The following is a 57671-nucleotide window of genomic DNA, read 5'->3' as shown; positions in this document are numbered from 1 at the left end:
GAGGAAAGATAAATAAAATTAATGGATCAAATCTGCCTTTATCGGTGTTGGGGGTAATGTTATTATGGATTGCTTGGTTTGGATTTAATGGAGGAAGCACTCTTGCTTTCAATAATGAGGTAACAAGAATTTTAGTTAATACTCTTATGGCAGGAGTGGGGGGAATGATTTGCGGTTGTGCTTTTGGTTGGTATAAATATAAAATTCCCGAAGTAGAGTTTTTGATGAATGGAACCGTTGCAGGTTTAGTTTCTATTACGGCTTCTTGTCATGCAGTATCAACGGCGGAGGCGGTAATTATAGGCGCGATCGGATCTTTTTTAATGTTAAATATTAAGGCTAAGTTGGAACATTATCGTATTGATGATGCGGTGGATGCAGTGGCGGTGCATGGTGGTAGTGGTGTTTGGGGTGTGTTAGCCGTAGCTTTTTTCGGACAGTCGGAGTTATTAGGTACGGGGTTAACTCCTTTTCAACAGTTTTGGGTACAGTTATTAGGGGCGGTGATTTGCTTTGTTTGGGCGTTTGGTATTAGTTTCTTAATTTTGTGGAATTTGAATCGTATTTTTCCTTTACGAGTGTCTGTGGAGGATGAGGAGTTGGGCTTAAATGTTTCTGAACATCGAGCGAAAACGGAGATTTATGAGTTATTAACTATTATGGATCGACAGGCACAAACTCAGGATCTTAGTTTAAGAGTACCCGTTGAACCTTTTACAGAAGTGGGGCGCATCGCTACTCTTTATAATCGAGTAATTTCTTCTTTAGAAAAATCGACTTTAAAGTTACATGAAGGTAATCGGGAGTTAGCAGAAGCAAAGCAGAAAGCAGAAATTGCCAATAAAACCAAAAGTATCTTTTTAGCTAATATGAGTCATGAGTTGCGCACCCCCATGAATGCGATTCTTGGCTTTTCTCAAATCATGATGCGATCGCAAACTTTATCTCCTGAACAATTAGAAAATATTAGTATCATTCAAAGAAGCGGTAATTATTTGTTGAATTTAATTAATAATGTTCTTGATTTATCGAAGATTGAAGCCGGAAAAATGACTTTGAATGAAAAAAACTTCGATCTTCACGCTTTATTAGAAGAAATTGAGGATTTATTACAACTTAAGGCGGAAGACAAGGGTTTGCAGTTAAATTTAGAAATTGACACTTATGTACCCCGTTTTGTGTGTACAGATGAGACAAAATTACGGCAGGTGCTAATTAATCTAGTCAATAACGGTATTAAGTTTACAGAGGAAGGAGGGGTTAATATTTTAGTTTCTCTCTCTAACCAAACTCTGGAAATGGAGAATCAAAGATATATCAAATTTGCAGTAGAAGATACAGGGGCAGGAATAGCCCAAGAAGATTTATCAAAAGTATTTGAGGCTTTTACACAAACAGAAGTAGGTAGAAATGTTCAAGAGGGTACAGGTTTAGGGTTGCCCATAAGTAGAAGGTTTGTACAGTTGATGGGCGGAGATATTGAGATTCAAAGTACTTTGGGAGAAGGTAGTATTTTTAGTTTTGAAATAGTTGTCACTCTCGTCACAGAAAGAGATGTGCAAACTCATAATCCCCGTCAATCAAGACGAGTGATAGCCTTAAAGTCGGGGCAACCTCGGTATCGTATTTTAGTGGTGGACGATCGCCCCATTAATCGTTTACTATTAATAAAACTCTTACAGCCTCTCGGATTTGAATTGAAAGAAGCCTGTAACGGGCAAGAAGCGATCGCAATTTGGGAGGAATGGGACCCCCATCTTATTTGGATGGATATGAGAATGCCTGTGATGGATGGTTATGAGGCAACCCAATACATTAAAGGAACATTAAAAGGTAATGCTACAGCGATTATTGCTTTAACCGCTAGTGTTTTAGAAGAGGAAAAAGCCGTTATTTTATCCGCTGGGTGTGATGATTTTATCAGAAAACCCTTTCGAGAATCCGTTATCTTTGATGCTATCGGGAAGCATTTAGGAGTTGAGTATATTTATGAGGAAGAACCGGAATTGAATGTTTTTGAACAGAAGCATCAATCTTTGACAAGACAGGATTTGCAAATAATGCCTTCTAAATGGCTCGATAAATTATATCAAGCGGCGAAGGAATTAGATGATGATTTAATTTTGGAATTAATCAGGAAAATTCCCCCCGAAAATAATATCCTCGCAGATAAATTAAAACATCTTGTGGACAACTTTCAACTTGCCAAAATTAGAAAATTAATTGAAGAAATATAGTAAACTGATTTATATGGATCCCTTCTTTTCACCTATGAGTGCTGTGGAAATATCTTCCGAGGAAAAATTAACAGAAAGTATATTGATAGTTGATGATCAACCTGCTAATTTAAGAGTCTTATCGCAAATGTTGCAGATAAAAAACTATAAGGTAAAAAAGGCAGCAGACGGAGAAAGTGCGATTCTAGCGGCTAAATCTAGTCCTCCCGATTTAATTTTACTGGATATTTTAATGCCTGACCTTAACGGCTATGAAGTTTGTAGAAAGCTCAAAGCTGATAATCTTACGAAGGATATTCCCGTGATTTTTATTAGTGCTTTAAGTGATGTTTTTGATAAAGTTAAAGCCTTTGAAGTCGGTGGAATTGACTACATAACTAAACCATTTCAAGAAGAAGAAGTTTTAGCGAGAATAGGTAGTCAATTAACTATTCAAAAACAAAAAAAATTACTCGAAAAAGAGCAAGAAAAACTAAAAAAAGAAAGAGAACACTTAAGAAAAGAAATCAGGCAAAGAAAAGAAGCAGAAGCTATTTTATATCAATCCCGTGCTATTATCTCTAGTATTCTTAATTCTTCCTTAGATGCGATCGCAGCTTTAGAAGCAGTAAGAGATCCCGCTTCAGGTAATATTTTAGACTTTCGTTGCTTAGTTGTTAACCCCATAACCGCTCAAATTTTTAATCGTCAACCAGAGGATTTAACAGGAAAATTATTATTTAAAAAGTTTATCAATCAAATTAAACCAGAATTATTTTTTGAGTTTATAAAAGTAGTAGAAACAGGAAAATCTTTAGATAAAGAAATTGAATACAATTATAAAAAACAACATAAATGGTTTCATTGCATAGCTGTAAAATTGGGAGATGGATTTTCCGTCACTGTTAGAGATATTACCGAAAGAAAAAAACTAGAATTAAAATTAAGTAAATTAGCCACCATAGACAGCTTAACAGGTGTTTATAACCGTCATTCCTTTGACAAAATCCTCAAACAAGAGTGGCAGAGATGCGGTAGAGGAAAACAACCCTTATCCTTAATTATTTGTGATATAGATTTTTTTAAACCCTATAACGATTTTTACGGACATCAAGCAGGAGATAAATGCTTAATAGAAGTAGCAAAAACCATGAGTAATATTGTTAGAAGAACATCAGATTTTTTAGCTCGTTATGGTGGAGAAGAATTTGCAATTATTTTACCTAATACGCCTCAACAAGGGGCATTTAATGTTGCCGAAAATATTCGCCAAGAAATCGAAGCCTTACAACTTCCCCATGAAAAATCTAAAATTAGCAATTATATTACTTTTAGTTTAGGTGTCGCAACGATTATTCCCACTCAAGATGTCTCATTAGAATCCCTAATTAAAAGTGCCGATAATGCCTTATATTCTGCTAAAAAATCGGGCAAAAATCAAACTCAGCTAGGGGAGTTATTGTTATAAACTTAGGGCGTGGGTAAATTAAACTATGACTTTTAAGTAGCTCCACTTAATTAAACGTAAAATAGGCTCAGTTAGTAGTAAGGGCTGAAGCCCTTATTTTAAGAACGTTTAAAACCCCTAAAGGGGTAACTACAAACTTTCTTTTATTTAATCGGCTCTACTTAACACCGAACTCAGATAAGGTGTTAGAAGATTAAGGAGCGACTAATTTTCAATTCATAATTAAGATATATATTTTGAACTTCCCAATAATGTAATGGAATGGAACTTATTAACAGTACAAAACTTTTCTATAATTGATAGAGAAATCGATAAAAGTGTTTTTTCTCCTGCTGAATATGAAATTGTCAAAAGAGTGGTTTTCAGTACGGGAGATTTAGAATATGCTTCGGTCATTAATTTTGCGAATAATCCCTTATCCAATGGATTTGCCGCTTTAGAGACAAGAGTACCAATTATGGTAGATACTCCAGTTATACAAGCAGGAGTTCTTCCTTTTTTACAGCAAACATTTATGAATCCTGTTTATTGTTTAGAGGATTTTGCTTTACCCGCTTCTGTAACAGCAACAAAATCGAAAATATGGCAAAAATTAAGCAAAAATTACCCTTCTGCTATTTATATTATTGGAGAAAATCCTGTTTCTCTCTTTTCTCTTTTAGATTTAATCGAATCAGTGCAAGTAAAACCCAGTTTAATTATTGCAACCCCTTCCGGTTTTACTCGTAAAGAAATAATCAATAAAATGTTACAAAAATCTGGAGTTTCTCATATTCGTTTCGATAGTTATAAGGGGGGGGTAACAGTTGCGATCGCAATTTTTCAGGGACTAATAGAATTAGGATGGTTAGCCAAAAATTCCACTATGCCCATGAAAAATCCAAAAGTTAGAAGCTAAAAGATTGAAAAATTGAGAGCTTGGGAGATGGGGAGATGAGGAGATGGGGGGATGAAATGACGAGAGGAGGTTCGTTAAACACTTTTGCTCTCACCCCTCTCGAGGGGGGATAAAGGGGGGTTTCTTTTAAGGAGAGAGACAGAGGGGCTTGTCTCTTGCCCTTTTTTAATCTATTCCCACTCAATAGTTCCGGGAGGTTTAGATGTAATGTCATACACCACTCGATTAACCCCTTTCACCTCATTAACAATACGGGTGGACATTTGCTCTAATAAGTCATAGGGAGGTCTTGCCCAATCTGCTGTCATACCGTCTTCACTGGTAATTAAACGTAAAACAACGGGGAAAGCATAGGTTCTTTTATCTCCCATTACACCAACACTACGCACAGGTAGTAAAACGGCAAATGCTTGCCAAAAATCATGGTACATACCCCATTTTTTGATCTCGTCTCTGACGATAAAATCAGCATCTCTAAGGATATTTAATTTTTCGGCGGTGACTTCTCCTAAAATACGAATAGCTAAACCGGGTCCGGGGAAAGGATGACGGGAAACAATTTCTTCTGGTAAGCCAATGCTTCTACCGACTTTTCTCACTTCGTCTTTAAAGAGTTTACGCAGAGGTTCTACTAATTTAAAGCGTAAGTTTTTCGGCAATCCTCCCACATTGTGATGGCTCTTAATTTTAACTGCCACTCTTTCCCCTGTTTTGGGATCAACATTAGTATCTGCAGATTCGATTACATCAGGGTATAATGTTCCCTGTGCCAAGTAGTCAAAGGGTCCTAAACGGTTAGATTCTTCCTCAAACACTTGGATAAATTCATGACCGATAATACGGCGTTTTTCTTCTGGATCTGTTACACCTTCTAGTTTTGCTAAGAAGCGATCTCGTGCATTAACATACTCAACATTGATATGGAATTGTTGATCAAAAATCTCCATTAATCTTTCAGGTTCGCCTTTACGCATAAAACCTTGATCAATGAACATACAAGTAAGCTGATCACCTATAGCCTCATGGAGTAGAAAAGCGAGGGTTGAGGAGTCAACACCACCAGACAAAGCTAATAATACTCTCTTATCACCCACCTTTGCTCGAATTTCTCTGATGGATTCTTCCACAAAGGCTTCTGTTGTCCAAGTGGGTTCGCAACCACAGATATGATAGACAAAATTGCGAATTAATGCTGTACCATATTGAGAATGAATTACTTCAGGATGGAATTGAACTCCGAATAACTTTTGCTGATGTTGTGCGATCGCAGCACAGGGAGTATTGTCAGTATGAGCGAGAATTTTGAAACCGTCGGGTAATTGAGTACAAGAATCCCCATGACTCATCCACATGGTTGAACCTTCTTCCACATTAGTTAACAAATCAGTGGGATCATCAATAAATAGAGAGGCTTTACCATATTCTCCACGAGTTGCTCGTTCTACTGTACCCCCTAACTGCTTAACCATTAATTGCATACCGTAACAAACCCCTAAAACGGGGATACCTAAATTCCAGATTTCAGGGTCACAAAGAGGCGCACCCTCATCATAAACGGAATTAGGACCACCTGAGAGGATAATACCGTGAGGATTGATTTGTCGTAATTGTTCCGCACTGGTACGATAAGATATAACCTCAGAATAAACCTCCGTTTCTCGAATACGACGAGCGATTAATTCTGAATATTGCGATCCAAAGTCAAGTATTACAATCATTTGTCGTTTCAGGTTGATGGTAGAATCAAGATTATGAGATTTACCTTCTTGTTTTGGGGTGATACTGTCTGCTATGGTCACTGGCTCTAACTATTTATGTATTGAGTTTTCTTACTTTTCTTGCTGACTAAAGATTATTTACCGACTTAAAAGCGGGTGACAATAGTTAATTTTTAGTTACAAGTATCACTTCATTTTATCATAAATAGGCAATGGGCAAAGTTAAAAGGGCAAAGTTAAAGGGACAAAGGGCAAAGGTAAATAATTAAGAATTAAGAATTAAAAATCCCGAAACCTGAAACCTAACACCCATCCTTATCCGATATTCTTAAACCGAGCTGAGGTCAATCTCCCAAACTCTTATTGAATGATAGTCTCTGAGGTAATGACATAATCAAAAGACACACCTTCAACAATCGCACAGAGTAAATTTGCTTGAGTTAAATTAGTGCCGTGCAAAATTGCTCCACTAAGGTTTGCTTCCTCTAAATCTGCCTGAGATAAATCCGCTCCACTGAGATTTGCATTGCTTAAATCTGCTTTTTGTAAACAAGCTCCCACAAGATTGACACCTCGCAAATCTGCTCCTCTTAAATCGGCATTGCATAAATCTAAATTGGTTAAGATAGCACCAGCCAAAAAACTTCCTGCTAAACTAATATTTTCCACTTGACTTGAAAGTAATATCGCCCCCCGCAAATCTGCACCCCGCAAATCTGCACCCTGTAAAGAAGCCCCTGTTAAATCTGCCCCTCTCAAATTACATCGCAAGATAGCTTTTTCTAAGTTTGCCCCTGTCAAATTTACTCCTGTTAAATTACTTCCAGTAAAATTACTTTGTGCTAAATCAGCCCCTGAAAGGTTAGCACCATTAAGATTAATTGCCTGTAAATCTTTGATATTGCCATGGCGGATGTTTTCTATATCTAGGGTATATGACTTACTCATTGTGGGCTAAATTTTGAATGGTCAACATCAGTCATAATATCGTTAATTGTTCTTTTTATGATTATTTTTTGCTTCGGTTTCTGGATATTTTTTACATTTTTTAATATATTTATCAATTTCTTTTTGAAGACAAAATTGGATGAAGTCAGTCATTTTTACTGTTTTTTCAACTCCTAATTTCATTTGCCACCGTCCTTGTATTTCAAGAGGCGATCGCCATAATTCTAAATGATTTACCATCGGTTGAGCATAAAAACTACTTTCCTCACCACCCAATAATAAAGAAGAAAAATGGGTAAAATGGTCATGACTAACACGATAGCAAGGAAAATCGGCTATTAAAGGTACGCCCCAACCGTCAAAAGCCAATAGACATAATACTTCACCATTCCATGCTTTCCATAGTTTTCCTAAAATTATCGCTCCCACCACTCCAGCACTAAAACTAATTACAATAATTGGGCAGGGAAAACAAGATTGATTAACTAGATAATTAGATAAAAAATTATAAGCACTGAGTCCATCTAATGGTTGTACTTTATCAGTGGGTATAATTATGTATTTTAAGTCTTTGATTGCCTTTATTTGAGAATATAAATATTTAACAAAATTAATAGTTATTTCTAAGTTATGAAAACCTCCTATAATAACGATTAATGGCTGTTGATTGTTCATGAAAATTTTTTCGATACAAATTAGTTAGATTTTTGTTTTAAAGGGACTATAATTTTAAACCAAGCACCTTTAGTTTCAGGATGATTACTAGCTGCGATCGAGCCTTGATGAGCTTCAATAATTTGTTTAACAATACTTAATCCTAAACCACTGCCTCCCCTTGCAGTTCTCATTCTTGACTTATCTCCTCGATAAAGCCTTTCAAAAATGTGGGGTAAATCATTCGGGTTAAAACCACTACCGTTGTCAATGACATGAATTTCGACAACTTCTTCCTCATAAATATTTGTTTTTATTTGTGCTTTTACTAATATTGAACCACCAAAAAAACAGTGCTTTATACTATTATCAAAAAGATTAACAAAAACTTGTGTAAAACGATTAAGATCCACATCTATAAATATTTTATCTTCTCCCTCATATTTATAACTAATTTCTTTTTTCCCTGCTAATATTGTAACCGATTGCCAAGCAGACAATAGTAATTGTTGTAAATCTAAACTTTGAAATTTAAGGGTTTGATAAGGATTTTGTTCTAATTGATAAATTTCTAACCAATTTTGCACTAAATCCACTAAACGATTAATTTCCTTATGTAATTGTTCTAACCAAATTTTCCCTTTATCATCGGTAAATTTCTGGAGAGTTTCTGATAATAATAATAAAGAAGTCAGAGGCGTTCTTAATTCATGACTTAAATCAGAGTAGGCTTGTTCTTTTTTCTGGGTTAATTCTCTAATTAACTGCCTATTTTCGATAAAAATTCCCACTTGCCCCGCAGGAAGGGGATAACTATAGGCTTTTAAAAAAAGTGGTTGATAACTATTAGTATCTAAATTCTCTTCTTCTGCAATGTAATTTGCAGTGGGAAAAAACTGCCATTCTATGGTTAATCTTTTTTGAATTTTTCTAGTTTGCTGAATAAGTTGATCCAGTTCATATGAACGAACTAATTCTAAAAATAGTCTTAAAATCTGAGGATTCCAGCGTTGAATATAAAGTATTTTTTTCGCCTCTTCATTACATTCAATTAAACAATTATTTGCATCAATTCTTAAATAGCCTAAAGGGTTTTTTCTAATTAATTCATGGTGTACATCTAACTCTAATTGAGTATAGTAAAATTTGTTATTTAAAAGATTAACCCCACGCCTAACTTGAGCAATTTTAGAAAGAGACTTAACAGAATCAAATTCAGATAAAGAATATAATATTTCTTTTAGTTGACAATTTGCTCGATAGGCGTTCCAAAAATAAATGAATAAACCAATTGCTAAACCCAGTAGAAAATTTATCATTTAATAACAAAATATTTTGGGAAATCTTAACTAATAATTATTTCCTATTCCATTATAGGGTCTATTATTAATTAATCAGAAATATTTTAACCATAGTTAATAATAATCAGCTATAAAATAAACAAAATATACAATTAACCAATCCCAGACAAAATAAATCTCCATAAATTAATGCTCATCAGACAAATTCAATTTGACTTTTGGTCAAATTATTTTGATTTCTTGATTAATCAACATTGATAATTAATAATAGAGAATAGATATTTTATAGACAAAAAACTATAAAAGTAACGACAAGAACTAATCAAAAATATTTAAACTGCGAACAAACTATGTTAACTCAAGAATCAATATTAGAAATATTAAAACCCGTTCAAGATCCGGAATTACAAAAAAGTTTAGTCGAACTAAATATGATTCGTAATGTTTCTGTTGAAGATGGAAATGTTAGCTTTACTTTGGTTTTAACAACCCCCGCCTGTCCTTTAAGAGAATTTATCGTCGAAGATTGCGAGAAAGCAGTAAAACAATTAGAGGGAGTAAAATCAGTAACCGTAGATGTGACAGCAGAAACACCTCAACAAAAACCCCTTCCTGACAGACAATCAGTTAATCAAGTGAAAAATATTATTGCCATTTCCAGTGGAAAAGGAGGAGTGGGCAAAAGTAGTGTTTCGGTTAATGTTGCGGTGGCTTTAGCTCAAAGTGGTGCAAAGGTGGGCTTATTAGATGCAGATATTTATGGACCTAACGCTCCGACAATGCTGGGTTTAAATGATGTTCCCATAAATGTAGAAAAAAGCCCTCAAGGGGATATTCTTCAACCGGCTTTTAATCATGGTATCAAAATGGTATCTATGGGATTCTTAATTAATCCTGATCAACCCGTGATGTGGCGTGGACCTATGTTAAATGGTATTATCCGTCAATTTCTCTATCAGGTAAACTGGGGTGAGTTAGATTACTTAATTGTTGATATGCCTCCGGGTACAGGAGATGCTCAATTAACTCTTGCTCAATCTGTGCCTTTAGCTGGAGCGGTTATTGTGACTACTCCTCAAAATGTTTCTTTACAAGATGCTCGTAGGGGTTTAAAAATGTTTGAGCAGTTAGGTATCAATATTTTAGGTATTGTGGAAAATATGAGTTATTTTATTCCCCCCGATATGCCAGACAAGAGCTATGACTTATTTGGTTCAGGGGGTGGAGAAAAGGCTTCCAAAGAGTTAAATGTTCCTTTACTAGGTTGTATTCCTTTAGAAATTTCTTTAAGGGAAGGAGGCGATCGCGGCATTCCCATCGTAGCCCTTCAACCTCAGAGTGCTTCTGCTCAAGCCCTGAAAAAAATTGCTCAACAGATTGCTGGAAAAGTCTCTGTTATGGCACTAAGATAAATAGGTATCAGATGGTAGGGGTTGAATATATTCAACCCTTACGGTGTCAGGTTTCAAAAGATTTTTTTATTTTTAATTCTCCTCACTCATTACTCATTACCCCAAAAAACTCCGAACTCAAAAACTTACCTCTTGACATAGGTTTCTGAAACTGCGATAATAATAGTTTGTGTGAAGTTTAGCTTTATTAAACTCTTGGCTAACGTTATCGTAATCGGAGCCCAATGGGGCGATGAAGGAAAAGGAAAAATAACAGATTTACTCAGTAAATCAGCAGATGTAGTTGTTCGCTCCCAAGGGGGAGTGAATGCTGGTCATACCGTTGTGGTGAAAGACCAAAAGTTCAAACTACATTTAATTCCGTCGGGAATTTTGTATCCTGATACTGAGTGTATCATAGGTTCAGGCACTGTGATCGATCCGCAGGAATTATTAGAAGAAATTGATCAATTAAAAGATTTGAATGTTTCGACTGATAATTTATTTATCTCTCAAACTGCCCATGTAACGATGCCTTATCATCGTATTTTAGACCAAGCGGCGGAAGAAAAACGAGGTAAATATAAGATCGGCACGACTGGACGTGGCATTGGTCCGACTTATTCAGATAAAGCGGAAAGAATCGGCATTCGGATGTTAGATTTAATCCATTGCGATCGCTATCCTGATAAGATTGAGTGGACGATTAACTATAAAAATGCCGTTTTAGAAAAACTCTATGGTTTACCGCCATTAGATGCAAAAGAAGTCACAAAAGAGTATCAAATTTATGCAGAGCGTTTACGCCCTTATGTCATTGATAGTTCTTTGAAAATTGATCAAGCTGTCAGACAGAAGAAGAATATCTTATTCGAAGGCGCCCAAGGAACTCTGTTAGACTTAGATCATGGTACTTATCCTTATGTAACTTCTTCTAATCCCATTGCTGGTGGTGCTTGTGTTGGTGCTGGTGTCGGTCCAACAATCATCGATCGCATCATTGGAGTGGCAAAGGCATATACAACCCGTGTGGGTGAAGGACCTTTTCCAACGGAATTAGAAGATGAAATAGGAGAGCATCTAGGGGATAAAGGAGCAGAATTTGGCACAACTACCGGACGTCGTCGTCGTTGTGGTTGGTTTGATGGAGTAATCGGACGTTATGCTGCTCGAATCAATGGTTTAGACTGCTTGGCAGTGACTAAATTAGATGTTTTAGACGAGTTGTCAGAAATAAAAGTCTGTGTTGCCTATGAAATTGATGGTGAAATTTGTCGAGAATTTCCCACCCACGCCATGAAATTTGCTTCTTGTAAACCTGTGTACGAAACATTGCCCGGATGGCAACAATCCACAAGCAACTGTCGTACCTTAGAGGAATTACCAAAACAAGCATTAGATTATTTAAAGTTCTTGGCTGAGTTGATGGAGTTACCCATTGCAATCGTTTCTTTAGGAGCGAGTCGAGATCAGACTATCATAGTCGAAGATCCTATTCATGGCCCTAAACGTGCTTTACTCGATGCCAATGGTGATCCTGTTAATTCTTAAGTCAGTATAATTAATCTCTAAACAAAAATACTATGATTCTTTAACGCATTTTCTTGGCTTCGTCAAGAGATGCTGTCAAAGAACTCTTAAATAGTTAATCGCATTGCTTAATAGAAAAATTTATAAGGAAATCAGTTAACTAAAATGTCAATTACATTGGAATGTAAAACTAGAGCAGAAGGTGGTAATCCTCGCGCATTACGTCGTGAAGGTTTTATTCCTGCCAACTTATATGGACATAAAGGAGCAGAATCCGTGTCCTTAGTATTAACCCAGAAAGAGGCTTTAACTCTGCTCAAAAACGCATCGGTCAATAACACTCTTGTGGAGTTAAATGTTCCCGAAATCAACTGGAATGGTCAAGTTTTAATTAGGGAAGTACAGACTCATCCTTGGAAACGCAATTTACATCATATTAGTTTCTTTTGTCCCTCTGCAGATAAAGATGTAATCGTAGTTGTACCTTTAAAAATTGTTGGTCATTCTATTGGGATATCCAAAGGGGGTATTATGGAACAAATGGTAACAGAAGTAAAAGTTCGCTGTTTGCCTGATAAAATTCCTCAATTCCTAGAAATGGACATCAGCCACGTGGACATTGGCAAGACTTTCTCTGTGGGTAATTTGGTTCTTCCTGAAGGTATTACTGTATTAGATGATCCTCATAAAAACATCATCGGTATCGTAGCACCTCGTAAGAAAGGCTAATAATATCCTAATTGGAGACAAAATTAATTTATTAGGTGTCAGGTGTCAGGTGTCAGGTTAAATAACCTCAGTTTGGTTTAAGAATATCCGATAAGGTTAGGTTTCAGGTTGCAGGTTGCAGGTGTTAGGATGATGACCAGATGAGAAGAGAGAATGAGAGGAGGAAGTAAAGGCTTAGGGTTTGGGGTGGTAGGGGTTGAATATATTTTTAACGTTAGTTCGGGTTAAGGCAATTTTATCGTTATTTCTAAGAAGCTATAAGGTTTTCTGACTACGAGTTGGGATGCTTTCAGCTTATCCAAAACTCAGGTTAAATCATCAATAACAGTAGCATTTTTTCCGTGTGACGATGCTATGTTTATTAAAGTTTGTGGGGATTATATCTAGTAATTTATCACAACTACGGTACAAGAATTGAATTGTTGAAACGGGATCTAATTTTTCTTTAATTAATTAAAACTCTTTTTCTTTCTTTAGCCTCACCTAAGTATTTTTTCAGCAACCCCTATTTGAGTCAAGTTATAATTGATGTATGTAAGGATTAGAGTCGGGGTAAAAGGGAATCTTTCCTTTCTTAATTATTTTGATTGCTAGTTATTAACTGAAAATTCTTGTTATTTTGATTGTTATGAATAAGGTTTTAGTCGGATTATCTGGAGGAGTGGATAGTTCTGTTGCGGCGGCGAGTTTGCAAAAACAAGGTTATCATGTGGAGGGTGTTACCCTCTGGTTAATGAAAGGAAAAGGGCAATGTTGTTCTGAGGGAATGGTAGATGCGGCTCATATTTGCGAACAATTAGGCATTAGTCATCACATTGTTGATATTAGAGATGTTTTCCAAGAGAATATTATTGATTATTTGGTAACGGGCTATGAAGGTGGTGTCACTCCTTTACCTTGTTCTCAATGTAATCGCACGGTTAAATTTCCTCCGATGTTGGAATATGCTCAAAATACTTTAGGTATTGATAAAATCGCTACGGGGCATTATGCTAGGGTTGTTTATGATGAAAGATGCGATCGCTTCCAGTTATTAAAAGCTATTGACGATAATAAGGATCAATCCTATTTTCTCTATGATTTACCTCAAGAAATTTTATCTCATCTAATTTTCCCTTTGGGGAATCAAACGAAAACTGAAACAAGGGCGATGGCGGAGGCTTTGAATTTAAAAACGGCAAAGAAACCAGAAAGTCAAGATTTATGCCTTATAGAAGCTCATGGCAATATGAAAGAGTTTTTAAATAAATATATAACTCCCAAGCAGGGGCAAATAGTTGATTTAGAAGGTAATATTTTAGGGGAACATGAAGGAATCCATCACTATACTATCGGACAAAGACGGGGTTTAGGTATTGCTTATTCTGAACCTTTATATGTGCTTAAATTAGATCCTGTTATGAATCAGGTGATAGTTGGTACAAGGGATCAAGGTGGTGAAACAGAATGTTATGTAAATCGTGTCAATTGGGTTTCGATCGCATCTCCTAAAGTACCATTAAAAGCAGAAGCGAAAGTGAGATACCGTGCCAACCCTCAACAAGTGAATATCATCCCACTAGAGAATAATCGAGTTAAATTAGTTTTTGATGAACCCCAATTTGGCATTACACCCGGACAAGCGGCGGTGTTTTATCATCAGGAAATATTATTGGGTGGTGGTATTATTGAGAGAAATTAGCCTAATTGGCAAAGGGTTTCCCCCCCCTAGTTTTCAATTATCAGAAGGTGCGATCGTAAGTTAAAAATCTCATTACTTCGTCATATTTTGGAGATATCTATTTACGCTATACTAAAACTTAGTTTATTGAACTAAGTCAAAATGAATATTGTTAATATACATCAGGCAAAAACACAACTTTCTCAGTTGTTATCTAGGGTTGAAAAAGGAGAAAAAATAATTATCGCTAATCGAGGAAAGCCAGTTGCCTTCTTAACCCCTTATACCGATGAATCATTGTTTCATCAGCGCATCCCCGGAAGATTAAAAGGGCAATTTACTGTATCGGAAAATTTTTATGAATCTGATGAAGAAATTATTAGTTTGTTTGAAGGAAAATAAAATTGAACATATTACTCGATACTCATTGTTGGTTATGGTGGCTAGTTGAGCCTGAAAAATTAAGTCAGACTGCGATGGCAACCATTCAAAATAATCAGAATAAGCTATATCTATCTGTGGCCAGTATTTGGGAAATAGGGATTAAATATAAGTTGGGAAAACTTGATTTACCAATATCTCCAGAGATTTTGATACCTCAGCAAATGCAGATAGACAAAATTTCTTCTTTATCTATTTCTGTGGCTCATGCTCTTAACGCATCTATCTTACCTTCATACCACAAAGACCCTTTTGATCGAATGTTAATCGCTCAAAGTCAATTAGAATCTATGACAATTATCAGCAATGATTCTATGTTTAATTCTTATAATGTTCAAGTTTTATGGTAAAAAGTGCTAAAGCATTTATTACGATACAGAAATTCCCCCATAACGGTAAGAGGCGATCGCACACTTTTCATTAACCCTTAATAAAAAAGAACTCAAACGCATCTCTATTAACTGCTCTCTATCTTCACCAGATTTTTATTAATGATAACCGACTACTATCCTTAAAACATATAGATTTGTAATGAGAAAAAGTGTAAACAAATATTAAGAAAAAGATCAGAAAAATTTAACAACACGTAATAAAAAAATGCGTCACTACGGGTTATAAATTTACATGAAAGGTTAAAACACTTTTCTGAGACGATTTTTATAAAAAAGTTGTCAAAAAATTAAGTTTCTTTACAAATGCTTAACAAAGACTTGGTTTTAAGCACAAAATAAGAGAGACTAATTTGCAGAAGTTTTACAAGGAAATCTTGAAGAAAAAGATCTAAGTAAAACGACTCTGTTTAACCAAAATTTAACAAATTTAACAAAACAAACTAAATCTATTAGGAGATTAACTAAAAATGTACGACGCATTCACAAGAGTTGTTTCTCAGGCTGACGCTCGCGGCGAATTCTTAAGCTCTGCTCAAATCGACGCTTTATCTCAAATGGTTAGCGATAGCAACAAACGTATGGATACTGTTAACCGTATCACCAGCAACGCTTCTGCTATTGTTACCAATGCGGCTCGTTCTTTATTTGCTGAACAGCCTCAATTAATCGCTCCTGGCGGAAATGCTTACACTAGCCGTCGTATGGCTGCTTGTCTTCGTGACATGGAAATCATCTTACGTTATATCACCTATGCAATCTTCTCTGGTGATGCTTCCGTATTAGAAGATCGTTGTTTAAATGGACTTCGTGAAACCTATTTAGCTTTAGGAACTCCCGGTGCTTCCGTTGCAGTTGGTGTTCAAAAAATGAAAGATGCAGCTTTAGCGATCGCTAATGATACCAACAACATTACTCTTGGTGATTGTAGTGCTTTAATGGCAGAAGTAGCTAGCTACTTTGACCGTGCCGCTGCAGCAGTAGCGTAATTTAAACCAAGATTAAAAAATCCATTTCATTAACGTAAACCAACATAATTAGGAGAAATTAATTACAATGAAAACCCCTTTAACTGAAGCAGTATCCGCAGCAGATTCTCAAGGTCGTTTCTTAAGCAGCACCGAAATTCAAACCGCTTTCGGTCGTTTTCGTCAAGCAACTGCTAGTTTACAAGCAGCTAAATCCTTAACTGAAAATGCTCAGCGCTTAATTGATGGTGCAGCTAACGCTGTTTACAACAAATTCCCTTACACCACCTCCACCCCCGGATCTCAGTATGCTTCTACTGCTGAAGGTAAAGCAAAATGTGCTCGTGACATCGGTTACTACCTCCGTATGGTTACCTACTGCTGTGTAGCTGGTGGTACTGGTCCTATGGATGAATATTTAATCGCTGGTATCGATGAAATCAACCGTAGCTTTGAATTATCTCCTAGCTGGTACATCGAAGCCTTAAAATTCATCAAAGCTAATCATGGTTTAAGTGGTGACGCGGCTGTTGAAGCTAATTCTTACATCGATTACGCTATCAACGCTCTTAGCTAATCTTCTTTGTTGTTTCTACTTCAGAGTAATTGCCGTTTATTCGGTGTTCAATTTAAAAGAAAATCCTTGTTAGTTCAAGGTTGAAATAAATCAGTGTTATTGCCTGAGAGAATTAGCGAGTACGCTTTTGTGGTTGTATTTGTTGATTTTTTCGGGCAATACTGTTTTTGGGGGTTTAAATGATTGAAGTTGATAATTTGATTTAGAATGGTTGCAAACTTATAAATATGGGTTTTTATGGCAACATTAATCAATGTGGATTCTTTGACAAAATTAACTAGCGAGGCTTTTTATCGTCTATGTCTTGCTAATCCTGATATATCAATGGAAAGAAGTCCTCAAGGAGAATTAATTATTATGTCCCCTGTAGGCGGTGAAAGTGGTAATCGAGAAGCAAATTTAATCACTTATTTGAATGTTTGGAATTTGAAGTACAATCTAGGTCTAGTTTTTAGTTCTTCTACGGTTTTTAAGTTACCCAAGGGAGGAGATCGTAGTCCTGATGTTGCTTGGGTATCACGGGAAAAATGGGATAGTTTAACTATAGAAGAAAAGAAGAAGTTTCCGCCTTTATGTCCAGATTTTGTAATTGAGTTAAGTTCAGAAAGCGATCGCATCAAACCTTTACAAGAGAAAATGCAAGAATATTTGGATAGTGGTTTGCGTTTGGGGTGGTTAATTAATCCTCAAGATAGAGAAGTAGAAGTTTATCAACCTGAAAAAACAGTTGAGATTTATTCCATGCCTTGTTTATTATTAGGAAAAGATGTTTTACCTAATTTTGAATTGGAAATAAATTTTTAAACTTATTGGATAATGACGGTAATAATTAGTGAACAAAATTTAGATATTATTCGGCAACAAGGAATTAAAAATTATCCTTATGAGTGTTGTGGATTGTTATTAGGAGTTATTAATAATTGTGAAAAAAAGGTGATTAAAGTTGTTCCCGTGGAGAATGATTGGGAAAATCAAAAGCATTTATTTACTAAAAAATATGATGGTTTAAAAAGAAATTTAAGAGATAGTTTTGCCATTAATCCTTTTACTTTATTGAAGATACAAAAAGAAGCAAGAAACGAAAATCTAAATATTGTTGGCATTTACCATTCTCATCCCGATCATTCTGCTATCCCTTCAGAATTCGATCGAGATGTTGCCCATTCTGTATATTCTTACTTAATTTTATCAGTTCAGAAAAAAGAGGTCACGGACATATGTAGTTGGCTTCTTGACGAAGATATTAAGTTTATTCAAGAAGACTTAATAATACAAAAAATAAATTGACCTCGGAATTTTCGTCTTTTTTTAGAGAATTTTACACAAATGTTATACACGAGGGTATTTTTCCATTAATCTTCTTACTTCCCCCGCATGATATGAACTTCTAGTTAAGGGGGTAGAAACCACTTGTAAAAAGCCGATACTTTCCCCGTATTCCTGCCATGCCTTAAATTGCTCAGGAGTGATAAATTCTTTGACGGCTAGATGATTGGAAGAAGGTTGTAAGTATTGCCCAATGGTAATAATATCACAGTCAATTTTACGCAAGTCTTCCATTACTTGTTTCACTTCCTCATCAGTTTCTCCTAAGCCCACCATAATCCCTGATTTTGTATAGGTTTTCGGGGATAATTCTCTGGTTTTTTCCAGCAAAAGAAGCGATCGCGCATATTCTCCTTGGGGGCGTACTTTGCGATACAATCTAGGCACAGTTTCCGTATTATGGTTTAACACTTCAGGTTGAGCTTTTAAAATAGTAGCTAAAGCATCCCAATTGCCACACAAATCGGGAATTAACACTTCAATAGTGGTATTAGGTGAAATTTTACGGGTTTCTTCAATACAAGCCACAAACTGAGACGCACCGCCATCAGGCAAATCATCTCTATTCACCGAAGTTATTACCACATGATTTAATTTTAAACGCTTTACTGCTTCTGCTAATCGTAAAGGCTCTGTTTCATCTAATCCTCTGGGGGTTTTATCAAAATCTATATCACAATAAGGACAAGCACGGGTACAAGCTGGACCCATAATTAAAAAAGTAGCCGTACCAGCATTAAAACATTCTCCGATATTGGGACAGGATGCTTCTTCACAAACAGTATTTAACTCTAAGTCCCTTAAAATGTCTTTAACTGTTCCTACTCTCTGGATTTGAGGAGCTTTTACTCTTAACCAATTTGGTTTTTTGGGGGTTATAGTTTCTGTGTTTACCATTATTTCTCTATTTGATAGACGATTGTTGCAAAATTTTTATAGGGAAAAACTCATTTGCAAGAAGTGACATAGTAATTTCAAGTAAAAATGAAACAGTCTAACATATTCTTTATCTCAAGATATTAGACGGTGGGGATTGCCCACCATACAATTATACGTCTAACTCCGTTAGATTTAATCTTGGCCCATGTGTTTCAATAAATTCTCGACGTGGTGCAACGCGATCACCCATTAAAACGGTAAAGATGCGATCGGCTTCTGCCGCGTCTTCAATCTCAACTCGTTTCATCATACGGGTTTCCGGGTTCATAGTAGTATCCCAAAGTTGTTCAGGCATCATCTCCCCTAAACCTTTAAATCTTTGGATGTTATAGTTAGCATTCGGTGGAAATTCAGCGATTTTCTGTTGTAATTCTCGATCGCTATAGCAATAAAAATGGTTTTTACCCCTTTCCAATTTATAAAGAGGAGGACAAGCAATATAGATGTAACCTTGTTCTACCAATTCCCGTTGATAACGATAGAAGAATGTTAACAAAAGAGTACGGATGTGTGCGCCATCTACATCAGCGTCAGTCATGATTACAATATGATGATAACGTAGTTGACTGGCATCAAATTCATCCCCTTTAATACCCAATCCCAAAGCGGTAATTAAGGATTGAATCTCGTTATTTTTGTAAATCTTTGCATCATCGGTTTTTTCGATATTTAGGATTTTACCCCTTAAAGGCAGTATAGCTTGGAAGCGACGATCGCGCCCTTGTTTTGCACTACCGCCTGCACTATCACCCTCTACAAGAAAAATCTCCGATTCGGCTGGATCACGAGAGCTACAATCTGCTAACTTACCGGGTAGGGGTGAAGATTCTAACACCGATTTACGTCTTACCAATTCCCTTGCACGTCGGGCGGCTTCGGCGGCCTTAAAGGCTTGAATCGCTTTTTCAATGATACTATCAGCCACATGAGGATTAAACTCTAAATACTCGTTTAAGGCTTCTCCCACCAAAGAATCAACAATGCCTCTTACTTCTGAGTTGCCTAATTTTGTCTTAGTTTGCCCCTCAAATTCAGGATCAGGTACTTTAACAGAGATAACCGCCGTTAAACCTTCTCTGACGTTTTCTCCCCCTAAATTAGAATCATTTTCCTTGATTTTATTTCTTTTTCTACCAATATTGTTTAAAGTACGAGTTAAAACGGTTTTTAAGCCTTCTAAGTGAGTACCGCCATCAATAGTACGAATATTGTTCGCAAAGCCTAAAATCGTATCGCTATAGGCATCAATACACCATTGTAAAGCAACTTCTACCTGCACCCCATTTTTCTCCCCAGAGGTGTAGATAATATCTTGGTGTAAAACTTCTTTTTCCCTTGTCATGTAGGTAACATATTCTTTTATGCCCCCTTCATAACAGTAGGTTTCTTCTCTTTCTGGAGTAACCCGTTTATCAGTAAAGGTAATTTTTACTCCAGCATTCAAATAGGCTAATTCCCTTAAACGATTAGACAAAAGATTGTAGTCAAATTCGGTAGTTTCCGTAAAAATTTGATTATCGGGCAAGAAAGATACAGAAGTACCCGTAGAATGACCTGTATCATTATCTTTTGTTTCCAAGTCAGTAATGGGTTTACCTCTCTCGTAGCGTTGAGTATGGACTTTGTCTTTACGCCATACTGTCACTTGCACCCATTCAGAAAGAGCATTAACCACAGAAATACCAACACCATGCAAACCACCAGAAACTTTGTAACCACCACCGCCGAATTTACCACCAGCGTGAAGCACCGTCATAACCGTTTCTAATGCTGATTTTTTGGTGCGAGGGTGAATATCTGTGGGGATACCTCTACCATCATCAGTTACACTGACTGAACCATCTGCATTCAAATCTATTTCAATATGAGTACAATAACCTGCTAAGGCTTCGTCAATAGAGTTATCAACTACCTCATATACTAGGTGATGTAAGCCCCTAGGTCCTGTGGAACCAATATACATCCCCGGACGTTTCCTAACTGGCTCTAACCCTTCTAGGACTTGTATCTGTTCAGCATCGTAATTACTTGAGTTACTTGTCTGATTGGTTGTACTCATCTAATATTCTACTCCAAATCAAGGAAATTAATTAACTTATACCTTGAATGACTTTTTTGTCAAAAACTAAGTTTCATTACAGTTTAGCATTATTTTAAGCCTATTTCCAAGAATATTTTTCATGGGGTGCAATTGACTCTGAGATTTATTAATTTGAACGAATTGTATGAAAAATTTGAGATAAAATGATATGTAGCCTAAGTTCGGAATAAATTTTCATCTATACCGTGATGGCGAAAAGGGCAAAGGCAAAGGAAAAATTAAGAATTAAGAATTAAAAACTCCGAACACTTATTACTTATTTATTATTTATTACTTGTTTCTCCCTCTTCTCTCATCTTCTCATCACCATAAGAGTTGAATATATTCAACCCCTACCACCTGCAACCTGACACCTAACCTTATCAGATATTCTTAAACCAGATTGAGGTTATTTATCATTAGTTTTTTGTACCGAAATTTTTTTGACTACATTAGGAAAATCTATTAATTTTTCGTCAAGCAAATCTATTTCCATGTTGACAATATTATTAATTAAAGTTTGAGCGTAGTTTAATAAGGTTGGATAATTATATTTTATGGCTTCTTTTTCTAAATTTTGAGCAAATTTACGAATATGAGATGTTATTTTTGTTTGTTGTATAGTCTCCCATTCCTTTATATATTCAGATTGTAATTTTTTGATTAGTTTATCGATTCCTTCTGGCGTGTCTTCTATTTTTTCAGTTTTTTTAGTCCACAATTTGTTAATTTTTGAGGGGGATAAATTATCATCGTATAACAATACTTTTTTGAGCTCTTTTACTAATTCTTGTCTTTGAATTGGTTTCAATAAAAATCCTTGGACAAATTGAGATAAATTAAGTGTTTTTTGATAATTGATGGAAGCGGTGATTACTATAATGGGAATATTTTTGATTTTTCGATGTTCTCTAATTATTTTTATTACTTCTTCTCCGTCCATTTTTGGCATTTTTATATCTAGTAAAATTAAATCTAAATCATATTTAATCGCAAGTGCGATCGCATCTTTGCCATTTTTAGCAGTTAAAATTTGATGAGAAGTTCCTTCAAAATAAGCCTTAATTAAATTAAGATTAGAGTCAATATCGTCCACCACTAAAATTCGACTGGGATGAAATTGATCTAAATTATTATCTACCATTAAAAAATCGTCATTGGGGGCAACAGTGGCACAAGCAACAACGGGAAAATCAACAATAAATTTACTACCAATATTCGGCTCACTTTCCACCATTATTGTACCATTGAGCATATTGACTAATTTTTTAGTAATAGTCAAACCTAATCCTGTACCGCCGTATTTACGGGTGCTTTGTCCATCCTGTTGAGTAAAAGATTCAAAAATGCGATCGCGCTGTGTTTTATCTATACCTATCCCTGTATCTTGTATTTCTAAACGAAAACCACAATTGCGAAAAGAATTATCATTAATACCAAGGTTTTGGTCAGCAAAAATTTTCACAAAACCCTTATCTGTAAACTTAATAGCATTACCTACTAAATTAAACAAAATTTGTCTTAATCTTACCTCATCAAAAACAACAATATCAGGACAATTTTCACTGATAAACAATTGCAAATTTAACTTTTTTTCTTCTGCTTTTAAAGTAAAAATATTAACAATATCTTCTAATAACAACTTTAAATGAACTGGCTCATATTCTAAAGCCATTTTTCCCGCTTCAATCTTCGATAAATCTAAAATATCATTGATTAAAGATAGTAATGTTTGACCACTGGTAATAATAGAATTAAGATAACTTTTCCCCGTCGAATCTAATACCAACTCTTGCAATAAATCAGAAAAACCCAGAATTGCATTCATGGGGGTGCGAATCTCATGACTCATATTTGCCAAAAACTCACTTTTAGCTAAATTTGCCATTTCCGCCGTTTCCTTTGCCATCGCTAACTCTTGAGATTGCCTTTTAACCTCTCCAAAAAGTTTCGCTTGTTCAATGGCTATACCCAATTGACCAACTATCTGTTTTAATAAATATATTTGCCGAGACTGCCACGAAAAAGAATGATGAAAATAACTGCCTAATAAACCCCATAATTTATCACCGCAAAAAATAGGTACAACACACAAAGATTTTATTTTAAAATATTGATAAATTTCTCGATGACAGGGTGATAAATTTTCTTGATCAATATCATGAATGGTGAAAATGTCTCCATAACGGTATCTTCCCCCTTGATTATCTTGAATATAAGTATCATTCCAACGTCCTTGATTATTTTCAATTAAAGAAACACTACTATTGTTTGCACTTTCAGAAACAAATTCTCCACCCCAATCTTCATTAAATTGATAAACAGCAACATGGTCGCAATTTAATAAATTTCTCACTTCTGCAGTTGTTGTATCGCAAATTACCTGAAAATCAATACTTTCCCTCATTTTTCGCATAATTGAATTAACTGCCCTTTGTAATAATGCGTTTTCTCTTAGGGCAATTTCTCTTTGTTTTTCGATAGTTACATCAATAACAATGCCATTCCAAATAATTCCTTGACTACCTAATTTTTGGGGGGAAGAATTGATGCGAATATATTTATGTTTTCCGCTAGGAGTAATTATTTGACAATCAAAATTAAAAGAAGTGTAATATTTACGAGATAGAGTAATAACTTGATTTAATTCATTAATTTCTCTGGGATCAACTAAAGAAAAAATTTTTTTAGCATTATTTAAAACATCTTCCACAGTAAACTCAAAAATATCTTCTACTGCTTGACTAACAAAAGTAAAAAAATATTTATCTTGAGAGTTATAAGTTAATTGAAATACCATACCCGGAATTAAACTGGTGATTTGAGTTAACTGATTTTCATCACCCCAAAAATCTCCATTAATACTTAGGTTTTGATAACTAAGATACTGATAATGTTCAAAGTAGGATTTTAAAGCGCTTATAATTTTATTTTCTATGATTTGAAAATTAATCTTTTTTACTTCTATATAATCAAATATAGCTTCATTATTTAATAATTTATCTCTAAAATTTTCGCTTACTTCACCATTAAATAAAATTACAAATTTTACAAAAAGACTGTTTATTTTTTTTCTAATTTTGTGAAAAAATACTTTAGATATTTTGTCTTCCTTATCATCTTCATTAATTATAATAAAAACTAACGGAATATGATATTGATTTGAAATTCTGTCAAGATGATTTAATAAATAACAACTTTTTCCCTGAAAAGTTATATTTTCGCAGTAGTCTTTTATTTGTAAAAATATTTGACTATAATCCCCTATATATAATATATACCAATCTTTTTTATTATTACTTAAAAACCCTTTATCTTCTGAATCTAACATTATTTATATACTAAATTCTCTCAATGGAAAAATTAAATTATTTATTATAGGGATAAATTATCTTTTACTTTCTCAGATTGTAATTCATTTTTGAAGATAATTCTCAGAAACAAAATAAAACTTAATAGAAACTGAGTTCAGGTTTAAGAATTAAACTTGACGAATATTGATTGAAAATTATTATAATTAGTGGGTTTACAAAAAGAATTTACTAATAAAATTTATTTCTATTTTTTCTATTCCTTGAAAATTAGTTTTTATGAAAAATAGAATGATTTTATTTAAGAATAAAAGGTTTTTCTTGCCAATCTACAGACCAATTTTTTTCATTCAAATACTTTAATAAAATCATTGTTAATTCTATATTTCGACAAAACCAATATTGATTTTCTGTTTTATCATCCATAAATGTAACTTGATACTGATAAGCATGGGATAAAGTTCGTAATAGTCCGGGATATTTTTGCAGTTCCCTTTCTATTTCTATTTGAGAATAAGTAATAAGGGGATTTTTTTGAAAATGAGAGGGAATATTAACCCTTCTAGGAGAGGATGAGGGGAAATTTTTTTTCTGAGGAATAATGACTTTTTTATTCGGTTTACGAGGAGGAAAAGGAAACATTGTAAAAATTAATAATTAAAAATGAAGAATTAAAAAAATTTATTAATAAACAAGAGGGGATATTTATATTATTAGTAATTATTAGTAAATTTTGAATTTCTAATTGATGCCTAATTCCTAATTTTATATCCCCAAGTAATCACTATTTTCTTGATTTTAAATCAATAATTAACTGGTTTTTTATATACTAAGCGGCAAAAGATTTCCCACAACCACAGGTTTGAGTTGCATTGGGATTTGTGAATTGGAAACCTCCACCTATCATGGCATCACTATAGTCCAACATTAAACCATACAAATATAATAAACTTTTGCGATCGCAAATTATTTTAAAACCATCGTAATCAAAAATATCATCATGTTCGGTAACATTATTAATGTTCTCAAAATCCATCATATAAGACATACCTGAGCAACCCCCCTGCCTAACACCTACTCGTAAACAAAGGTCTTGATTTCCTTGTTGCTCTTTTAAGGTTAACAGATGTTTGAGGGCTTTTTCGGAAATTTGAATGCCTTTTTCTGAACCAGTAACTGCTTGTGTCATTATTATTTCAGGATAAAAAGTTTACTCTCTCTATTTTATACTTTACCAAAAATCTGTGGGTCTAAAGCCCCTATCATAATTTATAGTTAATCTCAGCTCGTTCGGGTTAAGGTAATTTTATTCTTATTTCTAAGAAGCTATAAGGTTTTCTGACTAGAAGAAAATAACGCTTTCAGCTTATCCAAAACTCAGGTTATAGTTAGTATAAACTGCGGTTAAATTGATTTTAAGGCGTTATCAAGTTATCATAATTTCGATTTGGTTGTGGGAGAATGTCAAAGTCTGTTAAAATAAATGTAAAGAAATCTTACAGAGACAGATGGGTTATTCCTACAGGTTTCCTTAAGATTAAACGACAACAAACATCTGACCGACAACTATCACACTTCATCGTAGTAGTATTGTCGGTTTTTTTATTCAGAAACCAACATCAGGACAAGGATTTAACCAACGGGAGATTTGTTGATAGAGGTTATATAAATCTCTGGAAAAATTGTCTTGAAACCACTGTGAAATTCCTGCGATAGGAGAAAATAATTGTCCGCCCATTTCCCAATCAATATCTTGCCCTAAAGGGGTGAGGTGATTTCCTGACAGTTGCAAAGCCGTAATCATATTAGGATGTAGTTGTTTTAAAATAGGATGAAGTTCGAGAGTTTGATCAATGGTATCATCACTAAATTTAATTAATAAATTACGTCTAATGTGATAGTTTTCTTTGATAATTATATTTGTTTCTATGGGAGTAGGGGTAAAGTCTATATCTAAATTTGCTTCTAGTTGTAAATAGTTTTTGATATTATCTTGTAAATAAGGAATAATATTTTCTGCAAAAGGAATCGCTTTTTTAAAAGGATAGTTATTAAAGGAAATAAGTATATTTCCTGCTCTTTCTACTTTTAATAAGCTACCGATGAGAAGATGTAATTTACACCCCATGCTATGACCTAAACCATAAATAGGTAAGTAGTTTATATCGATACCTTGTTTGTATTCTAAACGATATAAAATATTTTCTAGGCGATTTTGCACATTAACTGCGATCGCTTTATGATCAAGAGTATTAAGAAAAGAGGTTGCAATAATAATATATCCCTGACGAGCTAATTTTTCCAGTAACCATCTATAGGTAATATGGGGTGCAGTTGCGACAAATGCTCCTCCCAAAAAGTGAATGATGCCTAAAGGATGAGGAGGTGTTAAAACCCAACTACCTGAAAATTCTTGCCACTCCATACCATTAAATTATTTGTTTTTTAATAATTATAAATTATTTCCGAACTCGTCACTCCGAACTTCTAACTCAGGGCAAATCCATGTATCCTAAGACTGCTATAATAATAGGTTTGTGTAAGTTTACTTTCCTAAGTATGGGAAAATAGTTTATAAATATTTGTTATATAAGATAGCTTATTATTATGCGAACTCATTATTGTGGCGAATTAAGGTTAGAACATCTTGATAAAATTGTAACTCTTTATGGTTGGGTCGATCGCCGTCGGGATCATGGCGGAGTTATTTTTATTGATCTGCGCGATCGCACTGGTGTAGTACAAATAGTTAGTGATCCGCAACGCACTCCTGAATCCTACAAAAATGCAGATAGTTTAAGAAATGAATATGTAGTCAGAATCACAGGACAAATTTTTCAACGCCCTCCCGAATCGTTGAATCCGAAATTACCTACGGGGGAAATCGAAATTTATGCCACAGAAATTGAAATTCTCAACGGTGTTAATAAGCAATTACCTTTTCAAATTGCCACAGTGGAGGAAGAAAATATAAGGGAAGATTTAAGATTAAAATATCGTTATTTGGACTTGAGGCGCGAGAAAATGAGTCGCAACCTCACCCTTCGTCATCAGGTAGTCAAAGCCATGCGTCGTTACCTCGAAGATGATCATAATTTTATCGAGGTGGAAACCCCAGTGTTAACTCGCTCCACTCCTGAAGGTGCTAGAGATTATCTTGTACCCTCTAGGGTAAATGAAGGGCAATGGTATGCTTTACCCCAATCTCCTCAGTTATTCAAACAATTACTTATGGTAGCAGGGTGCGATCGCTATTATCAAATTGCTCGTTGTTTCCGTGATGAGGATTTAAGGGCGGATAGACAACCCGAATTTACTCAGCTTGATATGGAAATGAGTTTCATGAGCGAAGATGAAATAATCGAGCTGAACGAGGGTTTAATTTGTCATATCTTCAAAACTGTCAAAAATATTGATTTACCCCGCCCTTTCCCCCGTTTAACCTACGCAGAATCAATGAATCGTTATGGGTGCGATCGCCCCGATACCCGTTTTGGCTTAGAATTAGTGGATGTATCCGAAATAGTCAAAGATTCAGGCTTTAAAGTATTCTCAGGGGCAATTAAAAGTGGTGGAATAGTTAAAGTTTTACCTATTCCCGAAGGTAACGACAAAATATCCAACGTCAGAATCAAACCGGGGGGAGACTTATTCAACGAAGCCACCATTGCCGGGGCAAAAGGTATCGCTTATATTCGAGTGAGAGAAAACGGTGAAATTGATACCATAGGTGCGATTAAGGATAACCTGTCAGAAGAACAAAAACAGACATTGTTAGAGAAAACAGGAGCAAAAGCCGGACATTTACTCTTATTTGGAGCAGGTGATACCGAAACCGTCAATAAATCCCTCGATAGACTTCGTTTAGCCATTGGGAAAGAATTAGGCTTAATCGATGAAAATAAACTTAATTTCGTTTGGATTACTGAATTTCCTATGTTTGAATGGAATGCTGATGAAAAACGTTTAGAAGCCTTACACCATCCCTTTACCGCACCGAATCCAGAAGACTTAGACGACTTATCTTCATCTAGGGCATTGGCTTACGACTTAGTATTAAATGGTATCGAAATCGGCGGAGGTAGCTTAAGGATTTATCAAAGGGAAGTGCAAGAAAAAGTATTCGCTACCATTGGTTTATCAGAAGAAGAAGCAAAGGCAAAATTCGGCTTTTTACTAGAAGCCTTTGAATATGGCACTCCCCCCCACGGCGGTATTGCTTACGGCTTAGACAGATTAGTGATGTTAATGGCGCAGGAAAATTCCATTAGAGACGTAATCGCTTTCCCGAAAACGCAACAGGCAAGTTGCCTCTTAACCGAAGCCCCCGCAGAAGTTGACAAAAAACAACTCAAAGAGTTACATATTAGTTCTACCGTCAAGCCCAAAGCAGAAGTATAGTGATTTACTGCCATCGCTTTATCTCTTACCTTGTTTGCCTTAAGAATATCAGATAAGGTTAGGTGTCAGGTGGTAGGGGTTGAATATATTCAACCCTTACGGTGTTAGGGGATGGGGGGATGAGGGGAAAGGGAGATAAGGTATCGGGTTTCAGGTTTCAGGTTTCAGGTTTTAGAAGAAGGTAATGAGTAACGAGTAACGAGTAACGAGTAATTATCAACTATTAACTATTAACTAATTGCCATCACTCATAAATGAAAATTTATCTCAAACTCAGGTTATTGAAAAATAAAACCACGATAGAGTAGTAGGAGTTTCAAGGAGAAAACTCTAAAAATTCATCTATGGGAATTGGCTCACTGGTTACATTGGTTGGATCAATACTTGAATCAATAATGGGGGGATTAGTTGGAGTTACCTTATTAACGGGATTAACGACATTGTTAGTAGAAGTGACGGGAGTAACTGGATTAGAAGGAGTAACGGGAATAACAGAATTAGTGGGAGTAATAATAGGAGTATTCGGATTTACCGTTACAATGCGACGGGGTTGATAGGGAAACAGAGATTGAAAACTAGATTTGCGATCGCGCAGAGCCATTTCGTGATCGTTCTTTAATTCAGGGCTTGTATTCCACATACTACCATAGAAAAAGAAAGCAATTCCTAGTTTTTGTCGTCGAACGGCTAAGGCTTTTTCCTTAACAAACTCGATGGGTGTAATACGATTAGGTAATCCTGTTAAAATAGCAATGCCAACGGGGATTTTTTCTTTTGCTTCCTTGATTTCTGGACGGGTAATTTCTTTTTGAAAAACAGCAAAATCAGAGCGATATACTTGAATAATTAACTCATCAATTAAGTTTTTTCTCACCCAGTCTAACCAATCTTGCAGAAAAGAATTATAAGCAGTATGGTAGGGGTTTGGAGAAATAGACAAAATTTTATTCGGGTTTTGGGCTTTAATTGTTTGGTTAAGTTGTGCGACAAATTCCGTTAATTTATTGGCTCTCCAACGCATCCAATTTGCATCTTTATAATTTTTAGGAGGTTCTAAACCAGTCTCTTGCTTGTAAAGATTTACAGTATAAGCATCATAGCCTAACTGCACAGGTAAACACAAATGATCATCAAATTGAATACCGTCAATGTCATAATTATTCACCACTTCCATGACTAAGGCAGTAATAAATTTTTGTACCTCTGGATGAAAAGGATTAAGCCACACCACCTCCCCCGCCGCACTATAGGTGGTTTGAGTACCATCTTGGGCTTTGGTTAACCAATTAGGATGTTTTAAGGCTAATTCTGAGGAAGGAGGTGCCATAAAACCAAATTCAAACCAAGGTAAAACTAACATCTTATATCGATGGGCTTCTTCTATCAATTCCCCTAATGGTTCTTGTCCTTGTAATCCTTTATGTACAAATGGTTGTATCTTTGCTTCTTGTGCCACTTTGCTAGGATAAAGAGCATAACCCGAATTCCACACCACAGGATAGATGGTATTAAAATGAAGGGAAGCCAAAGATGCGATCGCCTCTTTCATTTTAGGACGATCAAGTAGTGTATCTGTATCACTGGTGGTCAGCCAAACTGCCCTAATTTCTGGTACATCCTGAGAAAAAATAGGAGCATTCCAAAACCCTATTAATAATATAGAAAAATAAGAAGCAAAAAATAAAGATAAAAATTTAAACACGTGCAAGGATAACCATTGACGGCTCAAAAAACTGCTCATTGATCGACTTTTTCTATAATTTTAAAAATATAATATTTGTGACATGGTATCATAAGACCCATTTATTTGAGGCAGGTTTAAGGGTCTAGCGGAGTTAGGTGTCGGAGGAGAGGGTGATGAGGTGAAGGGGGTGAGAGGGGGAAATGAGAGTTCGCTGTGCTTGTACACTCCCTTTAGTTGTGAACGGAGTTTTTAATTATTCACTATTCACTATTCACTATTTACCTTTGCCCATTGCCTATTGCCTTGTCTTAATTACTGATTAGGATGAAATCGAGATTTTATTTTTAGGATAGAATTGTCGAAAACAACACTAGAAAACAATGAAAATAGATTTAATAGGTCATGCTTCCCTGTTGGTTGAAACGGAAGATTGTCGAGTATTAATGGATCCTGTCTTTTTCGATCCTTTTTGTGAAGGTTTGAACGAATCTTGTCCAAAACGAACGGTTTTCCCTGAAAAAATACCTGATTTTGATTTTTTGGTTATTTCTCACCAACATTTAGATCATTTTGACATTCGCACCCTTGCTTCTTTACCGAAAAATGTCGATGTTTTAATTCCTCAAGATAAATTGATTGCAGAAAGTCTTGTTCAATTAGGATATAAGTCTATTTATCCTCTCAGAGAATTTGATAAAGTCAGGATTGGTTCAACTGTATTGATGACTACTCGTTCTGAGGTTCGAGTGCCTGAATTTGGCATGGTATTTGCTGATTCTTCTGGGGTTTTTTGGAATACTGTTGATACTTATTTTGCTCCCCCCACTATCCAGAGAGTTAAGAAGGATTATCCCCACATTGATTTTTTACTAAGTGTTTGGCACATTAGTATGGAAGGAAAGTATCAATATAATCAAAGTCTCTCCTTTCCCTTTGGTTTATACGGAGAATTATTCCATTTAATTAGTTTAATTCAACCAAGTGCGATCGCACCGGGGGCAAATGGATTTAAGTATATTAATCAATCATCGTGGCAAAATCGCATTGTATTTCCCGTTACCAGAGAAAGATTTTGTCGAGATTTAGAAACAGCCTTTCCCGAATTGAAGAAAAATATTTATACCCTTGATCCGGGTGACGTTTTTACTATTGATCAAGGAAAATATAGTTACAATCGTGGTCAGAGTGAATATGCACAAATGATTTTAGATGATCGGGAATGCCTAGAATTTTCCCCTGTTAATGTTGAAAAAAATTTACTTGACGGCAACCCTGAAAATTATGACTTATCAAAAATGAAATCTCACATAGCCGAAGAAATTGAGATCAATTTGCTGAATTTTATTACAGAATATAAGGATTTAATCTTTAAAGAACATTGTCGATGGTCTGTTATTTATCAATTAGAGGTTATTTTTCCTGATGGTTCTCAAAAATGGTTTATAGACTTTTCTCAAGATAAAATCAAAGTCGAGCAAGGAAGAAATGCGATCGCAAATTTGTTTAGTTATATCACCGCTTCTAGTTTATTTAGCTTGATAGAGAAAAAGCGAGATTGGGATTACCTTCTGTGTAGTGGAGAATATAGAACCTTTCAAAAAGTTTATGCAATCAATAAATTGGGAATCATTCCCGCCGATGCCTCCCTATTAAAAGACCCCCTTGAATTAAGACTATCTTCTCAATATATACAAGGTAATAACATAAAACTAGAAATTGAAAAATGGGGTAATACATCTCAAGATAATCTTGATACAGAAGAAGATATTAATCCGATGTTAAGGATAGGAAATCTTTTGATCAAAAAAAGAAACCTAAAGAAGAGTGAGAATTAGCCATTTACTTTAGTGAATGGCAGAACGAACGTCGCAGAATTTATTCTGCCTATTTACCTTTTTGATTTTCTATGTATTTTTTGATTGTTTCTGTACTAGCATTACCTGCGGTTGAACAAAAATAACTAGGAGTCCATAAGGTAGGTAATTTTAATAATTCAGGAAATTCTTTTCTTAAATGATGAGATAATCTACCTTTCACTCTTTTGATGATTACAGATGGAGCGTAAGTAGGATTTGTTTCAATAAATAAGTGAATATGATCAGGCATAATTTCCAGTGCAATTAACCTCCAGTCATTTTCTGTACACAACTCAAATATTATTTCTTGGCAACGTTTGACTATCTTGCCTTTTAGTACTGCTTTTCTTCTTTTTGGACACCAGACAAAATGATAATTTAACAAAGTTACTGAGTGAGGATTTCTGCGGTAATCTTCCATTATTTTGTTTATTTTGCTAATATATTCTACACAACTAATATACACTAAGAAAATGTATGGAAGCCAACAAGTTTTATTGAACCCAGATAAAGATACTAAGTCTGTACTAGAGTATATCTGCATTGAAGCGAACAAACTCTATAACATCGGGCTTTATTATGCTAGACAAATATACTTTAAAGAGCATCGCTATATAACTAAGTTTGAGCTAGACAAGGAAATAAAAACTAACCTTCATTATCGGGCTTTACGCTCTTGCGTAGCTCAACAAACATTGAGAAGTGTTTATGAGGGAATGTCAAGCTATAAAACTCTAAAAAGTAAAGCTAACAAGGGTGATTTACACTTTAAACCTAAACTTCCGAATTATCGTAAAAAGGGTTTATATCAAGCGGTTTACCCTGCTAGGTGGGTTAAGTTGGCAAAAAATAACCAACTAAAATTTACTCTAGGAAAGCAAACAAAAGTATGGTTTGGAATAGATCATTTTTATTTGCAAATGCCTTCTAATCTCAATTATAAAGACATTAAGGAATACAGAATAATACCTCGAAATGGATGCTTTTATCTGGAATTTGTGTATGAGCAGAAAATAGAACCAATTTCTTTATGCCAAGACAATGTACTTGGTATTGATCATGGAATTAACAACTGGCTAACTTGTGTGTCTAATGTAGGTACTAGCTTTATAGTTGATGGAAAACAAGTTAAATCAATGAATAACTGGTATAACAAAAAAGTAGCAATACTGAAAGAGAATAGGACACAAGGTTTTTGGTCAAAAAGGTTAATGAGAATAACCGAAAAGCGTAACCGTCAAATGAGAGACGCTGTTAATAAGTCAGCTAGAATAGTTATCAATCATTGCTTACAAAATAATATAGGTACTATTGTTTTTGGTTGGAATCAAGGACAAAAGCAAGAAGCAAATATGGGAAAAAAGACAAATCAAAAGTTTGTAGTTATTCCAACAGCAAGATTAAAAGACAGAATTAAAGATCTGTCTGAGTTGTACAGTATTCAGTTCATAGAACAAGAAGAAAGCTATACGAGCAAGGCTTCTTTTTTAGATTTAGACTTCATCCCTACTCACGGTGAAAAACCCGAAATTTGGAAGTCGAGTGGAAAAAGAGTAAAGCGTGGATTGTTCCGTACAGCTAACAACTTATATATCAATGCCGATTGCAACGGTAGTGCTAATATTATCCGCAAAAAAGTAACCGCAAAGTCAAGTATTCTCAGTAATGTAAATCTTGATGGAGTGTCTATGGGTGCTTTGATACATCCCCAGAGAATTAGGCTCTGGTCAGCTAAGATAAAGCGAAGCAATGTGGATTTATCCCATTGCGTAGCATCCGCTTAGAATCCTCGGAATTTATTCAGTAGGAATTATCAAAAATAAAGCCATTTAATCTCCTTTCGACACACAAAAAACTATCATCAAACCTAAAAATTTGGCTCTATCACTTCTCGTCGTGTAAATTATTAGTTAGGGTAGGCGACAGGCAAGAGGCAATAGGCAATAGGGGATTATTAAATAATAATTTATAAACTTTTAGTTCTTATTTTACTATAAACACTATTCAATAAAGGTTATGGAAGTTATTTTTTATTAATTTATCATAACCACACTCTGAAGAACCAGATTATTTAAGTCTTATTAGTTTTAGATTTTACGAGAAAAGTAGTAAATAAAGACTATTTTCACTAAATACTATCGTTTACTCATTAAAAAATGTTCTTGTTTTTTCCTCTTTCTATTACTTCAAAAAATAAAAAAAAGCTCTGGTAATCAAGAGATAAAAGTAATCATGTTCTATTTTTTATTTATTCTTGTTGATATTTGTACTTATTTTTAAAACTTATATAAACAAAACCTAGCTATAATAACTGATATTATTTATGATCGAAACATAATTGTTTTTGACTCTTTTTGCTTAAAAACGAATTAACAACTTATTAAAAGATTTTAAAGTTAAATATCAAATTGTCAAATCAGCACTAAAATCAAAGGAAAAACTTTTGAGATTTTTTGTCACACAAAACCCATGGATGTAGAACAAATAATTCAGTTGGTAGATGACCAAGTTTATATTAAAAGTGGACACTATCTAAGTGATCTACAAAAGCAGTTATTGTTAATATCCTTATCTGAACCTCGTAAGCGTTATGAAGAAATAGCCCAATCTTGTGGTTATTCGGTTAGTTATCTCAAAAGAGACGCAGGGCCAAAACTCTGGCAACTTTTATCGGACATTTGCGAAGAAAAAGTCAAAAAAACTAACTTTCGCACCATTTTAGAAAAAAAAATTAAAATCCTAGAACAAAAAAAACTCGACAGTAATCTCAACTTATCTTTTTCTCCTCAATCTTCAGAAGTTACTTGTAATGATTTCAATAATGCCAAAGAAAATATTAACTCTTGTTACAATACTCAAAAAGATTGGGGTACAGCCCCAGATGTGAGTTATTTTGTCGGGAGAGAATCTGAATTAACCCAACTACAAACGTGGATTGTTCAAGATAAATGCCGTTGTGTGGGTATTGTGGGCATGGGGGGTATGGGAAAAACTTATCTGAGTGTTAAGTTGGGGGAAAATATAGAATATGACTTTGAATATGTTATTTGGAGGTCTTTAAGTAATGCAACTTTACTTAGTGATTTGCTTTCAGACATTTTGCAATTTTTCACTCAACAAGAGAAAGACTTAGTTATTAATATTGATGAGCAAATTTCCCGTTTAATTAATTTTTGTTCTCAACATCGTTGTTTAATTATTCTTGATAATTTAGAAACAATCCTTGCCACTGGAGTTAATTCTGGCTATTTTCAGACAGATTTTCAAGACTATATTAAATTATTTCAAAAATTAGGAGAATGTCGCCATAAAAGTTGTTTATTAATTACTAGCCGAGAAAAAATCAAGGAAATGGTTTTGATGTGCGGTGATACTTTACCTGTTCGTTGTTTTAATTTGGGAGGTTTAAATACTCAGGCAGGTTTAGAAATTTTAAAAATTAAAGGTTGTTATTGGTCTAATTATGCTCAAGCAAATCAACTAATTGAAAACTATAATGGTAATCCTCTCACATTGAAAATTTTAGGTGCAACAATTAAAGAATTATTTGATGGTTCTTTGTCTGAGTTTATTAAAAACAAAGTGTTTATTTTTGATGAAATAATTTGTCTTTTAGAAGAGCATTTCCAGCGATTATCTGACTTAGGAAAAAAAATTCTTTATTGGTTAGCAATTAATATTGATGAAGTTACTACCAGTGATTTAGAAAGGGATATTTACCCCACAATCTCTCGTTTAAATCTAATTACGGCACTTAAATCGTTAATGGGGCGTTCTTTAATTGAATGTCATGATAATCGATTTTCTTTACAACCTGTGGTAAAAGAATATTTAATTAATAAGTTAATTCAGGAAATTATCAATGAAATAATTACGGAAGAATTAGATTTATTTAATCATTATGCTCTCTTAAAAACAGATATAAAAGAACATACTAGAAAATCTCAGGTAAATTTTATTGTTAGACCTTTATTAGATAAATTAATTATTATTTTTAAAAATCAGTATCATTTGGAAAGTAAATTAAGAAAAATTGTGCAAAAATTGCAAGAGGAAAATCTCACAGGCTCAGGTTATGCTGTGGGTAATATTCTTAATTTATTGTGCGAATCAAATACAGATTTAAGCGGATGGGATTTTTCTAAATTAACTATCAGACAGGCTTATTTACAAGAATGCAAACTTCATAATGTTAATTTTGCCCATTGTGAATTTCAACAGTCGGTTTTTCCTCAAAGGTTGAGTAATATTCTTTCTATGGTTTACAGTCCTAATGATCAATTTTTGGTGACAGGGGATGTGAATGGGGAAATTTGTGTTTGGTCTTTACAGGAAAATCGTCTTATCTCCATTTTTAAGGGTCATGCGGGTTGGGTTCATGGGGTGGCTTTTAGCCCCGATGGTAAATATTTAGCTAGTGGCAGTAGCGATCAAACCATTAAAATTTGGGATGTCAGTACGGGAAAATGTTTAAATACATTGTTTGGTCACAACCAAAGAGTCAGGTGTGTTATTTTTACTCCAGATAGTCAAAAATTGATTAGTGGTGGCAGTGATTGTTCTATTAAAATTTGGGATTTTGACAGTGGAATCTGTTTACAAACTTTAAATGGTCATAACAGTTATGTTTGGTCGGTGGTGATTAGTCCTGATGGTAAATATTTGGCTAGTGGCAGTGAAGATAAATCAATTAAAATTTGGCAATTAGATACAGGAAAATGTCTGCGGACTTTGAAAGGTCACACTCTTTGGATTCGCACTCTTGCTTTTAGTGGTGATGGAACAATTTTAGCTAGTGGAGGAGGCGATCGCATCATTAAAATATGGGATTGGCAAACAGGAAAATGTTTAAAGGAACTACACGGACACACACAGAGAATACGCTCATTAGCATTTCACCCAGAAGATAACATTCTAGCCAGTGGAGCAGGAGATCATACCATTCGTTTATGGGATTGGCAACAGGGTACTTGTCGTAAAACACTTCATGGACACAATAGCAGACTAGGCGCGATCGCATTTCGAGGAGATGGACAAATTTTAGCCAGTGGAGGAGAAGATAATGCCATTAAACTTTGGGAAACCGGCACTGGTCAATGTGTCAAAACATGGCAAGGTTATGCTAGTTGGATTCAAGCAGTTACTTTTAGTCCAGACGGTAACACTTTAGCTTGTGGCAATGAAGATAAATTAATCAAATTATGGAATGTCAGTAACCTAACCACAAATGGCACGAATACACAAACATTCACTTCTCTACATGGACATAAAGGGTGGGTTTGTTCAGTGGCATTTAGTCCCGACGGCAAAATTTTAGCCAGTGCCAGTAGTGATTATAGTTTAAAAATATGGGATATGGTGACGGGAAAATGTCTCAAAACACTGGTAGGACATAATCGTTGGATTCGTTCAGTGGCATTTAGTCCCGACGGCAAAAAAATAGCTAGTGCCAGTGGAGACTATAGTTTAAAAATATGGGATATGGTGACGGGAAAATGTCTTAAAACCCTGCGAAGTCATCAAAGTTGGCTTTGGTCAGTGGCATTTAGTCCTGATGGCAAAATTCTCGCCAGTGGCAGTGAAGACCGAACGGTGAAAATATGGGATACTGAAACGGGTAAATGTCTTCATACTTTAGAAGGTCATCAAAGTTGGGTGCAATCCGTCGTATTTAGCCCAGACGGTAAATATATAGCCAGTGGTAGTTGTGATTATACAATTAGACTTTGGAAGGTCAAAACAGGAGAATGTGTCAAAACCTTGATTGGTCATTACAGTTGGGTTCAGTCTGTTGCATTTAGCCCCGATGGAGAATATTTAGCTAGTGGTAGTTGCGATCATACAATTAGACTTTGGAATGCTAAGACAGGAGATTTTTTAAGAATTCTTCGAGGTCATAATAGCTGGGTTTGGTCTGTTTCTTTTCATCCTAATAGTAAATATTTGGCTAGTGGCAGTCAGGATGAAACCGTCAAAATTTGGAATGTGGAAACGGGTAAATGTATTATGGCATTGAGAGGAAAACGTCCTTTCGAAGATTCTTGTTTTATAGGCATCAAAGGATTAACTATTCCCGAAATGATTACCTTAGAAAATTTAGGAGCTCAAGTCACTCTTTAAATGGCAATTGTCAATGCTCAACAATAATTACAGGAATAGGACTCGATTCTAAAACTGTTTGAGAAACAGAACCAATTAAAAGCTCATGCCAGTTTTTATGTCCTCTTTTGCCCATAATTATTTCTTTTACCTGAAATTCTTGACTCACTCTCAATATTTCTTCTGTTATTACTCCTTCTACGATTAAAACTTGATGATTTATATCTGCTAATAATGTGTTGATTTTTTCCTTCAGATTCTCTAAGTTATTATTCTGACTATCATCGATAATATGCAAAACTATTACTTTAGCATTACTCCGACGAGCTATTTCTGCGGTTTTCTTTAAAACAGGAGTGGTTAAAGGAGAATCATCGATCGCACTCAGTAATATAACATGATCATCAACAGATACTTTGGTGGGATCAACCTCACCCTTAGTTAATAAAAGAGGAGCAAAAGTGGGAATCGCCCATGCACCAAGGGGGGCTGTAACTAAAATTGATAAGGCGGCTATGGCTAATATTTCTTCTCCTCCTCTAATGCCTTGTGCTAAAGGAATAGATGCGATCGCAGCTTGTACGGTGGCTTTAGCGGAGTTACCCGCAAGAAGAAAGAGTTTTTCCTTTTGATTCCAGTTGCTTTTCCATGTAGAGAGATACCAACCAGCCATTCTACCGATTAAAGTACCAAAAATTATGATTATTAAGCCTTTTGTGAAACTGCTACCTAAAACATTAAGGGGAATGGTTGCCCCCAATAAAACAAACAAAAAAATTTGGGCTACTTGCCATAAACTATCAAAGCCATTGCGTAAACAACGAGCTAAAGGAGAAGAAAATTCGATTAAGAAAAATCCTGTTGACATTACTGCCAGATAACCAGAGAAAAAATGATATTTTTCACTCATAATCACTAAAAATAAAGCCAAGCACCCCGTAACCATCGTTTCTTGTAGGATATTTTGAGTTAACTTTTGCTTAACTATCAACCACACTAAAGACTTACTCGCCAACCAACCGATAACAACTCCGCCGATAATTTGCCCTGAAAATTGTAACGGCAACCACTGCCACTCCAGACTATTCCCATCGCTAGTCAATAACCCCATCAATAAACTAAAAATCAACAATAACAAAACATCAGATAAAGCACTTCCTGTTAAAATTGCATCAGGTATCCCTTTTTTTACTCCCCACCCTAAACTCTTTAACCGCAACATCCCCGGTACTATTACCGCAGGAGATTCCGCCCCTAAAATACATCCCAATAATAATCCTGTTACCCAATCAAAATCCAAAAATATCACCGCTAAAATAGAAACTGCGATCGCTTCTCCTAAAGCTGGTAAAACGCCCAATCTTAAAGCAACAGAGCCTTGTGATTTCAACTTTTGTCGATCTAAACCTAACCCTGCTTTCATCAAGATAATAACAACAGCAATCACCCTTAAATCATCAGCAGACTGCAATATATCATTACTCAGGAGATTAGTAACTTGATTACCAAGAATAATTCCTGCAAAAATCATGGCAATCAGAGGAGGAATCTTGAGACGACGGGCAAACTCTCCTCCAAAGTAACCGAATCCAAGAATTAGCAGAATATCTTGTAACAATTAAAAAAATTAAAAATTAAAAATTAAAAATTATGAGTGAGTTGTTTGATTTTATCTTTGATTAGTTTTTGCGTTTTTTACGATAGTGTAAATAATAGCAACTAATTCATGTGATTCATGAAGCAAAGGTTGCAGTCTTGACCCTAGTTTTTTTTCAGTGGCAATTAATATTCTCAACCAATACTTTGTTTCCCTTGCCTCTTTTAAAGAAATACTCATCTTATGAATAAAATCGGCAGTGCTTTCTGCATTTTGTGCTTCCTCAATATTCGCTCCAATGCTTGTACCACAACGAATTAACTGTTTACTTAAATCATAGCCTGTACCTCCATTTTCTCTAAGAAATTTGCATAAATTGACGATTCTGATACTAAAACTTAAAGTCCTTTCTGATATATCATATTCCATCATTTATTCACAAATTTATCTTAATTCTTAATTCTTAATTTTTAATTTTTTACTTAGGCTACTAAACCAATATCTCTCGATAGCACCCCTTGATAAAAATTGCGTAATTGAGTCGTAGCAGAAGCCCAACCCCATTTTTCCGCTTCTTTCCGAGCGTTTTGCCTTAATTGTTCTCTCTCATCGGTTTTAGCTAATAATTTTTGAGTAGCTGCGATCGCACCTTGAGGATCATCAGGTTCAAATAAATAACCATTAACACCATCGGTAACAATATCAGGAATACCACCCCGTCTTGCCGCTACCACAGGGCATCCTGCCGCCATCGCTTCTAGTAACACTAAACCGAGGGTTTCTGTGGAAGAAGGAAAAATAAACGCATCCGCCGAAGCATAAGCCGAGCCTAAATCCTGTCCGTGTAAATAGCCCACAAAATTAGTATTTGTTCCTGCAAATAACGCCTCTAACTCCTCTCTCGCAGGACCATTTCCCACAATTGCCAGTCTTGCATTCGGGATGTTTTCCAATACGGGTTTAATTTTATCAATTTCTTTCTCTGCGGAAACTCTTCCTACATATAATAGTAAGGGTGCATCAGGATTACCACCAGAGAGGCGATCGCGCATTTGATTAGAAATTAAATCAGGGTGAAAAGAATCCGTATCAACTCCTCTTTGCCATAAATCAACTCTCTCAATACCGTGACTTTCCAACTCATTCACCATCGCAGTGGAAGTACAAAGATTTAATCTTGCCTGATTATGAGCTAATTTCAACATTTCCCACAATAAACCTTCTAAAGCCCCCAAATTGTAATGATGAAGATACTGGGGCAAATGGGTATGATAAGAAGCGACTAAAGGAATATCGTATTTTTTCGCATAAAAAATGCCTCCTAACCCTAAAACCGCAGGATTCACCACATGAACTAAATCAGGTTTAAATCTTCTCAAACTAAAACCAATAGAAGGATTAGGAATCGCCAATTTTAATTCTGGATATAGAGGCAAAGGAATACCCTTAATACCGTTAATTTTTGCACCTTTATATTCTTTCAAACCACCTTCAGGAGAAAAAATCAAAACTTCATCCCCTTGTTTTTGTAAATGTTCAACGGTGTGTTTGAGACGGGTAACAATACCGTCAACTTTCGGTAAAAATGTTTCGGTAAATAGGGCAATACGCATAAATAGTTTTTTCTAAATAGCTAATAGTTAATTTGACTAATCAATATATCATCAAATCATTATCAATTAATAAAGGAAGAAAAATTTTTTCAGTATTAAATTATTTCACCGAATTTATGGTCAAATATTTTATAATAAGGTTAAATAAACCTTAAAACTATGGGGTTGTTGGTAAGGATTCAGTTAATTTTTCCTTAACTATTGGGCTACCAACGTAAAAGTTTTAGCTAGAAATAAAACCACCAAAAGTAGTCGAGAAGTTTAATCTTTTAGGATTAAGGACTCGATAGTGAGCTTTGTAGTTAAGCCATTAGACGTTAAAGTCTATAAAGCTAATTGAGTGGATATTTGTCCATAAAATTAGTAACTATAAATTATTACCAAACCTCAGTTCAGTTTAAGAATATTAGATAAGAGTAGGTGTCGGGTGTTAGGTATTAGGTTAAAAAATTGACAAAAAATATAATTAATTGATTTTCTTATTCTAAATTCTTGGATAAAATAATGTAATCTTATGAAAATTAAATTTGCTACTTGATACCTGAAACCTGAAACCTGAAACCTACTAAAACTTAACACATGAATAAGTGCGTAACGTCAGTTGTTAATTCTGAGAAAGCTAACGAGTAACAGAATGTAAATAAATCCGTGTCAATTACTAAGAGAAGTTTAAATTAAGAGGTAAAAAAAGAGAATGATCCTACCATGCAAAGTATAAGAGAAAAACCCTCAAAACTAAGTAGGAGAAATTATGACTGCGACTCTGACAGAAAACATTACTTCCGATTCTGTACAGACATCCCTAAAAATCGCCATTCCTAAAGAGATTTATCCGTCAGAATGTCGAGTTAGTGCGACTCCAGATACTGCTACCAAATTACAAAAACTCGGTTTTACCGTTTTAGTTGAAACCCAAGCAGGGGAAAAAGCCAATTTCAGCGATCGCGCTTATACTGAAGTAGGTTGTAAAATCATCGAAAATAGAGAAAAACTGTGGCAAGAAGGAGATATAATCCTCAAAGTACGTCCCCCTCAACCCGAAGAAGTGGAATTGTTAACTGCGGAAAAGACTTTAATTAGCTTCATTTATCCCGCTCAAAATTCCGAATTATTAGAAAAATTATCCGATAAACAGGCAACTGTATTGGCTATGGATGCGGTGCCTCGTATCAGTAGAGCCCAAAAACTAGATGCTTTATCTAGTATGGCAAATATTGCAGGTTATAGAGCCGTTATTGAAGCCGCCAATAATTTTGGAAGATTTTTCACTGGGCAAATTACCGCCGCCGGAAAAGTGCCTCCAGCAAAAGTCCTAGTTATTGGTGCTGGAGTTGCTGGGTTAGCGGCTATTGGTGCGGCAAAAAGTTTAGGGGCGATTGTTAGAGCTTTTGACACCAGATTAGTGGTAAAAGAACAAGTAGAAAGTCTTGGAGGAGAATTTTTAGAACTCGAATTTGCAGAAGATGGCTCTGGGGAAGGTGGTTATGCCAAAACCATGAGCAAGGAGTTTATTGACGCAGAAATGGCTTTATTTGCTGAACAAGCTGAAGATGTTGATATTATTATCACTACTGCACTAATACCGGGGAAACCTGCACCGAAGTTAATTACAGAAGAGATGGTGCAAACCATGAAAGAAGGCTCAGTCATCGTTGATTTAGCGGCAGAACAAGGTGGTAACTGTGAAGTTACAAAGCCCAATGAAATTTATCAATATGCTGGGGTAACTATTGTTGGTTTAACAGATTTACCCAGTCGCATGGCCAGCCAATCTAGTCAATTATATGGCACTAATTTGTGGCATTTGCTCAAAGATATGGGCGGTAATGATAAATTCACCGTTAATCTTGAAGATGAGGTAATTCGAGGGGCTTTAGTCACTCACCAAGGAGAAATTACTTTTCCCCCACCAAAAATTGCTCAACCATCTCCTGCCACTCCTGTTAAACCAGAAGCGAAAATTGTTACAACGGAGAGTAAAAAAGAGAAAAAAGGCAATGGGGGAATTATTTGGGCATTGTTAGCTATTTTAGCCCTTATCGGCATCGGTATAGGTGCACCTGAGTCTTTCTTATCCCATTTTACGGTTTTTATTTTAGCTGTTTTTGTTGGTTGGCAGGTCATCTGGAATGTAACCCCTGCCCTACACACTCCCTTAATGAGCGTCACTAATGCTATTAGCGGTATTATAATTGTTGGTGGAATGTTGCAAATTTCAGGAGAACTAACTTCTCCTACCACTATACTAGGTGCGATCGCAATTTTAGTGGGAACAATTAATATTTCTGGAGGCTTTTTAGTCACCCAAAGAATGTTAAAAATGTTTAGAAAATAGATACTATCGGTTGTTAGGTCAGGATATTGGGATGGTAGGGGTTGAATATATTCAACCCTTACGAGAAACTCTCCGAACTCATTTCTCCCTAGCACCTGCAACCTGCAACCTGAAACCTAACCTTATCCGACATTCTTAAACTGAACTGAGGTTACATACTCAAAGTAATAGAGCTTTATTTATTACTTCTACTTATATAGTTAATTATCAATATTCAATATTCAATAGTGACAGGTTATTCTCCCCTGTTACCAAGAAATGGTAAGATTAGCAGAATCGACCTTAGATTTCCTAACAACAAACAAATTATGTTAGCAAAATCTAAATAGATAAATTACTTAATATCTATTTTTTGATCACCGATGCCTGAAGCAGTAGGAGTAATTGAAACCCTCGGTTTTCCATCCATTTTGGCGACAGCCGATGCGGTGGTAAAAGCCGCTCGTGTTACTATCGTTTATTTCGATAAAGCAGAAAAAGGTGATTTTATCATTGCTTTTCGAGGTCCTGTATCCGAAGTCAAACGGGCAATGGAAGAAGGTATCCGAGAAGGAGCAAATGTTTTTGGAGGAGTAATTCAAAGTCATTATATTGTTCCGAATCCTCCCCCCAATGTAGTGGACGTTTTGCCAATACATTACACAGAAGCCTCTGAGCCTTATCGATTTACTTTTTAGTAATTGTTCTATATTATCGTTAATTTTTATATAAATTTTAGGAGAATTTTTTTATGCCTTCCCAATCAGCAGTTGGATCTCTTGAAACCAAAGGATTTCCCGGAGTTTTAGCCGCCGCCGATGCTATGGTTAAAGCAGGAAGAGTAACCCTTGTTGGTTATATTCGTGTAGGTAGCGCCCGTTTTACCGTCAATATTAGAGGAGATGTCTCTGAGGTTAAAACCGCTATGGCTGCTGGTATTGATGCAGTTGAAAAGGCTGAAGGTGCAGCTCTTGAGTCTTGGGTTATTATTCCTCGTCCTCATGAGAATGTTTGTGCTGTGCTTCCTATTGACTATAGTGAATCTGTTGAGCCTTACCGTCAAGCTGTAGAAGGTATTGCTTTGCCCAGTGCGAGAAATAGCTAAATAAAAGCCCCAAAGCCCAATAAATCAGAAACCTATATCTTCGGCAAAGATTTATGGCTTGGGCTTCATTGGTCGTTGAATTGAAATAACTATAACTCCGAACTCAGGTAGTTTTCTAGTTCTGCAATGTGCCAACAGGAGGAGATGTTTGCGATGATGATTGTTGATGATTTTTCCCAGAAAAATCCTGTAATAAACCCATCAAAGCGGGAATAATTGTGGGAGTTAAAAAAGTAGAAAGTATTAAGCCCCCCACCAAAACAACTCCTAAACCTTGATAGAGTTCCGTTCCTTTCCCCGGTAATAGTGCTAAAGGCAACATTCCCAATACACTTGTTCCAGCAGACATAAAAATAGGACGAAGGCGATCGCTCACGGCATAATATAAGGAGGTGTTATATTCCATTCCTTCTTCTTGTAATTGTAAAGCTCTATCCACTAACAAAATTGCATTATTAACTACAATTCCTGTCAAGATAACAAATCCTAATCCTGTAATCATATCTAATGGTACAACTACCCCCGGAATTGAATTAGCTATAACTAAGCTCAACAATGCCCCTGTAATCCCCATTGGTACGGTTGCCATAATAATTATCGGATAAGTAAAAGACTTATATAAAGCCACTAATAATAGATAGGTAATGATTAAAGAGAGAACAAAAGTAGAAGCCAATTGAAATAGAGTTTCTCCTAAGACATCCGCAGAACCTGCTAACTCCAAACGCACATCAGAGGGCAATGTTTCTTGTAAAGGATCAAGAATTTCCCGTTGAGTTTGTTCTATTAAAGCACCTAAAGGAGCTTCACGATCGAGGCTAACGGTGAGAGTTATAGACCTTTCTAAGTCCACATGATTAATGGTATCAGCCCCGGTGGTTTCAAATACTTCTGCAATATCAGCTAACTGTAATCTTTTGCCCTGTCCATTGTAAATAGCCAATTGACGTAACTGCTCAGGAGAAGAAACAAAGGTATCTTTTAACTCCACTGTTACATCCAATTCTCGATTACCATCAACAAATTCAGAAGCCCTAACTCCGCCTAAAGCCGCTTGTACCACTTCTCCTAAGTCTGCCTCAGAAATTTGAGCTTCTGCTAAACGAACCCGATTAGGAATAATTTGTAATTCTGGTGCGCCTGTAACAAAATTCGATCGCACATTACGCACCCCTTCTAAACTGCGAATTTGTTGACTGATTTCCTGTTGAATTTGGTTTAACTGCTCAAGATTTTCCCCGATAATTTGTATTTCAAATTCTTTCCCCGGATTTTGGAAAATAGAGGCTCTAATGGGGATCAGAAAACGATAGCCGGGGTAGTCATTACTTTTTGCTCTTAATCTTTCCACTAAGCTGTTGAGATTATTACTCGTAGCTAACTCAGGTTTAATAAAAGCGGCAATTATTCTGCGCCCGGGGCGATGAACATATAAAGTACGCATTACTTCAGGTTGTTGAGCAACAAAATTTCTAGGGGCTTCAGAAAGTTCTATGGCTTCAGGAATACTTGTCCCGGGATACGGTTCTGCTAACCAAATAATTAGGTTACGATTTCCTTCTGGTAAGTAGTCCGCAGGAGGCAAAAGTTGCAAACTTATTATTAATAAAAGCAGGGGAGAAGCTAACACAAATAGTCTTCTTTTCAATTTACCTTCTCCTAAAGACCAACGAACGGTTTTTAGCAAAAAGGCTTCTAATTTACTCTGTAATAAACGAAATATTGCTGAAGTTTGTGCGATCGCTCTTTCTAGCCCATTTCCTTGATCCGATATTACCCCTGAGAGCATTTGTTCTGCTTCGTTATGCTTAAGGAATAATCCCGCCAACATAGGCACTAAGGTAATAGCCGCAAAAAGAGAAAATAACACAGACACAGAGAGGGCAATACCAATATCAAAAAACAACTGCCCTGCTTCTCCTGTAACTAAAATAATCGGAGCAAATACTGCTACGGTGGTTAGGGTAGAGGCTAACATTGCCCCTGCAACTTCGTTAGTTCCGTCAATGGCGGCTTTTACGGGAGTTTTACCTTTTTGTAAATGACTGAAAATATTTTCTAAAACTACGATCGCATTATCTACCACCATCCCCACCGCAAAGGCTAAACCAGCTAAACTAATAACATTTAAAGTTCTACCCAGTAAATAGAAGACGATAAAAACCGTAATTAAAGTCGTGGGGATCGAAATGGCAATTACTGCCACCGTGCGAATAGAACCCAAAAACAACAATAGAATTAAAGCGGCTAAAATTGCACCAATAATTAGATTACTCTGAACAAAAGAAATTGATTGATTGACATAGTCATTTTCATCATAGGTAATATCAAAAGCTATTCCCTCTCCAGCGCGATCGAATCTTTCTTCCAATAGAGCTAATTGTTGACGAATTCCCTGAGAAATTGCGGGTACATTCCCCCCTACCTGCCGAACAATCCCAATACCTACTGCAGGTTCATTATTTCTAATTAAAGCTCGATCTTGAATCGCTCTACCCATTTGTGCCGTAGCCACATCACCTAAATAAACCGTGCCAGAAGCATCTCGACGCAAAACAAAATCTTCTAACTGTTTAACATCATTAATACGGCTAATGGTTCTTACCCGATATTCTCTTCGCCCTAAAACTAAAGGACCCCCACGAATATCTCGGTTATTATTTCTTAAGGTTCTCACCACATCAGAGATGGTTAAATTTCTATCTGCAAGGGCTTTAGGATCGACTATAACCTCTACTTCTCGCTCTCTACCCCCTGAAATGATAAATTCACCAATACCTTGCACCTGACGCAAACTAGGCACAATCACATCATCTACTAAATCTCGATAATGAAAATCATCCCCTGCAAACCCCTCTTTCGGAGTTAAGACAATCCACATCATCGGGCTACTGCTACCGCTAACAATTTCTACCTCTGACTCATCCGCTTCTGCTGGTAAGGCTTCCACCTGTTGCAATTTATTTAAAACATCAACTAAACTGCGATCGATGTCACTATCCCAAGCAAACTCAACATTAATATTACTCAAACCTGAGCTACTGGTACTAATAATTTCTTGTACCCCCGGCACTTCTTCCAATCTTTCCTCAATGGGGCGAGTAACTAAGTCTTCCACCTCGGCAGGACTAGCACCAGAATAAGCGGTACGGATACTTATTTCTGGGGTATCACCTCCCGGTTGTAACTCTAAGGGAAGTTGAAATAATGCCAAAATTCCAAACAGGGCAAGTAAACAAAACAATACCCCCGTACCATGTCGCCAACGAATAGCTGTTTTGATGAAATTCATAAACAAATAAGTAATAAATAGTGATTAATTTGATTAGGGATAGGGGGATGAGGGGAGAGGGAGAAACAAGTAATGAATGAGTAATGAGGTGTTCAGAGTTAGAAGTTATTAATTATTCACTATTCACTATTTACCTTTGCCCTCCCCCCTCAAGAGGGGTGATAAAGGGGGGTTTGCCCCTTGAACTTTGCCCTTTGCCCCTTTATTCAATAATTTTGACAGCAGTATCATCCTTTAATCCATCACCGCCTTTGACAACAATTGATTTTCCTTCTTCAAGTTGAGCATTAGCGATGATTACTTCTGAACCCAAATCATTGACAATTTCTACTTCTAATTGCTTGGCTTTACCCCCCTCAACAGCGAATAGTAACCATTGATTTCCCCTTCTAGTTAAAGCATCTCGAGAAACCACAAAGCCATCATTTACAGCTAGGGGCATTTCTAAATCAGCTTGAATAGCCATACCGGGGACTAATTGCGGGGGAGGATTATCCAATGTAACTCTAACGGATTGACGGCGAGACGCAGTGTCAGCAGTGGGGATAACGGCGGTGATTATAGTTTTATCTTGCCAATCGGGTAAGGCTCGGGCAGATAAATTGACTCTCATTCCCGGTGTTACTTGTCCACTAATGTTTTCAGGAATTTCTAAAAATATATCAACGGATTTATCACTGACTAAAGTAAAAAGAGGATCATTTGTTTCTACATAATCTCCTGTATCTACTTGTCGAGCCTGAATAATTCCCGCAAAGGGTGCTTTGATTTCTGTGCGTTGTAAGGCTAATTCTGCTTGTTGGACTTGAGCTTGAGCCAATTTTACTAAACCTTTTTGAGCTTCGATTTCTTCGATAGTAGGTCCTGCTTTTGCTTCTGCTAAACTCGCTTGAAGACGCAATTTTTCACTACGAATATTATCTAAATTAGTTCTTCCTTGGGCAATATCTTGACTGGCTTGGGTTTTTTGGGCTTGTAAAGCCGATTCTGCCCTTAGTCTCTCATTAACTGCTGTTTCTACCGCCGATTGAGCCTCTACTAGGATTCTTTCAGAAATTGCCCCTTCTTCACTCAAGGTTGTAATTCTTTTGAGATTATCTTGGGTTTCTTTTTCCCTTGCTTGAGTGGCTTGTAATTCTGCTTGTCTTTGCTTAATTAAATCTGGTTGCAAGGCAATTAAACTGGCTAAATTATTTTCAGCTTCTTTTTCCCTTGCTAATGCTGACTGCAATTGGGCTTGTCTTTGAGCGATAATTTCTGGACGAGTACCTACCTGTAGGCGATCGAGGTTACTCTGTTCTTGAGCAAGTTTAGCTTTAGCTTGGGCTAGGGCAATTTGAGCATCTGCAATATCCAAAACCGCTACTACTTGACCTTCGGAGATGCGATCGCCTTCTTTTACTAATATTTGTTCGATCGTACCATCAATTTGAGAACTTAGGGTTGCTTTTTGACCAGCCTCCACTTGTCCTAATAATTTAACTTTCTGGACAGCTTGAGAAGTCGTTAAAGTTTCTACTGTCACTGGTTTAGCAGGTGTCTCACTCTCCTTAACTTGAGCTTGAGAAGTCACGGAAGAAGGTTTGAGTATTTGCCAACTACCGATGCCCCCACCCAAAATTAACAGTATTAATAACCATCTTGATAGTTTTTTCTGGTTATTTTGTGGCAAATCATCTTGCTTTTCACTATCTTGCCCAATCTTTGATAAATCTTGATTTGACGCTTGATTCGGTTTCATCTCAGAAGCCCAATATAAAGTTTTATTGCAATTATTTGCTCATTGTAAACTATTTTTTTGTAACTTAATTTAATGCCAAAAGAAGTTTCATTCCGAATTTAACAAATAAAAAAAAACACATCAAATCAACATTTAATTATTCATTTATCCTACAAAAGAAATAGGTTTTGACCAGTAAAAAAAATGAGGCTCTATACTCCTGTACGGGCGAATGGCCATTCGCCCCTAACTAACCCCGTACCGCTTTGCGGAACGAGTGCGGCGAACTCTCGTTTTCCCTGAAACCTGCAACCTGAAACCTGACACCTAAACTTATCCGATACTATTAAACTGAATTGAGGTTAAAGTACTATTGATTAATGGTAGGATTTTAGAGTGTTTTTTTCCAAGTTATAGATCACATCACTTAGCTACCATGACTGTAATTGACTCTGTGAGAATTGTTTTAGTTGAACCGGCTGGAGAGAGAAATATTGGTTCAATTGCTAGGGTTATGCGTAATATGGGTTTAACGAAGTTAGTTATTGTCAATCCTCATTGTAATCCTCTCTCTGAGGAAGCTAAGGTTATGGCAGTGCATGGAGTAGAGGTACTAGAAAAAGCGAAAATAGTTAATTCTATTCCCTCCGCATTGCAAGGATGCCAAAGAGCCATTGCAACTACCGCCAGAGAAAGGGGAATTCCCACTCCTTTAGAAAAACCAAGAGATGTTATGGGATGGTTGCTAGAAGAAAATATTAACTCAGCTTTAGTTTTTGGTCCTGAAGATAGAGGGTTGAGCAATCAGGAATTAAGCTATGCTCAAAGATTTGTCTGTATTCCCAGTAATCCTGAATATCCCTCTCTCAATTTAGCTCAAGCGGTGGGAGTTTGTGCCTATGAGTTATATCAGGAGTTTCTGAATCAAAACCAAAAAACAGTAATTGACACAGAAACAGAAAAACAGGATGATTTAGCTGATTTAAAAGCCTTAGAAGGTTATTATCAACATTTAGAGTCCGTTTTGCTACAGGTTAATTATTTATATCCCCATACCGCTAAAGCAACAATGGAAAAAATTAAGCGTATTGTCAATCGTAGTGATTTAAAAACTCAAGAGTTAGCTATGTTGAGAGGGATGTTAAGACAAGTGGAATGGGGAATTAAAAGTCATACATTGGAAGATTAGAGCCAATGGGAAGTGGTGGGTAAGGGAAAACGGGAAAAGTTAAAAGGGCAAGGGTGAATATTTTATAGTTTATAGTTAGTAATAAATTACGATAATTTTTGTTATGACAATTGTAAATGCCTACGCCGCCCATGAAACAGGAGGGTTACTCAAGCCTTTTCAATATCAATTACCTCCCATCGGTGCTTATGAAGTTGATATTCAAGTACAACATTGCGGTATTTGTCACAGTGACTTAAGTTTGCTCGAAAATGCTTGGGGTGTTACTCAGTATCCTTTTGTACCGGGTCATGAAATTGTTGGTACTGTTTTGGCTGTGGGACAAGATGTAGTTCACTTAAAAGAAGGCGATCGCGTCGGCTTGGGATGGCACTCGGCATATTGCTTACATTGTGATCAATGTTTAACTGGTAATCATAATATGTGTTATTCTGCTCAAGCTACTATCGTGGGCAGACATGGAGGATTCGCCGATATAGTTAGGGCAAAAGTTCCTAGTGTGGTTAAGTTACCCGATTCTGTGGATATGCGTACTGCAGGACCATTGCTTTGTGGTGGCATAACGGTTTTTAATCCTTTAATTCAATTTAATATTTTGCCAACGGCTAAAGTGGGAGTGATTGGCATAGGTGGTTTAGGTCATATTGCAGTGCAGATTCTTCAGGCTTGGGGATGTGAAGTAACTGCTTTTACTTCTAGTGAGTCAAAAATAGAAGAAGCCTTAAAAATGGGGGCAAATAAAACTCTTAACTCTAGGGATTCAGAGGAATTAAAGTCGGCAGAAAATAGCTTTGATTTGATTCTCTCTACTGTTAATGTTGAACTTGATTGGAGTACATATTTAAGTTTACTAAAGCCAAAAGGTCGTCTTCATCTTTTAGGGGTGGTTCTTGAACCCTTAAACCTCAGTGTTTCTTCTTTGCTTTCACGACAAAAATCCGTTTCTGCTTCCCCTGTAGGTAGTCCAAATGCGATCGCACAAATGTTGGAGTTTTGTCAAAGACATAATATAAAGCCCATCACACAACATTTTCCCCTCAAGGAAGTGAATGAAGCAATGGAACATTTGAGAGCGGGAAAAGCCCGTTATCGAGTGGTATTAGACATGAATTGAGATCTAAGTTCGGAGTTCAGATTGTAGTTGTTAGGGTATTAGGGTGTTAGGATTAGTGTTAATTAAACACTTTTGCCCTCCCCCCTCTCGAGGGAGGATAAAGGGGGGTTTCTTTTAAGGGGAGACACAGAGGGGTTTGCCTTTTACCCCTTGCCCATTTACCATTCTCGATAAGAACTAAAAATCATAGATTAACTCACCAACACCGAAAATTCTTTGTTAGGAATTAGGAATTAAGAGAGATAATTGAAGATTCAGTAGCAATAATTTAACTTCAATCATCACAGAATCTATGAAAGGTTTTAATTTCGTTGTTTTTCGTAAGTTTTGGGCGATCGCAAAATTATATTGGCTTGGTTCAGAAAAAAAAGGAGCTTTAACACTACTATTTATTTTAGGCGTATTACTCATAGCTTATACTCAACTGAGTGTTTTACTAAACGAATCTCAAGGAGGATTAATTTCTACTCTAGCGGCAAAAGATGAAACCGCTTTTTGGCAAACTGTGGGGAAATTTCTCTTAATTTTAATTATTTATGTTCCCTTATTTGCAGGTTTTTCTTATACTCAAAGTAAATTGGGTTTATACTGGCGTAGATGGTTAACAAATAATTTTTTAAATAAGTATTTTCAGCAAAGACATTTTTATCAATTAGCCGTTAGAAACAAAGAAATTGATAACCCAGATCAAAGAATTTCTGAAGATATTAGAAGTTTTACTCAAGATTCTTTACTGTTTTTATTAGTAATTGTTCAATCAATTTTACAGGTAATTGCCTTTAGTGCAGTTTTGTGGTCTATCTCTCAAAAATTAGTAATTTTTCTATTATTTTATGCGATCGCAGGTACTTTAATTACGACGGGAGTATTTGGGAAAAAATTAGTAAATCTTAACTTCGCTCAACTGCAAAAAGAAGCAAACTTTCGTTTTGGCTTAATAAGAGTAAGAGAAAATGCAGAATCTATTGCTTTTTATAGAGGAGAAGACCAAGAGCAAAATAATTTAAGTAATCTCTTTACAGACTTATTTAATAATTTTAATAGCCTTATTGTTTGGCAAGAATTATATCTCGGTTTATTTGTCAATACTTTTGAGTTTTTACCCTATGTTATTCCGGCGATTGTCGTTGCACCTAGTGTTTTATCTGGCAATTTAGAAGTAGGGAAAGTCAGTGAAGCAACAGGAGCATTTGCACGGGTATTTTTCTCATTAAATATTATTGTTAGTCGTTTTCAATCTTTGACTAATTTTGCGGCAGGAATTGATCGTTTATCAGGACTAGATGAATTTTTATCTATTTCTAAAAAAGAACCATTATTAACCAAAACATCTTCGACAAAAAGAATTATTGACACCATTGAAAATGATAATTTAGAAATAAAAAACTTAACTTTACAAACTCCTAATTATCACAATACTTTGATAGAAAATATCAGTTTTCAATTATCCACAGGTCAAGGATTATTAATTATGGGGGCGAGTGGTTGCGGTAAAAGCTCACTCCTAAGAGCGATCGCAGGTTTATGGAACTCAGGCACAGGAGCGATTATACGCCCAGAGTTAAACAAGATTCTCTTTCTTCCCCAACGTCCTTACATGATTATTGGCACACTAAGACAACAATTAATATATCCCGCCACCAATCTTGATATTTCCGAAGAAGAATTACAAAAAGTTCTCGAATTAGTTAACTTAAAAGACTTAGCCGAACAATTTGGCGGTTTTGAAGTAGAAAAAGACTGGGGAGAAGTTTTGTCCCTCGGAGAGCAACAGAGAGTTGCCTTTGCCCGAATTTTGGTCAACAAACCTCAATATGCCATTTTAGATGAAGCTACGAGTGCCTTAGACACCAATAATGAAACATTTTTATATCAACACCTCCTTGACACTCACACTACTTTTGTCAGTGTTGGACATCGAGATAGTTTAAAGCAGTATCATCAACTTTTACTAAAAATTTCCGAGGATAAATCATGGTGTTTAGAAACCATCCAATTAACTTAACCTGAGTTAGGGATTAGAAGTTTTTAATTATTTATTAATTATCAACTATTCACCCCAACACCTTTGCCCTCCCCCCTCTCGAGGGGGGATAAAGGGGGGTTTGCCCCTTGCCCTTATATCTATTTATTCCTTATTTTTCCAACGCAAAATTAATCAATACTTCACCAACATAAGCAGTATTTGGTAACTTTAAAATTGTTTTGACAATATCGGCAACATCTTCTGGTTGAGTAATAGTTTCTGAATCTAATTTGACTCCTTTTGCCATGTCTGTATTAACAAAACTAGGACAAATCGCCGTTACCCTAATGCCATCTTCCCAACCTGCATTACGCATACTTTGACTTAGTGCCAAAAATGCAAATTTACTCATAGAATAACCTGCTAATGTACCTTTAACTCTTTTGCCCGACATGGAGACAAGATTAATAATTCTACCTTTTCCCGATTGTTTGAGATAAGGAAAAGCCTCTCTAGTTAATCGCCAAGGAGCTTTCACGTTTACTTCAAAGAGGCGATCGAGTCCTTCTTCATTATCATCCTCAAATTGTATTCTCTCTAAAATACCAGCACAATTAATCAGCCCATCCAACCTACCAAATTTATCGATAGTCGCTTTTACCCAATCAATGGGAGATTGTTTATCTTTTGCCTCATAGGGTTGAATTAAAACTCGCTCATGATTAGCAAATACCGTGTTTTGAAAATAGTTTGGCTCTCTCACCCCTAAACTAAGGTAATAACCATCTTGTAATAATTTTTCCGCAATACTTCTACCGATACCACGACTTGCACCACTAATTAAAATAACATTCATATCAAAAATAATCGATTTGAGTTCAAAATAAATTTTTCTGGTTTTACTAGGGGAAAAGGAAAAAGATAAACCCCTCTGTATCCTTCTCTTAATCGCTACACTGACAAGTAAAAGAATGATCAGGATTAAATTTAACCACCACTAAAGTTATATCGTCACTATTACGATTACCTATCCCAATAAAATTCTCGATAGTTTTTAATATGTAATTTAAAATTTCCTCCGCAGTGTTGTAGTTTTCACAACCATAACGAAAACACTTAATCAAGTTTTCCTCTTCAAATCTTTGATTATTTTGATTCACCGCATCTGTTAACCCATCGGTATAGTACAAAATAGTATCATTAGGTTGTAACTGTAAACAATCATCTTGATAATGAGAATTAGGTTCTAATCCTATAAGCATACCTTCTGTATCCAAAGGAATCAGATTACTCTTACCTTCTCTCCATAACAGAGGGGGATTATGAGCGGCATTGGCATAGCGTAAAAGATGAGTTTGAGGATCATATTCAGAATAAAAGAGTGTAACAAAGCGATGGGAATTTTCTAAATCGGGATACATTACCCTATTCAAATGCTCTAGCACCCTTGAAGGAGAATGGCGGTTTAAAACCTCTGCCCTTAACATTCCCCTTGTCATAGTCATAATTAATCCTGCGGGGACACCTTTACCCATCACATCCCCAATAACGATACTCCAAGGCTCACAAGGAGCATTCTTGTTAGTGGCATTATTTTCATCCCATTGATCATAATTAACAGGGATAAAGTCGTAATAATCTCCTCCCACACGGTTGGCTGTTTGACACTTAGCCGCTACCTCTAACCCTTTAATCGTGGGACATTTTCTTGGTAGTAATCTAAGTTGGATTTCTGAGGCAATCTCTAATTCTCGATCCTGTCTTTCTTTTGATCTTAATTCGACGGTTAATTCATGATTTGCGATCGCAACTGCGGTTTGATCTGCCACTAACTGGGCTAACTTACGGCGAGTTTGAGTCCATACATATTCGGAATCTTGACTAAAAACATAAAAACGTCCTCTTTCCACATTTTTAACAATAATAGGAGTGCTAAAAATAGGAAATAAAGGAGAAAATCGTGATTGTACCTGAGACTCAACAAAATCCGAAAAACACTCTATTTCAGGACATAAACTAGGATCGTGCTGACAAGTTTGAGAATAAGTATTTATCTCCTGCACCAACTCTTGAAAAGAAAAAGTAATTTCCTCCCGCCAACGATTATTATGACAGTAAATTTGTTCTAAACTAATTTCTTGCTGACGATAGAGTATTAAAGCACCACCATCCGCATCTGTAACTCTCGCAACCATTAAAGGGGTTAACTCTAAAAATTGATTGAGATTATTGAAGCTACGTAAGGCAAAACTCAATGAACTTAAAAGATTTTGTATCTTGTTTTGTTCTCTTTGTAAACTTGCCACTAACTCTTTTAACGCAACCACAGGAGTATATTTCCCATTTGAGTACAGATTATTATTAGTTTCTGAACGCAGATAATTTTGATTAAAAATAGACACGGGATTTGATTAATTAAGCCTCAGATAAATCACAGCTATAAGTGAGTTAAAAAGAATAAAGGACAAAGGGCAAAGGTCATTTTGAAAGTAGCTTTCAACCACCATCAAGATTAAGAATGCCTAAAAAGGCTATACTTGAAACCCTTGACCTTTTATTTCATGAATTAAAGGTAATTTTACTTTACCATTATGATGAAGAAAGTATAGAAATCTCTCTCTCAAATGTCAACTATAAAATTAATTCTTTTCTGAGAAAGGATCCCGATTAAAGGCTAAAACTAAGTATATTTATCGAAAATTTTGATTAAGAAAAAAAATAAAAATTATTCTTTTATATCAATTCTAAATCTTAAGTTTATTGTTATTCATAAATTTTGCTAAACTCAGAAAATATTATATGTCTTTTTCTCAAAAAAATACTCCTCTTTTAACTCAACTAAGTAAATTAGCTTTTAAACAAGAAGCACCATTTTATGCCCCCGGACACAAAAAGGGTAGAGGTATTAACTCACATTTTAAAGCATTATTAGGAGAAAACGTATTTAAAGCAGATTTACCAGAGTTGCCAGAATTAGATAATTTATTCAATCCAGAAGGAGTTATAAAAGAAGCTCAAGACTTAGCTAGTCATGCTTTTGGGGCAGAATATACTTGGTTTTTAGCCAACGGTTCGACATCGGGAATAATTGCCTCTATTTTGGCGACTTGTTCAGAGGGGGATAAAATAATTTTGCCTCGTAATGTTCACCAATCAGCTATTTTTGGTTTAATCTTG

43 protein-coding genes (2 of these 43 cut by a window edge) are annotated in these 57671 nt (G+C 35.7%); 24 read left to right on the top strand and 19 right to left on the bottom strand.

Translation table 11 applies throughout. The features are described 5' to 3' along the window. The 3 genes from amt to CYAN10605_RS15735 form a co-directional block, all read left to right on the top strand. Positions 1-2237: the 3' portion of an ammonium transporter gene (amt, locus tag CYAN10605_RS15745; RefSeq protein WP_015220938.1), read on the top strand. Its footprint begins 562 nt before the window's first position; the window shows 2237 of its 2799 coding nt (coding positions 563-2799); its start codon lies beyond the left edge, outside the window; it ends in the stop codon at positions 2235-2237. A 13-nt stretch (positions 2238-2250) separates the two neighbouring features. Beyond that, positions 2251-3684, top strand: coding sequence for a diguanylate cyclase domain-containing protein (locus CYAN10605_RS15740; protein ID WP_015220937.1), 1434 nt, complete (start codon positions 2251-2253; stop codon positions 3682-3684). A 256-nt stretch (positions 3685-3940) separates the two neighbouring features. Next, positions 3941-4582, top strand: a complete 642-nt coding sequence (locus tag CYAN10605_RS15735; RefSeq protein ID WP_015220936.1) for a precorrin-8X methylmutase — start codon at positions 3941-3943, stop codon at positions 4580-4582. A gap of 170 nt (positions 4583-4752) precedes the next feature. On the opposite strand, the gene guaA is transcribed toward CYAN10605_RS15735, so the two are convergent. The 4 genes from guaA to CYAN10605_RS15715 form a co-directional block, all read right to left on the bottom strand. Continuing rightward, the gene (gene guaA, locus CYAN10605_RS15730; protein WP_241212843.1) at positions 4753-6300 is read right to left on the bottom strand and encodes a glutamine-hydrolyzing GMP synthase; all 1548 of its coding nucleotides are present in this window, start codon (positions 6298-6300) and stop codon (positions 4753-4755) included. A 360-nt stretch (positions 6301-6660) separates the two neighbouring features. Next, entirely contained in the window at positions 6661-7248 is a 588-nt protein-coding gene (locus tag CYAN10605_RS15725) for a pentapeptide repeat-containing protein (RefSeq protein WP_015220934.1), read from the bottom strand. 42 nt (positions 7249-7290) lie between these two features. Further along, positions 7291-7923 (bottom strand): hypothetical protein, encoded by a 633-nt coding sequence (locus CYAN10605_RS15720; protein WP_015220933.1) that lies wholly within the window; start codon positions 7921-7923, stop codon positions 7291-7293. Positions 7924-7943: 20 nt separating this feature from the next. Then, complete coding sequence (locus CYAN10605_RS15715) at positions 7944-9221, bottom strand: sensor histidine kinase (protein ID WP_015220932.1); 1278 nt, start codon at positions 9219-9221, stop codon at positions 7944-7946. Between the two features lie 332 nt (positions 9222-9553). On the opposite strand from CYAN10605_RS15715, the gene CYAN10605_RS15710 reads away from it, so the two are divergent. The 10 genes from CYAN10605_RS15710 to CYAN10605_RS15665 all read left to right on the top strand — a co-directional run bounded on the left by CYAN10605_RS15710 (position 9554) and on the right by CYAN10605_RS15665 (position 18175). Then, positions 9554-10615 (top strand): Mrp/NBP35 family ATP-binding protein, encoded by a 1062-nt coding sequence (locus CYAN10605_RS15710; protein WP_015220931.1) that lies wholly within the window; start codon positions 9554-9556, stop codon positions 10613-10615. Positions 10616-10810: 195 nt separating this feature from the next. Next, entirely contained in the window at positions 10811-12145 is a 1335-nt protein-coding gene (locus CYAN10605_RS15705; RefSeq protein WP_041922954.1) for an adenylosuccinate synthase, read from the top strand. 144 nt (positions 12146-12289) lie between these two features. After that, the gene (locus CYAN10605_RS15700; protein ID WP_015220929.1) at positions 12290-12853 is read left to right on the top strand and encodes a 50S ribosomal protein L25/general stress protein Ctc; all 564 of its coding nucleotides are present in this window, start codon (positions 12290-12292) and stop codon (positions 12851-12853) included. 628 nt (positions 12854-13481) lie between these two features. After that, positions 13482-14534: a tRNA 2-thiouridine(34) synthase MnmA gene (gene mnmA / locus CYAN10605_RS15695; RefSeq protein WP_015220928.1), complete on the top strand. Its 1053-nt coding sequence runs from the start codon at positions 13482-13484 to the stop codon at positions 14532-14534. A 141-nt stretch (positions 14535-14675) separates the two neighbouring features. Beyond that, the gene (locus CYAN10605_RS15690; RefSeq protein WP_015220927.1) at positions 14676-14915 is read left to right on the top strand and encodes a type II toxin-antitoxin system Phd/YefM family antitoxin; all 240 of its coding nucleotides are present in this window, start codon (positions 14676-14678) and stop codon (positions 14913-14915) included. Between the two features lie 2 nt (positions 14916-14917). Then, positions 14918-15304: a type II toxin-antitoxin system VapC family toxin gene (locus tag CYAN10605_RS15685; RefSeq protein ID WP_015220926.1), complete on the top strand. Its 387-nt coding sequence runs from the start codon at positions 14918-14920 to the stop codon at positions 15302-15304. A gap of 509 nt (positions 15305-15813) precedes the next feature. Further along, positions 15814-16332: a C-phycocyanin subunit beta gene (cpcB, locus tag CYAN10605_RS15680; protein WP_015220925.1), complete on the top strand. Its 519-nt coding sequence runs from the start codon at positions 15814-15816 to the stop codon at positions 16330-16332. 67 nt (positions 16333-16399) lie between these two features. Then, positions 16400-16888 carry a C-phycocyanin subunit alpha gene (gene cpcA / locus CYAN10605_RS15675; protein WP_015220924.1) on the top strand — a complete coding sequence of 163 codons (489 nt, stop codon included), beginning with the start codon at positions 16400-16402 and terminating at the stop codon, positions 16886-16888. A gap of 237 nt (positions 16889-17125) precedes the next feature. After that, positions 17126-17692 carry a Uma2 family endonuclease gene (locus tag CYAN10605_RS15670; RefSeq protein WP_015220923.1) on the top strand — a complete coding sequence of 189 codons (567 nt, stop codon included), beginning with the start codon at positions 17126-17128 and terminating at the stop codon, positions 17690-17692. Between the two features lie 12 nt (positions 17693-17704). Continuing rightward, positions 17705-18175, top strand: coding sequence for a M67 family metallopeptidase (locus tag CYAN10605_RS15665; protein ID WP_015220922.1), 471 nt, complete (start codon positions 17705-17707; stop codon positions 18173-18175). A gap of 42 nt (positions 18176-18217) precedes the next feature. Here CYAN10605_RS15665 and lipA read toward each other — a convergent pair whose 3' ends face one another. The 6 genes from lipA to CYAN10605_RS15635 all read right to left on the bottom strand — a co-directional run bounded on the left by lipA (position 18218) and on the right by CYAN10605_RS15635 (position 26969). Beyond that, the gene (gene lipA / locus CYAN10605_RS15660) at positions 18218-19111 is read right to left on the bottom strand and encodes a lipoyl synthase (RefSeq protein ID WP_015220921.1); all 894 of its coding nucleotides are present in this window, start codon (positions 19109-19111) and stop codon (positions 18218-18220) included. A gap of 151 nt (positions 19112-19262) precedes the next feature. Next, the gene (gene gyrB, locus CYAN10605_RS15655) at positions 19263-21212 is read right to left on the bottom strand and encodes a DNA topoisomerase (ATP-hydrolyzing) subunit B (protein ID WP_015220920.1); all 1950 of its coding nucleotides are present in this window, start codon (positions 21210-21212) and stop codon (positions 19263-19265) included. A 430-nt stretch (positions 21213-21642) separates the two neighbouring features. After that, the gene (locus CYAN10605_RS15650; RefSeq protein WP_015220919.1) at positions 21643-24564 is read right to left on the bottom strand and encodes an ATP-binding protein; all 2922 of its coding nucleotides are present in this window, start codon (positions 24562-24564) and stop codon (positions 21643-21645) included. Between the two features lie 277 nt (positions 24565-24841). Continuing rightward, positions 24842-25186, bottom strand: coding sequence for a hypothetical protein (locus CYAN10605_RS15645; RefSeq protein ID WP_015220918.1), 345 nt, complete (start codon positions 25184-25186; stop codon positions 24842-24844). Positions 25187-25373: 187 nt separating this feature from the next. Further along, complete coding sequence (locus CYAN10605_RS15640) at positions 25374-25733, bottom strand: iron-sulfur cluster assembly accessory protein (RefSeq protein ID WP_015220917.1); 360 nt, start codon at positions 25731-25733, stop codon at positions 25374-25376. A 417-nt stretch (positions 25734-26150) separates the two neighbouring features. Continuing rightward, the gene (locus tag CYAN10605_RS15635) at positions 26151-26969 is read right to left on the bottom strand and encodes a DUF1350 family protein (RefSeq protein WP_015220916.1); all 819 of its coding nucleotides are present in this window, start codon (positions 26967-26969) and stop codon (positions 26151-26153) included. Between the two features lie 182 nt (positions 26970-27151). On the opposite strand from CYAN10605_RS15635, the gene aspS reads away from it, so the two are divergent. Beyond that, complete coding sequence (aspS, locus tag CYAN10605_RS15630) at positions 27152-28945, top strand: aspartate--tRNA ligase (protein ID WP_015220915.1); 1794 nt, start codon at positions 27152-27154, stop codon at positions 28943-28945. 316 nt (positions 28946-29261) lie between these two features. Here the strand turns inward: aspS and CYAN10605_RS15625 are convergent, their stop codons facing one another. Continuing rightward, complete coding sequence (locus CYAN10605_RS15625; RefSeq protein ID WP_015220914.1) at positions 29262-30686, bottom strand: family 10 glycosylhydrolase; 1425 nt, start codon at positions 30684-30686, stop codon at positions 29262-29264. A gap of 323 nt (positions 30687-31009) precedes the next feature. On the opposite strand from CYAN10605_RS15625, the gene CYAN10605_RS15620 reads away from it, so the two are divergent. After that, the gene (locus tag CYAN10605_RS15620; RefSeq protein ID WP_015220913.1) at positions 31010-32464 is read left to right on the top strand and encodes an MBL fold metallo-hydrolase; all 1455 of its coding nucleotides are present in this window, start codon (positions 31010-31012) and stop codon (positions 32462-32464) included. Between the two features lie 49 nt (positions 32465-32513). On the opposite strand, the gene tnpA is transcribed toward CYAN10605_RS15620, so the two are convergent. Continuing rightward, complete coding sequence (gene tnpA / locus CYAN10605_RS15615; protein WP_083887276.1) at positions 32514-32909, bottom strand: IS200/IS605 family transposase; 396 nt, start codon at positions 32907-32909, stop codon at positions 32514-32516. Positions 32910-32958: 49 nt separating this feature from the next. Between tnpA and CYAN10605_RS15610 the strand changes: the two genes are divergently transcribed. Together CYAN10605_RS15610 and CYAN10605_RS15605 are read left to right on the top strand one after the other, a co-directional pair. After that, a complete protein-coding gene (locus tag CYAN10605_RS15610; protein ID WP_015220912.1) occupies positions 32959-34269 on the top strand; it encodes an RNA-guided endonuclease InsQ/TnpB family protein in 1311 nt (436 codons plus the stop codon). A gap of 685 nt (positions 34270-34954) precedes the next feature. Continuing rightward, positions 34955-38605, top strand: a complete 3651-nt coding sequence (locus CYAN10605_RS15605) for a WD40 domain-containing protein (protein WP_015220911.1) — start codon at positions 34955-34957, stop codon at positions 38603-38605. Between the two features lie 10 nt (positions 38606-38615). On the opposite strand, the gene CYAN10605_RS15600 is transcribed toward CYAN10605_RS15605, so the two are convergent. From CYAN10605_RS15600 to CYAN10605_RS15590, 3 genes are read right to left on the bottom strand one after another with little or no spacing between them, the layout of a single operon-like run. Continuing rightward, on the bottom strand, positions 38616-40202 hold the full coding sequence (locus tag CYAN10605_RS15600; RefSeq protein WP_015220910.1) for a cation:proton antiporter: 1587 nt from the start codon (positions 40200-40202) through the stop codon (positions 38616-38618). A 51-nt stretch (positions 40203-40253) separates the two neighbouring features. Next, entirely contained in the window at positions 40254-40613 is a 360-nt protein-coding gene (locus CYAN10605_RS15595; protein ID WP_041922554.1) for a four helix bundle protein, read from the bottom strand. A 50-nt stretch (positions 40614-40663) separates the two neighbouring features. After that, positions 40664-41794, bottom strand: a complete 1131-nt coding sequence (locus CYAN10605_RS15590; RefSeq protein ID WP_015220908.1) for a glycosyltransferase — start codon at positions 41792-41794, stop codon at positions 40664-40666. 751 nt (positions 41795-42545) lie between these two features. Here CYAN10605_RS15590 and pntA point away from each other — a divergent pair. The 3 genes from pntA to CYAN10605_RS15575 all read left to right on the top strand — a co-directional run bounded on the left by pntA (position 42546) and on the right by CYAN10605_RS15575 (position 45213). Further along, positions 42546-44129: a Re/Si-specific NAD(P)(+) transhydrogenase subunit alpha gene (gene pntA, locus CYAN10605_RS15585; RefSeq protein ID WP_015220907.1), complete on the top strand. Its 1584-nt coding sequence runs from the start codon at positions 42546-42548 to the stop codon at positions 44127-44129. A gap of 362 nt (positions 44130-44491) precedes the next feature. Then, positions 44492-44806, top strand: a complete 315-nt coding sequence (locus CYAN10605_RS15580; protein WP_015220906.1) for a carbon dioxide-concentrating mechanism protein CcmK — start codon at positions 44492-44494, stop codon at positions 44804-44806. 53 nt (positions 44807-44859) lie between these two features. Next, on the top strand, positions 44860-45213 hold the full coding sequence (locus CYAN10605_RS15575) for a carbon dioxide-concentrating mechanism protein CcmK (protein ID WP_015220905.1): 354 nt from the start codon (positions 44860-44862) through the stop codon (positions 45211-45213). Positions 45214-45328: 115 nt separating this feature from the next. On the opposite strand, the gene CYAN10605_RS15570 is transcribed toward CYAN10605_RS15575, so the two are convergent. Both CYAN10605_RS15570 and CYAN10605_RS15565 read right to left on the bottom strand, forming a co-directional pair. Then, positions 45329-48505: an efflux RND transporter permease subunit gene (locus tag CYAN10605_RS15570; protein WP_015220904.1), complete on the bottom strand. Its 3177-nt coding sequence runs from the start codon at positions 48503-48505 to the stop codon at positions 45329-45331. A gap of 202 nt (positions 48506-48707) precedes the next feature. Beyond that, a complete protein-coding gene (locus CYAN10605_RS15565; RefSeq protein ID WP_015220903.1) occupies positions 48708-50246 on the bottom strand; it encodes an efflux RND transporter periplasmic adaptor subunit in 1539 nt (512 codons plus the stop codon). Positions 50247-50661: 415 nt separating this feature from the next. Here CYAN10605_RS15565 and CYAN10605_RS15560 point away from each other — a divergent pair, with 415 nt between their 5' ends. The 3 genes from CYAN10605_RS15560 to CYAN10605_RS15550 all read left to right on the top strand — a co-directional run bounded on the left by CYAN10605_RS15560 (position 50662) and on the right by CYAN10605_RS15550 (position 54533). Further along, positions 50662-51414, top strand: coding sequence for an RNA methyltransferase (locus CYAN10605_RS15560; protein WP_041922553.1), 753 nt, complete (start codon positions 50662-50664; stop codon positions 51412-51414). Between the two features lie 109 nt (positions 51415-51523). Then, positions 51524-52528: an NADPH-dependent aldehyde reductase Ahr gene (ahr, locus tag CYAN10605_RS15555; RefSeq protein WP_041922951.1), complete on the top strand. Its 1005-nt coding sequence runs from the start codon at positions 51524-51526 to the stop codon at positions 52526-52528. Positions 52529-52820: 292 nt separating this feature from the next. Further along, positions 52821-54533: an ABC transporter ATP-binding protein/permease gene (locus tag CYAN10605_RS15550; protein ID WP_015220900.1), complete on the top strand. Its 1713-nt coding sequence runs from the start codon at positions 52821-52823 to the stop codon at positions 54531-54533. 130 nt (positions 54534-54663) lie between these two features. On the opposite strand, the gene CYAN10605_RS15545 is transcribed toward CYAN10605_RS15550, so the two are convergent. Then, a complete protein-coding gene (locus tag CYAN10605_RS15545; RefSeq protein ID WP_015220899.1) occupies positions 54664-55350 on the bottom strand; it encodes an SDR family NAD(P)-dependent oxidoreductase in 687 nt (228 codons plus the stop codon). Positions 55351-55438: 88 nt separating this feature from the next. Further along, positions 55439-56896, bottom strand: a complete 1458-nt coding sequence (locus CYAN10605_RS15540; protein ID WP_015220898.1) for a GAF domain-containing SpoIIE family protein phosphatase — start codon at positions 56894-56896, stop codon at positions 55439-55441. A gap of 397 nt (positions 56897-57293) precedes the next feature. On the opposite strand from CYAN10605_RS15540, the gene CYAN10605_RS15535 reads away from it, so the two are divergent. After that, positions 57294-57671, top strand: partial view of an aminotransferase class I/II-fold pyridoxal phosphate-dependent enzyme gene (locus CYAN10605_RS15535; protein WP_041922552.1) — the 5' end (the start) only. 1077 nt of this gene lie beyond the right edge of the window; only the first 378 of its 1455 coding nucleotides appear in the window; it begins with the start codon at positions 57294-57296; the stop codon falls past the right edge of the window.

The organism is Cyanobacterium aponinum PCC 10605, from assembly GCF_000317675.1.
Classification (GTDB): domain Bacteria; phylum Cyanobacteriota; class Cyanobacteriia; order Cyanobacteriales; family Cyanobacteriaceae; genus PCC-10605.
The sequence above is the reverse complement of the archived record's forward strand: the minus strand, read 5'-3'. Positions and strand labels throughout refer to the sequence as shown.

Coding starts and splice junctions, on each gene's coding strand:
- CYAN10605_RS15740 (WP_015220937.1), top strand. CDS start 2,251: ATGGATCCCTTCTTTTCACCTATGAGTGCTGTGGAAATATCTTCCGAG.
- CYAN10605_RS15735 (WP_015220936.1), top strand. CDS start 3,941: ATGGAATGGAACTTATTAACAGTACAAAACTTTTCTATAATTGATAGA.
- guaA (WP_241212843.1), bottom strand. CDS start 6,300: ATGATTGTAATACTTGACTTTGGATCGCAATATTCAGAATTAATCGCT.
- CYAN10605_RS15725 (WP_015220934.1), bottom strand. CDS start 7,248: ATGAGTAAGTCATATACCCTAGATATAGAAAACATCCGCCATGGCAAT.
- CYAN10605_RS15720 (WP_015220933.1), bottom strand. CDS start 7,923: ATGAACAATCAACAGCCATTAATCGTTATTATAGGAGGTTTTCATAAC.
- CYAN10605_RS15715 (WP_015220932.1), bottom strand. CDS start 9,221: ATGATAAATTTTCTACTGGGTTTAGCAATTGGTTTATTCATTTATTTT.
- CYAN10605_RS15710 (WP_015220931.1), top strand. CDS start 9,554: ATGTTAACTCAAGAATCAATATTAGAAATATTAAAACCCGTTCAAGAT.
- CYAN10605_RS15700 (WP_015220929.1), top strand. CDS start 12,290: ATGTCAATTACATTGGAATGTAAAACTAGAGCAGAAGGTGGTAATCCT.
- mnmA (WP_015220928.1), top strand. CDS start 13,482: ATGAATAAGGTTTTAGTCGGATTATCTGGAGGAGTGGATAGTTCTGTT.
- CYAN10605_RS15690 (WP_015220927.1), top strand. CDS start 14,676: ATGAATATTGTTAATATACATCAGGCAAAAACACAACTTTCTCAGTTG.
- cpcB (WP_015220925.1), top strand. CDS start 15,814: ATGTACGACGCATTCACAAGAGTTGTTTCTCAGGCTGACGCTCGCGGC.
- cpcA (WP_015220924.1), top strand. CDS start 16,400: ATGAAAACCCCTTTAACTGAAGCAGTATCCGCAGCAGATTCTCAAGGT.
- CYAN10605_RS15670 (WP_015220923.1), top strand. CDS start 17,126: ATGGCAACATTAATCAATGTGGATTCTTTGACAAAATTAACTAGCGAG.
- CYAN10605_RS15665 (WP_015220922.1), top strand. CDS start 17,705: ATGACGGTAATAATTAGTGAACAAAATTTAGATATTATTCGGCAACAA.
- lipA (WP_015220921.1), bottom strand. CDS start 19,111: ATGGTAAACACAGAAACTATAACCCCCAAAAAACCAAATTGGTTAAGA.
- gyrB (WP_015220920.1), bottom strand. CDS start 21,212: ATGAGTACAACCAATCAGACAAGTAACTCAAGTAATTACGATGCTGAA.
- CYAN10605_RS15650 (WP_015220919.1), bottom strand. CDS start 24,564: ATGTTAGATTCAGAAGATAAAGGGTTTTTAAGTAATAATAAAAAAGAT.
- CYAN10605_RS15645 (WP_015220918.1), bottom strand. CDS start 25,186: ATGTTTCCTTTTCCTCCTCGTAAACCGAATAAAAAAGTCATTATTCCT.
- CYAN10605_RS15640 (WP_015220917.1), bottom strand. CDS start 25,733: ATGACACAAGCAGTTACTGGTTCAGAAAAAGGCATTCAAATTTCCGAA.
- CYAN10605_RS15635 (WP_015220916.1), bottom strand. CDS start 26,969: ATGGAGTGGCAAGAATTTTCAGGTAGTTGGGTTTTAACACCTCCTCAT.
- aspS (WP_015220915.1), top strand. CDS start 27,152: ATGCGAACTCATTATTGTGGCGAATTAAGGTTAGAACATCTTGATAAA.
- CYAN10605_RS15625 (WP_015220914.1), bottom strand. CDS start 30,686: ATGAGCAGTTTTTTGAGCCGTCAATGGTTATCCTTGCACGTGTTTAAA.
- CYAN10605_RS15620 (WP_015220913.1), top strand. CDS start 31,010: ATGAAAATAGATTTAATAGGTCATGCTTCCCTGTTGGTTGAAACGGAA.
- CYAN10605_RS15610 (WP_015220912.1), top strand. CDS start 32,959: ATGTATGGAAGCCAACAAGTTTTATTGAACCCAGATAAAGATACTAAG.
- CYAN10605_RS15605 (WP_015220911.1), top strand. CDS start 34,955: ATGGATGTAGAACAAATAATTCAGTTGGTAGATGACCAAGTTTATATT.
- CYAN10605_RS15595 (WP_041922554.1), bottom strand. CDS start 40,613: ATGATGGAATATGATATATCAGAAAGGACTTTAAGTTTTAGTATCAGA.
- CYAN10605_RS15590 (WP_015220908.1), bottom strand. CDS start 41,794: ATGCGTATTGCCCTATTTACCGAAACATTTTTACCGAAAGTTGACGGT.
- pntA (WP_015220907.1), top strand. CDS start 42,546: ATGACTGCGACTCTGACAGAAAACATTACTTCCGATTCTGTACAGACA.
- CYAN10605_RS15580 (WP_015220906.1), top strand. CDS start 44,492: ATGCCTGAAGCAGTAGGAGTAATTGAAACCCTCGGTTTTCCATCCATT.
- CYAN10605_RS15575 (WP_015220905.1), top strand. CDS start 44,860: ATGCCTTCCCAATCAGCAGTTGGATCTCTTGAAACCAAAGGATTTCCC.
- CYAN10605_RS15570 (WP_015220904.1), bottom strand. CDS start 48,505: ATGAATTTCATCAAAACAGCTATTCGTTGGCGACATGGTACGGGGGTA.
- CYAN10605_RS15565 (WP_015220903.1), bottom strand. CDS start 50,246: ATGAAACCGAATCAAGCGTCAAATCAAGATTTATCAAAGATTGGGCAA.
- CYAN10605_RS15560 (WP_041922553.1), top strand. CDS start 50,662: ATGACTGTAATTGACTCTGTGAGAATTGTTTTAGTTGAACCGGCTGGA.
- CYAN10605_RS15550 (WP_015220900.1), top strand. CDS start 52,821: ATGAAAGGTTTTAATTTCGTTGTTTTTCGTAAGTTTTGGGCGATCGCA.
- CYAN10605_RS15545 (WP_015220899.1), bottom strand. CDS start 55,350: ATGAATGTTATTTTAATTAGTGGTGCAAGTCGTGGTATCGGTAGAAGT.